The organism is Cylindrospermopsis raciborskii Cr2010, from assembly GCF_003367075.2.
GTDB lineage: Bacteria > Cyanobacteriota > Cyanobacteriia > Cyanobacteriales > Nostocaceae > Raphidiopsis > Raphidiopsis raciborskii.
The window spans coordinates 2,824,501-2,882,171 of the sequence record NZ_CP065936.1 but is presented as its reverse complement, the minus strand read 5'-3'; the positions used below and the strand labels follow the sequence as shown (position 1 = coordinate 2,882,171).

The 57,671-nt window shown below is 41.1% G+C and carries 50 protein-coding genes and 1 pseudogene (1 of these 51 running past the window's edge); 29 read left to right on the top strand and 22 right to left on the bottom strand.

What is annotated here, in order from left to right:
- Nucleotides 1-705 carry the 3' portion of a CO2 hydration protein gene (locus C6N34_RS13120; RefSeq protein ID WP_115538720.1) on the top strand. It extends 420 nt beyond the left edge of the window, so 705 of the gene's 1,125 nt are visible here — the last part of the coding sequence; its start codon lies off the left edge, out of view; the stop codon is at nucleotides 703-705.
- An 8-nt stretch (nucleotides 706-713) separates the two neighbouring features.
- Here C6N34_RS13120 and C6N34_RS13115 read toward each other — a convergent pair whose 3' ends face one another.
- Both C6N34_RS13115 and C6N34_RS13110 read right to left on the bottom strand, forming a co-directional pair.
- Complete coding sequence (locus C6N34_RS13115) at nucleotides 714-1,172, bottom strand: CBS domain-containing protein (protein ID WP_115538719.1); 459 nt, start codon at nucleotides 1,170-1,172, stop codon at nucleotides 714-716.
- Nucleotides 1,173-1,257: 85 nt separating this feature from the next.
- Nucleotides 1,258-2,274 carry a ribose-phosphate pyrophosphokinase gene (locus C6N34_RS13110; RefSeq protein ID WP_115538718.1) on the bottom strand — a complete coding sequence of 339 codons (1,017 nt, stop codon included), beginning with the start codon at nucleotides 2,272-2,274 and terminating at the stop codon, nucleotides 1,258-1,260.
- A gap of 137 nt (nucleotides 2,275-2,411) precedes the next feature.
- Between C6N34_RS13110 and C6N34_RS13105 the strand changes: the two genes are divergently transcribed.
- Nucleotides 2,412-3,884, top strand: coding sequence for an aminotransferase class I/II-fold pyridoxal phosphate-dependent enzyme (locus tag C6N34_RS13105; RefSeq protein WP_115538717.1), 1,473 nt, complete (start codon nucleotides 2,412-2,414; stop codon nucleotides 3,882-3,884).
- 161 nt (nucleotides 3,885-4,045) lie between these two features.
- Here C6N34_RS13105 and C6N34_RS13100 read toward each other — a convergent pair whose 3' ends face one another.
- Nucleotides 4,046-4,885, bottom strand: coding sequence for an indole-3-glycerol phosphate synthase TrpC (locus C6N34_RS13100; RefSeq protein WP_115538744.1), 840 nt, complete (start codon nucleotides 4,883-4,885; stop codon nucleotides 4,046-4,048).
- A 33-nt stretch (nucleotides 4,886-4,918) separates the two neighbouring features.
- Nucleotides 4,919-5,173, bottom strand: coding sequence for a HetP family heterocyst commitment protein (locus C6N34_RS13095; protein WP_057178357.1), 255 nt, complete (start codon nucleotides 5,171-5,173; stop codon nucleotides 4,919-4,921).
- A 464-nt stretch (nucleotides 5,174-5,637) separates the two neighbouring features.
- Between C6N34_RS13095 and C6N34_RS17010 the strand changes: the two genes are divergently transcribed.
- The 3 genes from C6N34_RS17010 (at nucleotide 5,638) to C6N34_RS13085 (ending at nucleotide 7,823) form a co-directional block, all read left to right on the top strand.
- On the top strand, nucleotides 5,638-5,763 hold the full coding sequence (locus C6N34_RS17010; RefSeq protein WP_255356458.1) for a hypothetical protein: 126 nt from the start codon (nucleotides 5,638-5,640) through the stop codon (nucleotides 5,761-5,763).
- Between the two features lie 78 nt (nucleotides 5,764-5,841).
- Entirely contained in the window at nucleotides 5,842-6,921 is a 1,080-nt protein-coding gene (locus C6N34_RS13090; protein WP_057178358.1) for a PAS domain-containing sensor histidine kinase, read from the top strand.
- A 47-nt stretch (nucleotides 6,922-6,968) separates the two neighbouring features.
- Nucleotides 6,969-7,823 (top strand): response regulator transcription factor, encoded by an 855-nt coding sequence (locus tag C6N34_RS13085; RefSeq protein ID WP_115538716.1) that lies wholly within the window; start codon nucleotides 6,969-6,971, stop codon nucleotides 7,821-7,823.
- On the opposite strand, the gene C6N34_RS13080 is transcribed toward C6N34_RS13085, so the two are convergent.
- The 3 genes from C6N34_RS13080 to rsmA are packed head-to-tail and all read right to left on the bottom strand — an operon-like array spanning nucleotide 7,800 to nucleotide 9,950.
- Entirely contained in the window at nucleotides 7,800-8,102 is a 303-nt protein-coding gene (locus C6N34_RS13080; RefSeq protein WP_006276539.1) for a DUF3082 domain-containing protein, read from the bottom strand. The two genes, C6N34_RS13085 and C6N34_RS13080, sit on opposite strands and share 24 nt — an antisense overlap.
- Nucleotides 8,103-8,128: 26 nt before the next feature.
- Nucleotides 8,129-9,082, bottom strand: coding sequence for a 4-(cytidine 5'-diphospho)-2-C-methyl-D-erythritol kinase (ispE, locus tag C6N34_RS13075; protein WP_115538715.1), 954 nt, complete (start codon nucleotides 9,080-9,082; stop codon nucleotides 8,129-8,131).
- Between the two features lie 22 nt (nucleotides 9,083-9,104).
- Entirely contained in the window at nucleotides 9,105-9,950 is an 846-nt protein-coding gene (gene rsmA / locus C6N34_RS13070) for a 16S rRNA (adenine(1518)-N(6)/adenine(1519)-N(6))-dimethyltransferase RsmA (RefSeq protein WP_115538714.1), read from the bottom strand.
- Between the two features lie 68 nt (nucleotides 9,951-10,018).
- Between rsmA and C6N34_RS13065 the strand changes: the two genes are divergently transcribed.
- Both C6N34_RS13065 and C6N34_RS13060 read left to right on the top strand, forming a co-directional pair.
- On the top strand, nucleotides 10,019-10,555 hold the full coding sequence (locus C6N34_RS13065; protein WP_115538713.1) for a hypothetical protein: 537 nt from the start codon (nucleotides 10,019-10,021) through the stop codon (nucleotides 10,553-10,555).
- A gap of 235 nt (nucleotides 10,556-10,790) precedes the next feature.
- Nucleotides 10,791-12,401 (top strand): MBL fold metallo-hydrolase, encoded by a 1,611-nt coding sequence (locus tag C6N34_RS13060; RefSeq protein WP_115538712.1) that lies wholly within the window; start codon nucleotides 10,791-10,793, stop codon nucleotides 12,399-12,401.
- Here C6N34_RS13060 and C6N34_RS13055 read toward each other — a convergent pair.
- Nucleotides 12,398-12,712, bottom strand: coding sequence for a DUF6679 family protein (locus C6N34_RS13055; protein WP_006276544.1), 315 nt, complete (start codon nucleotides 12,710-12,712; stop codon nucleotides 12,398-12,400). The genes C6N34_RS13060 and C6N34_RS13055 overlap by 4 nt on opposite strands.
- Nucleotides 12,713-13,274: 562 nt before the next feature.
- Here C6N34_RS13055 and cbiE point away from each other — a divergent pair.
- Entirely contained in the window at nucleotides 13,275-14,489 is a 1,215-nt protein-coding gene (gene cbiE, locus C6N34_RS13050) for a precorrin-6y C5,15-methyltransferase (decarboxylating) subunit CbiE (RefSeq protein ID WP_115538711.1), read from the top strand.
- A 48-nt stretch (nucleotides 14,490-14,537) separates the two neighbouring features.
- Here the strand turns inward: cbiE and cphA are convergent, their stop codons facing one another.
- The gene (gene cphA / locus C6N34_RS13045) at nucleotides 14,538-17,192 is read right to left on the bottom strand and encodes a cyanophycin synthetase (RefSeq protein ID WP_115538710.1); all 2,655 of its coding nucleotides are present in this window, start codon (nucleotides 17,190-17,192) and stop codon (nucleotides 14,538-14,540) included.
- Between the two features lie 138 nt (nucleotides 17,193-17,330).
- Complete coding sequence (locus C6N34_RS13040; RefSeq protein WP_057178366.1) at nucleotides 17,331-18,212, bottom strand: cyanophycinase; 882 nt, start codon at nucleotides 18,210-18,212, stop codon at nucleotides 17,331-17,333.
- Nucleotides 18,213-18,799: 587 nt separating this feature from the next.
- Between C6N34_RS13040 and trmD the strand changes: the two genes are divergently transcribed.
- Genes trmD through argH form a run of 5 tightly spaced genes read left to right on the top strand, consistent with a single transcriptional unit; the run spans nucleotide 18,800 to nucleotide 24,077 of the window.
- Nucleotides 18,800-19,528, top strand: coding sequence for a tRNA (guanosine(37)-N1)-methyltransferase TrmD (trmD, locus tag C6N34_RS13035; RefSeq protein WP_040008604.1), 729 nt, complete (start codon nucleotides 18,800-18,802; stop codon nucleotides 19,526-19,528).
- Nucleotides 19,529-19,559: 31 nt separating this feature from the next.
- On the top strand, nucleotides 19,560-20,048 hold the full coding sequence (ispF, locus tag C6N34_RS13030; protein WP_006276549.1) for a 2-C-methyl-D-erythritol 2,4-cyclodiphosphate synthase: 489 nt from the start codon (nucleotides 19,560-19,562) through the stop codon (nucleotides 20,046-20,048).
- A gap of 21 nt (nucleotides 20,049-20,069) precedes the next feature.
- Nucleotides 20,070-21,857, top strand: a complete 1,788-nt coding sequence (locus C6N34_RS13025; protein WP_115538709.1) for an ABC transporter substrate-binding protein — start codon at nucleotides 20,070-20,072, stop codon at nucleotides 21,855-21,857.
- Nucleotides 21,858-21,861: 4 nt separating this feature from the next.
- Complete coding sequence (gene larB / locus C6N34_RS13020; RefSeq protein ID WP_057178417.1) at nucleotides 21,862-22,644, top strand: nickel pincer cofactor biosynthesis protein LarB; 783 nt, start codon at nucleotides 21,862-21,864, stop codon at nucleotides 22,642-22,644.
- Between the two features lie 44 nt (nucleotides 22,645-22,688).
- Complete coding sequence (argH, locus tag C6N34_RS13015) at nucleotides 22,689-24,077, top strand: argininosuccinate lyase (protein ID WP_057178368.1); 1,389 nt, start codon at nucleotides 22,689-22,691, stop codon at nucleotides 24,075-24,077.
- Between the two features lie 20 nt (nucleotides 24,078-24,097).
- On the opposite strand, the gene eno is transcribed toward argH, so the two are convergent.
- Nucleotides 24,098-25,387 carry a phosphopyruvate hydratase gene (gene eno, locus C6N34_RS13010; protein ID WP_006276553.1) on the bottom strand — a complete coding sequence of 430 codons (1,290 nt, stop codon included), beginning with the start codon at nucleotides 25,385-25,387 and terminating at the stop codon, nucleotides 24,098-24,100.
- A 178-nt stretch (nucleotides 25,388-25,565) separates the two neighbouring features.
- On the opposite strand from eno, the gene gloA reads away from it, so the two are divergent.
- A complete protein-coding gene (gloA, locus tag C6N34_RS13005; protein WP_050784611.1) occupies nucleotides 25,566-25,955 on the top strand; it encodes a lactoylglutathione lyase in 390 nt (129 codons plus the stop codon).
- Nucleotides 25,956-26,044: 89 nt separating this feature from the next.
- Nucleotides 26,045-28,720, top strand: coding sequence for an ATP-dependent chaperone ClpB (gene clpB / locus C6N34_RS13000; RefSeq protein ID WP_115538708.1), 2,676 nt, complete (start codon nucleotides 26,045-26,047; stop codon nucleotides 28,718-28,720).
- Here clpB and C6N34_RS12995 read toward each other — a convergent pair.
- Together C6N34_RS12995 and C6N34_RS12990 are read right to left on the bottom strand one after the other, a co-directional pair.
- Nucleotides 28,714-30,420 carry a diflavin flavoprotein gene (locus tag C6N34_RS12995; protein WP_115538707.1) on the bottom strand — a complete coding sequence of 569 codons (1,707 nt, stop codon included), beginning with the start codon at nucleotides 30,418-30,420 and terminating at the stop codon, nucleotides 28,714-28,716. The genes clpB and C6N34_RS12995 overlap by 7 nt on opposite strands.
- Nucleotides 30,421-30,496: 76 nt before the next feature.
- Nucleotides 30,497-32,242: a diflavin flavoprotein gene (locus C6N34_RS12990; RefSeq protein WP_115538706.1), complete on the bottom strand. Its 1,746-nt coding sequence runs from the start codon at nucleotides 32,240-32,242 to the stop codon at nucleotides 30,497-30,499.
- 113 nt (nucleotides 32,243-32,355) lie between these two features.
- Here C6N34_RS12990 and C6N34_RS12985 point away from each other — a divergent pair, with 113 nt between their 5' ends.
- Nucleotides 32,356-33,180 (top strand): pantothenate kinase, encoded by an 825-nt coding sequence (locus tag C6N34_RS12985; protein WP_115538705.1) that lies wholly within the window; start codon nucleotides 32,356-32,358, stop codon nucleotides 33,178-33,180.
- Here C6N34_RS12985 and C6N34_RS12980 read toward each other — a convergent pair.
- Entirely contained in the window at nucleotides 33,177-34,004 is an 828-nt protein-coding gene (locus C6N34_RS12980; protein WP_115538704.1) for an alpha/beta fold hydrolase, read from the bottom strand. The genes C6N34_RS12985 and C6N34_RS12980 overlap by 4 nt on opposite strands.
- A gap of 74 nt (nucleotides 34,005-34,078) precedes the next feature.
- Nucleotides 34,079-34,564 (bottom strand): NUDIX hydrolase, encoded by a 486-nt coding sequence (locus C6N34_RS12975; RefSeq protein WP_071985343.1) that lies wholly within the window; start codon nucleotides 34,562-34,564, stop codon nucleotides 34,079-34,081.
- A 282-nt stretch (nucleotides 34,565-34,846) separates the two neighbouring features.
- Between C6N34_RS12975 and C6N34_RS12970 the strand changes: the two genes are divergently transcribed.
- A complete protein-coding gene (locus tag C6N34_RS12970; protein ID WP_006276561.1) occupies nucleotides 34,847-35,017 on the top strand; it encodes a hypothetical protein in 171 nt (56 codons plus the stop codon).
- A 109-nt stretch (nucleotides 35,018-35,126) separates the two neighbouring features.
- On the opposite strand, the gene argC is transcribed toward C6N34_RS12970, so the two are convergent.
- Nucleotides 35,127-36,185: an N-acetyl-gamma-glutamyl-phosphate reductase gene (gene argC, locus C6N34_RS12965; RefSeq protein WP_115538703.1), complete on the bottom strand. Its 1,059-nt coding sequence runs from the start codon at nucleotides 36,183-36,185 to the stop codon at nucleotides 35,127-35,129.
- 183 nt (nucleotides 36,186-36,368) lie between these two features.
- On the opposite strand from argC, the gene ribBA reads away from it, so the two are divergent.
- Nucleotides 36,369-38,048, top strand: coding sequence for a bifunctional 3,4-dihydroxy-2-butanone-4-phosphate synthase/GTP cyclohydrolase II (ribBA, locus tag C6N34_RS12960; RefSeq protein WP_057178375.1), 1,680 nt, complete (start codon nucleotides 36,369-36,371; stop codon nucleotides 38,046-38,048).
- Between the two features lie 10 nt (nucleotides 38,049-38,058).
- On the opposite strand, the gene C6N34_RS12955 is transcribed toward ribBA, so the two are convergent.
- From C6N34_RS12955 to C6N34_RS12945, 3 genes are all read right to left on the bottom strand, one after another.
- Nucleotides 38,059-38,562: a MogA/MoaB family molybdenum cofactor biosynthesis protein gene (locus C6N34_RS12955; protein ID WP_057178376.1), complete on the bottom strand. Its 504-nt coding sequence runs from the start codon at nucleotides 38,560-38,562 to the stop codon at nucleotides 38,059-38,061.
- A 19-nt stretch (nucleotides 38,563-38,581) separates the two neighbouring features.
- Complete coding sequence (gene psb28, locus C6N34_RS12950) at nucleotides 38,582-38,920, bottom strand: photosystem II reaction center protein Psb28 (protein ID WP_006276565.1); 339 nt, start codon at nucleotides 38,918-38,920, stop codon at nucleotides 38,582-38,584.
- 74 nt (nucleotides 38,921-38,994) lie between these two features.
- Nucleotides 38,995-40,068, bottom strand: coding sequence for a CobW family GTP-binding protein (locus tag C6N34_RS12945; RefSeq protein ID WP_115538702.1), 1,074 nt, complete (start codon nucleotides 40,066-40,068; stop codon nucleotides 38,995-38,997).
- Nucleotides 40,069-40,276: 208 nt separating this feature from the next.
- On the opposite strand from C6N34_RS12945, the gene cysS reads away from it, so the two are divergent.
- The 10 genes and pseudogenes from cysS to gshB all read left to right on the top strand — a co-directional run bounded on the left by cysS (nucleotide 40,277) and on the right by gshB (nucleotide 53,747).
- Nucleotides 40,277-41,743, top strand: a complete 1,467-nt coding sequence (gene cysS / locus C6N34_RS12940) for a cysteine--tRNA ligase (RefSeq protein WP_057178378.1) — start codon at nucleotides 40,277-40,279, stop codon at nucleotides 41,741-41,743.
- A gap of 31 nt (nucleotides 41,744-41,774) precedes the next feature.
- Nucleotides 41,775-43,211: pseudogene (locus tag C6N34_RS12935) on the top strand (TldD/PmbA family protein).
- Between the two features lies 1 nt (nucleotide 43,212).
- Nucleotides 43,213-44,556, top strand: coding sequence for a TldD/PmbA family protein (locus tag C6N34_RS12930; RefSeq protein ID WP_115538701.1), 1,344 nt, complete (start codon nucleotides 43,213-43,215; stop codon nucleotides 44,554-44,556).
- Nucleotides 44,557-44,840: 284 nt separating this feature from the next.
- The gene (locus C6N34_RS12925; RefSeq protein WP_006276570.1) at nucleotides 44,841-45,116 is read left to right on the top strand and encodes a TM2 domain-containing protein; all 276 of its coding nucleotides are present in this window, start codon (nucleotides 44,841-44,843) and stop codon (nucleotides 45,114-45,116) included.
- A 98-nt stretch (nucleotides 45,117-45,214) separates the two neighbouring features.
- On the top strand, nucleotides 45,215-47,623 hold the full coding sequence (locus tag C6N34_RS12920) for a heavy metal translocating P-type ATPase (RefSeq protein WP_115538700.1): 2,409 nt from the start codon (nucleotides 45,215-45,217) through the stop codon (nucleotides 47,621-47,623).
- Nucleotides 47,624-47,658: 35 nt separating this feature from the next.
- The gene (locus tag C6N34_RS12915) at nucleotides 47,659-49,236 is read left to right on the top strand and encodes a tetratricopeptide repeat protein (protein WP_115538699.1); all 1,578 of its coding nucleotides are present in this window, start codon (nucleotides 47,659-47,661) and stop codon (nucleotides 49,234-49,236) included.
- 27 nt (nucleotides 49,237-49,263) lie between these two features.
- The gene (locus C6N34_RS12910; protein ID WP_115538698.1) at nucleotides 49,264-50,589 is read left to right on the top strand and encodes an ATP-binding protein; all 1,326 of its coding nucleotides are present in this window, start codon (nucleotides 49,264-49,266) and stop codon (nucleotides 50,587-50,589) included.
- Nucleotides 50,590-50,651: 62 nt separating this feature from the next.
- Nucleotides 50,652-52,409: a GTPase HflX gene (gene hflX / locus C6N34_RS12905; protein WP_181884035.1), complete on the top strand. Its 1,758-nt coding sequence runs from the start codon at nucleotides 50,652-50,654 to the stop codon at nucleotides 52,407-52,409.
- 88 nt (nucleotides 52,410-52,497) lie between these two features.
- Nucleotides 52,498-52,767: a glutaredoxin 3 gene (gene grxC / locus C6N34_RS12900; protein WP_115538696.1), complete on the top strand. Its 270-nt coding sequence runs from the start codon at nucleotides 52,498-52,500 to the stop codon at nucleotides 52,765-52,767.
- A 2-nt stretch (nucleotides 52,768-52,769) separates the two neighbouring features.
- A complete protein-coding gene (gene gshB / locus C6N34_RS12895; RefSeq protein WP_057178386.1) occupies nucleotides 52,770-53,747 on the top strand; it encodes a glutathione synthase in 978 nt (325 codons plus the stop codon).
- On the opposite strand, the gene ftsZ is transcribed toward gshB, so the two are convergent.
- From ftsZ to C6N34_RS12880, 3 genes are all read right to left on the bottom strand, one after another.
- Nucleotides 53,709-55,007, bottom strand: a complete 1,299-nt coding sequence (gene ftsZ / locus C6N34_RS12890; protein ID WP_006278715.1) for a cell division protein FtsZ — start codon at nucleotides 55,005-55,007, stop codon at nucleotides 53,709-53,711. The genes gshB and ftsZ overlap by 39 nt on opposite strands.
- 158 nt (nucleotides 55,008-55,165) lie before the next feature.
- A complete protein-coding gene (locus C6N34_RS12885) occupies nucleotides 55,166-56,044 on the bottom strand; it encodes a cell division protein FtsQ/DivIB (RefSeq protein WP_115538695.1) in 879 nt (292 codons plus the stop codon).
- 58 nt (nucleotides 56,045-56,102) lie between these two features.
- On the bottom strand, nucleotides 56,103-56,483 hold the full coding sequence (locus C6N34_RS12880; RefSeq protein WP_006278713.1) for a hypothetical protein: 381 nt from the start codon (nucleotides 56,481-56,483) through the stop codon (nucleotides 56,103-56,105).
- A 314-nt stretch (nucleotides 56,484-56,797) separates the two neighbouring features.
- Between C6N34_RS12880 and psbO the strand changes: the two genes are divergently transcribed.
- Nucleotides 56,798-57,628 carry a photosystem II manganese-stabilizing polypeptide gene (psbO, locus tag C6N34_RS12875; RefSeq protein WP_115538694.1) on the top strand — a complete coding sequence of 277 codons (831 nt, stop codon included), beginning with the start codon at nucleotides 56,798-56,800 and terminating at the stop codon, nucleotides 57,626-57,628.
- Nucleotides 57,629-57,671: the final 43 nt, after the last annotated feature.

The following is a 57,671-nucleotide window of genomic DNA, read 5'->3' as shown; positions in this document are numbered from 1 at the left end:
CAGCTGTTTCCGGACTTTTTAATTGAACAATTGCGGATGTCTGCTTATTATAGTGGTCTCGGTCAATTTTGGCGAGTCATGGCTGATATCTTTCTCAGTTTATCAGATCTGTACGATATCGGAAAAATCACATCTATTCCTCAAGTAGTAGAACATATTAAAGCTGGTTTAGTCAAAGATGCCCTAAAACCAATCACCTACCAAGTAAAAATTCGGGAGCAAGTTTATGATATTATTCCTAAGTCCATGGGATTAACATTCTTGGCCGACACAGCCATTCCCTACGTAGAAGCGGTATTTTTCCGAGGCACACCCTTTTTAGGAACAGTGTCCCTAAACGCTCAAGCATATCAGGTTCCCCCAGACCAGGCCAAATTTGAATATGGTGCTTTATATGCGGATCCTCTACCTATTGGTGGTTCAGGTGTTCCACCCACATTATTAATGCATGACATGCGCCATTATCTACCCGAGTACCTCCATCAGATTTACCGTCACAGTTTGAGAGGTGAAGATGACTTGCTGGTGCAAATCTGTATCAGCTTTCAAAAGTCCATGTTTTGTGTGACAACTGCAGCTATTCTAGGATTAATGCCCTATGCCATAGATACAGGGGATCCCAGTGAACAGATAGCCAATTTAGTGTACTTGGAAAAGTGGATGGATAGATTTCAAACCTCCCGATTGCTGGAAGCAAACAATTAAAACAACAATCAATCGCATGCCATAGTGCGAATAATATCACCACGGGTCAGAATACCAATTACAGTACCAGCATCATCAACCACGGGGAGACGACGAACCTTTTGGTCCTGGATAATTTTTGCTGCTGTTTTCAAAGACTGATCAGGACTAATAGTGATCGGATTGTTACTCATCACTTCCCCCACAGTTTGTCCCAGAGCTTTGTGTAAATCCCGTTCGTAAGTAGCAGGGTTTTGTAAGTAAATCACACTATCCAAAAACATAATGTATGCAGGAGGAGTAATTCCTGTTTCTTGCCACATTAGATCCGTTTCTGAGATAATCCCGACCAACTTACCCATATCATCAACCACAGGCAACCCGCTAATTTGCTTCTCAGCCAAGATTTGGATTGCCTGTTTTAAAGGAGTTTGAGGATTAACCATAATCGGATTATGGGTCATCACCTGGGCAACAGTTTTAGACATGGTTATACCTATACCTTACTATAGAAACGGGAAAGTCAAGCTACTAACTTACTATTTTAGATAATACTACTATCAACTATCTCAGTTAACGGAATAAACTACTCAGGGAAGTATCCTCATGAATACGCCAAATGGCCTCCCCAAGCAAATTAGCAACTGAAAGCACTACTAATTGGGGGAATTGATCTGCTGGAGAAATAGGAATGGTATTAGTAACTATCACCTCCTCAAACAACCCACTGGAAAGACGTTCAATAGCTGGTGGTGAAAATACTGCATGGGTGGCACAAGCATATACTTGACTAGCACCTTCTTCTCGGAGTAACTTTGCTCCCTGAGTAATAGTACCTCCCGTATCAATCATATCATCGACTAAAACAGCCGTTTTGCCCTTCACATCCCCAATCACATTCAGAACTTCAGCTACATTATGAGCCTGACGACGTTTATCAATTATTGCCAGGGGAGCATCATTGAGTTTTTTAGCAAATGCTCTAGCTCGAGCTACCCCACCCACATCAGGAGAAACCACAACAATATCTTGTAGTGCTTTATTCTGTAGGTACTCCAGTAAGACTGGCGAACCATAAACATGATCAAAGGGTATATCAAAGTACCCCTGGATTTGTGCCGCATGTAGATCCATAGCCAGGACTCGATTAGCCCCTGCTTGGGTAATTAGGTTAGCAACCAATTTAGCAGTAATGGACTCTCTCCCGGCGGTTTTTCGATCCGCACGGGCGTAACCATAATAAGGAACCACTGCCGTAATCTGTCTAGCAGAAGCACGACGGCAGGCATCAATTATGATTAGTAATTCCATTAAATGGTCATTAACTGGCTTACAAGTTGGTTGAATTAAATAAACATCACAACCGCGAATAGACTCTTGAATTTGAATATACAACTCACCATCCGCAAATCTTTTGCGGATCATGGGGCCCAAGTCCAGGCCCAAGTAGCGTGAGACTTCCTGAGCTAATTGGATATTGGACGATCCAGAAAATAATCGCAGACGTTGGTTGTCAGTCACTCCTGTGGTGACTGGGTGCATGGTTAAACTTGCAGAATTTAGCACAGCAGATCCTAGATGCGCATTCATGGCGATATTATCATCAAAGATGTAGCAGATTTCATGAACAAATGCAGAAAAATCGGGAATACCTCCATATAAATTAACACTATTTTCCCAGATTAGATTGACGATTTGTTGATTTTTTAACTTGAGAGAGATCTTCGATGTTGAACCAAAGCCAAAGTCCCCTAATTGATGCCTTAAAATCCTCCATATCCAAAAACCATACCCCCTTTTATACTCCTGGACATAAACGGGGTGCAGGAGTCTCACCCATTTTAACCGATTTGCTTGGTAAAGACGTATTTAGAGCCGATTTAACCGAACTATCAGAATTAGATAATTTATTCGCACCTGAAAGTGCAATTTTAGCAGCACAAGAATTAGCCGCCATGGCCTTTGGTGCTCAAAGAACTTGGTTTTTAGTCAATGGCTCTAGTTGTGGTATTATAGCAGCAATTATGACCGTTTGTGAACCAAATCAGCATATCCTTTTACCCAGAAATATACATTTATCTGTGGTTTCTGGATTGATTATAGCTGGTGCCATTCCCATTTTTATCAATCCCCAGTATGATCAAGATCTGGATATTACTTGTAGTATTACACCTAAAGACTTAGAGGTAGCTTTAGCTCAACATCCCCAGGCTAAGGCTGTATTAGTGGTTTACCCAACCTACAATGGGGTTTGTGGCAATTTAAAAGCCATCTGTCAAGTTACTCATGAACATAATATTCCTTTAATAGTTGATGAAGCTCATGGTGCCCATCTTAACTTTCATGATAATTTACCCATATCCGCCTTAACCGCAGGTGCGGATTTAACCATACAATCTACTCATAAAACCCTGGGCTCCATGACCCAAACATCAATGTTACATATTCAGGGAAATAGAATTAACATTGATAGATTAAATCAAGCTCTACAATTAGTACAATCTACAAGTCCGAGTTTTATACTTTTAGCTTCTCTTGATGCAGCACGTCAGCAAATGGCTATAGATGGTCAAAATTTGATGCAGCAAACCCTAGAACTAGCAAATATAGCCAGAAATAAAATTCGAGAAATTCCTGGTTTATCAGTTTTAGAATTGCCAAAAATTAGGCAACCAGGCTTTTTTGATCTGGATAAAACTCGATTAACCGTGAATGTAAAAGAATTAGGTATCACGGGTTTTACCACAGAAAATTTTCTAATTGAAATGGGTATTGTACCGGAGGTTTCTTCTTTTGAGAATGTTACATTTATTATTAGTTTAGGAAATAATGAATTAGATATTAATGCCTTGGTAAAAGTTTTTAAAAAAATCAATGATATACCCAGATGTAGAAAATATGAGATGAGCACCTCCAACATCATCTCTAAGATAATATTTAATTATCAGCCAGATAATAGGTTGGTCATTTCTCCCCGTGAGGCTTTTTTTGCCACAAGTGAAATTCTACCTTTAGAAAAGACGGTGGATAGAATTTGTGCAGAAAATATCTGTCCATATCCTCCAGGAATACCAATATTAATGCCAGGAGAAAGAATTACAAAATCAGCCCTAGATTATTTACAGCAGGTGCAGGATTTAGGAGGAGTGATTACAGGTTGTTTGGATGCAAGTTGTCATACCCTTAAAGTTGTTAAATAGGATGGGTTAGCGGTAGGGTAACCCATGGGGGCGTTGGGTTTCGTTCCTCAACCCAACCTACGTTCATGTTTAATTCCACTCACCCACTTATCCTATTTATTTATCTTTCTTAAGTAAAAAAAGCTCCTTCACCTCTTGTGCAAGTTTAGGAGCTGGCTTGATTAACTTTTATAACTGGGACCACCAAAACCATAAATTTGGGATTTTAACAACTCTTTCACTGCGTCCTCTAAATTTTCTTCTCGCAGTAAACAATCTCCTATTAATACCCCACTAACACCAACATTAGCCATCAAGGATAAATCTTGAGACGTCTCAATTCCTGACTCACTTACCACCAAAATCCCCAAATTATGTAGGTGTGATTTTCTGGCAGCCATTAACTCCAGAGTAGTGTTGATATTAACAGTTAAATCCTCCAAACTGCGATTATTAATGGCAATAATACGCACATCCTCTAACCTAATAACACGGTCTAACTCCATCAAATTATGAACTTCGACCACAGCATTCATTCCTAAATAATGAATTACCCGTAAAAGGTTATTAATTTGCTGATCCGTGAGAATGGCGGCAATTAATAAGATTGCATCTGCTCCTGCTGCTCGTGCTAAGTAAATTTGACATGGATCCAGAACAAAATCTTTACATAGAATAGGTAAAGTGACTTTATGTCGAACAATGCGTAGCTGATCAAACCCACCATGAAAGAATTTCTGATCTGTCACAACAGATATACAAGCTGCCCCAGTTCGTTCATAGGATTTAGCAATAGACAAAGCATCAAAATCAGATGAAAGTATATTCTCGGATGAAAATATCCTTTTCACTTCTGCAATTAAACTGGGTTTGTAAATGTTTTGTTGCAAAGCAGTGAAAAAATCTCTCACACTAGGAGCAGCAGTTAATTGACGTTGGAGAGAAGCAAGAGACATTTCCTGTTGAATTTGGGTAATCTCTAGTTTTTTGTGCCATATAATTTCTCTGATTATAGGTTCCATTGTGTTCTGTAGCATGATCATAGGTAGAATGAATTAACACATTATTTCCACTTCTTTTTTGCTTGGTTGATTTTGCCCAGAGCCACCTAGTAAATAGTTATTTTTCAGCAATCTGATATAAGTGCGGTATGGTATGTAGTCAATGGGGTTAAGTCCCGAAAATCTCAGCAGCAAAACACAAGCCCAAGAATATTTACCAGCTATAATTGCCTTGATTATTTGCTCTATTTGATCCGTATTGATTTTCTTATTAATCTGCCTATTATAATCATCTAACTGTCCTTTCATAGTATGCACTCCTAATTTCTGACATCAATCTATGGTCGAAGAGATGATTTAACACGCCATCAGGTTTATTTCATCTATTATCCCATTGATCAATGTCTTCAGGATACTCAATTTAACTGAGAAATAAATGAACTATTTTTAGATGGACTTGTCTATTTTTTCGGTGTTACCTTGGTATCTGTCATTAATCAATAATTGTATTCCCAAATACTTACAATCTTTACAACTAATACTTCTTTAGTTAGATGACGGATGATCCCCAAACTATGTCTAATGGTTAATTATGTCAATAGTAGGATGATTTACCTTCTGGAAATATAGTTGAATCCCCTTGATGGGAGATTACAAAAACTTCCTAAGATTGAAGTTGGTGAGGTCTATACATAAGGTATTTCCCATCTTAGTTGGTAATGACAAACAATGGATGGAATTAAATATAAGATGAACGTAGGTTGGGTTGAAGTATGAAACCCAACACCCGCATGGGTCTTGTTACTCGACCCATCCTACAAATAATTGTGCCTCCCTACTTAGATCGGAACGCTTGGTACACAATTGATGCCAAAAATTCAGTATTTGCGGGTATTTAAATCTATACAACCAGCTGTAAATTAACTGTGGCAGTCTATATACTTTTATACGCTGTAAAGACTCAGGAGTAAATAAAGATGATGAATTGTCGGGGTTCCATGCTAGAGAAAATCAATTATCAATTAAACTATCCTTCCATGAAGGATAAACTTGTCGAGTTTCTGATTAATCAAATCATAGATGCTGCTTTTTGTGTCAAAAATAATGGAGACTTTATTTATACAAATAAGTCCATGTCCGCTATTATGGAATATTCGCATCAAGAGTTGCTATCTATGAATCTAAGTAATTTGGATATAGATTTTTCCCTGAATAAATGGTTGCAAAAATGGGAAAATCTCAAAAATGTGGAAGGTCTGTCTTGGAAATCTCGCTATCGCACCAAGGGGGGAAGAACATTTGTAGCAACAATAGATTTTGCCTATATTCAATTACAAGAAAGTGAGTTTTGTTATGGAGTTATCAAAGAAAATACACAAGAGTTAGTGCCCATACTCTGCCATGAATTTCGCACACCCCTCAATATTATTTCTTTTTCCAACAGTCTACTTAAACGAAATATTCATCAATGGGAAGAAGAAAAAATGTTGTCGCTTGTTGGACACATTGAAACAGCGGTAAAACAAATTGATCACATATTGGATGACATTTTATTTTTAAGTAAGACCAAATATTCCCAAGCAATTATCTCACCGATCCAGGTAAATTTGATTGAGTTTTGTGAGAATTTAGTCCAAAAAATGACCCTAATTAAAAATGGCAGGTCAATTCAGTTTGATTATCTGGGAGACTGTAAGCAAGTATGGATAGATCCCCACATAATAGAAGCAATTTTGACCAACTTACTAGATAATGCCATTAAATATTCATCTGATAAGACTATTGTCCATCTTTTAATTGAAAATGAAGATGAGCAAATCATTTTGAAAGTTAAAGATCAAGGTATTGGCATTGCCCAGGTGGATCAAGATAGACTATTTGAAAAATTCTATCGAGGTCATAATGTTGGTCAAACTTCTGGTACCGGGCTTGGTTTATCAATTGTTAAGACTCTGGTGGATCTATGTGAGGGTCAAATCATAATAACTAGTGAATTGGGTATGGGTACCACATTCACTATTGTTTTACAATCCTTGCCAAGACAATTCAATTTTTAATATTCTATTCACAGTCACAAGTTTTTAAAAAATTATATTCGTTGAAAATGACAGCTGAAGCATCAAAAAAAATTCTGCTAATTGAAGATGACTATTTAATGCAAAATCTTTTATTGGAATCTCTGAAAGCTGAAGGTTTTGCCATCATAGCAGCAGAAACCGGTGGCCTTGGTCTTCACAAGGCAATGGAAAACCTACCTGACATAGTTATTTGCGAGTTGATTATGCCAGATATGGATGGTTATACCATTTTAACTGAATTGCGTCAAAATTCCCAGTTAGCAATCATGCCATTTATTTTTCTTTCCGCCAATAATTCCAAAGCAGCTCTGAGAAAGGCTATGGAATTAGGTGCTGATGATTATTTGACCAGACCCATCACAATTAACGAACTGCTAAAAGCCATCCATATCAGATTAGAAAAACAGTCTCTCATGAAATCTTGGTATATCAATAACAACTCCCCCATAACACCCAAACCAAACAATCTACCTTTAGTATTTCCTAATATTCCCCATTTTCAAAAGGTTTTTGACTATATTGAAAGTCATTACCACTTAGGCATTACTTTATCCGATGTTGCACAAGCTGTAGGTTACTCTCCAGCTTATTTGACCAACCAAGTATCTCAACAGACAGGAAATAGTGTCAATAGCTGGATAGTCAAACGTAGAATAACCCAAGCCTGCTTTTTATTAAAAAACACTGCTTTAACAATTGAAGAGATTGGCACGAAAATTGGCTATCAAAATTGTTGTCATTTTTCTAGGCAGTTTAGTCAGTATCAAAGTCTATCACCAAAGATGTGGAGAAAACAACACCAATTGTCTCATGTTTGTACCCAAAAAGGCATAAGTTCCACCAATTTACCCAAATCTTTAACTATTTTTCCCTTGGATTAATAACTGGATAGCTAAAGCCAATAAACCTATGGCCACTATGCTAAAAATTCCCATTCCCAAAGCTACCACACCTACCACTAAGGTACGAACTGCGGAGGCAATATTAATAACTATTTGGTTATCGGAATGAATGGGTTTACTAGCAAAGGTAGTAGCTATAGCAATCATTAGGGAATACATGGCAAAAGCCAGTCCCCCGGAAATTGTTGCTCCAGTTATACATCTTAATGGTGTTGGTGGAGCGTTCGTATCCTGTGCGGATTTTAACGGTTCTTTCATAATTCTCTCCTTTTTCTAAACTAATTTTAATGCCTGGTTTCTAATTGGATGCCATGACCAATTGTTTGGGTTACAAACAATTCTAAATCACTATTATTAATAGCTACTGTGATTTTTTCTTTAACTGTTTCAGCATCCTGTTTTGATTCTACAATAGCAAATACTGAAGGTCCCGAGCCTGACATCATTGTTCCTAAAACCTCTGGTTGTTTGGCAAATAGTTCCCGTAGTTGTAGAACCTGGGGATAAGCTGGTAAGACAACCTTTTCTAAATCATTGTGCAGGTTATGACTAATTCCCCCTAGATCCTGAACTGCAATGGCTTGGACAATTTCTGCTGCATGAACTGCTTTGGTACGCTGGGTAAAGTCTTGATGATTTTTTATATACTCGGCACCAAATTGCTCACGATAGGTTTGATAGGCCCAGGGGGTAGACACAGCTAAACTTTTATATTTGGCTAAGACTAAATACATGTTATTTAAACTGGGAAGGGGAGAAAGTTGCTCACCCCTTCCAGTAGCAATTGCTGTTCCTCCACCAATACAAAAAGGTACGTCTGAACCCAGGTTTGCTCCTAATTCTTCCAATTGAGATTGAGTTAATCCTAAACCCCAAAGTAGGTCTATACCTACTAACACCGCTGCTGCATTTGTGGAACCCCCAGCTAAACCTGCAGCTACGGGAATCCTTTTTTTCACTGTAATATCAACTCCACCAAAGTTACTAAAAGCAGTAGGAAAATTACTGGCCATCAGCACTGCTGCCCGGTGTGCTAAATTACTTTCATCTGTAGGTATTTGAGGGTGGTCACAAAAAACTCTAATTGTTTGTGTATTGGCTGCATGTAAATCTATTTGGTCTGCTAAACTAATGCTTTGTAAAATCATTGCTAACTCATGATAGCCATCAGCACGAGCACCAATGATTTCTAAGTATAGGTTGATTTTTGCAGGTGCAATTAAACTGTATTGACGCATGTTATAACTATTTAGTAGTATTTTATTTCGGTTGAGTATGAACAGACATCAAAGACGTTGTATTCAGGGAATTAACCAGTGATACCCATTGAGATACGCTGATTTCCTCCGCCCGAACATGAGGATTAATGTTTAATCCCTCCAGTAATTTAGTCAGGGACTCACGGTCAATTACTGATTGCAAATTATTTCTGAGCATTTTTCGTTTGCACCCGAACCCCAATTTAACCATATTTTCCAACAGTTTAGGATCATTAGCTCCTATTTCTATATTTCTGGGTAATAAACGCACTACCGCAGAATCTACTTTTGGCGGTGGATAAAATGCACTGGCGGGGACTGTACAGATGAACTCGCATTCCGCTAAATACTGTACTCTCACAGATAGGGCTCCAAAATTTCTGGAACCGGGTTTAGCATATAGTCTTTGTGCCACCTCCTTTTGGATAAGTAATACAATGGAATCAAAGGGTTGGGGATTAGGATCAGCAATAGTACCCAAAAGTTTTTCGATAATTGGACCTGTAATATTGTAGGGAATATTGGCAACCACTTTATTTTGTCTTTGGAATTTAGGAAAAGCGGTCACTTGAGATGCTATACCAAGAGTGAGAAAATCACCCTGGAGAAGTAAAAAGTTTTCTCTTGCACCCAGTTTTTTGGCCAGTAGTTCACACAGGTCTCGATCAATTTCTACTGCTAGCAAGGAATCAACTAAGGGTAGCAACCGCTTAGTGAGAATTCCGGTTCCCGGACCAATTTCTAAAATCCTATCATTTACTTGACATTCAGCAGCTTTAACAATGGAGTTTAGTGCTTTTTCACTTCTTAACCAATGTTGAGCAAACTGTTTTTGTGGTCTTACCATGGATCAATTACCATTACTTACAAACGCATTTGTTGTTTAATTAAGAATTAATAAGGGTCATCACTACTATGAAGCTCAGTTTATCAAGTGATATTTTAACTGTACTGCCATTACCCATATTATTAATTGTAGTGGGCACGGTCAGCAGTTGTACTCCCAGAAATTTGCCAGACCCTGCCAAACCTTCCCCCACCTCTCAACCCTTTTCCCCTCCACCGTCTCCAGATACCAGTTCTCAGTCCCTTAGTAACACTGATAAAAATATCCCGGTTACCCTATACACGAGTGATGCCCAATGTCAAGATTATATTCCCCAGGTGGTCAGGTTATCACCAGACCAGATCCTTGACCAAAGCATAGGCAAAATCCTGGAGCAGCAAAATAGTTCTGATTTTAGCATAGTTAGCTATCGTTTAGATATCTCTAATGGGATAGCGACAATTGATCTGCGAGTAGCTCCAGACTCTAGTCGTCAAATTGCTTCCCTTTCTAGTTGTGAGCAGTTTGCCCTCTTTGGTAGTATTCGCAAAACCCTCACCAGTAAACCAGAGTGGAACATTAAAGATGTTCGTTTTACCCAGGGAGATAAAGAAATTATTTTTTAAGGAGTTTTAAACCCAGTTTTGCGATAATATAGGTTAATATAATGCCAGCATAAGTTGTGTAGCTTAAAGGTTAAAGTAGGGTAACATAATGGATGTCAAGTTAATTCTGGTAATACTAACTTTTATATTCACCGTGGCTTGCCTATTTTTTGGCACTCAAAATGGATTCTATGATTCGGAAAATTATCATGGCAACGGTTCTGCACATTAATCTCATCCTCCCCTTTTGAGTGTAGTGGCCAACGAATTAGAATGTTTACTCTATAGTGTTCAGCACGAGGATGAGGGGGTGTGTGTCATAGTCAGAATGGGCCCCCACCGCATTCTCTTAGACTGCGGTGCGGCTGATATTTCTTCCATCACTCAGGAAAACTCACCAGCAGATTTGGTCTTGATTAGCCATGCACACCCAGATCACTGCCGGGGACTGCTATCATTAAATCGCGCCTTCCCTCTGTTGCCTATTTACACTAGTGAAGTAACTAGTAAGTTGTTACCCTTAAACTGGACAGAACTAGAAACAACAGAAAATCTCACCTTTTGTCAAGCACTCCCTTTGCGATCGCCTATTGAAGTAGAAGAAAATCTAGTGGTGGAATTATTCCCTGCGGGTCATCTTCCCGGTGCTGTGGCAATTTTACTCACCTACCAAGGTTCAGAAAGAGACTACAAACTGCTCTACACAGGGGATTTTTTCCTTTCTAACTCCCGGTTGGTAGATGGTCTAAGATTAGAAGAACTCAGGGGTTTAAATTTGGATGTGCTGTTAGTTGAGGGTAGTTATGGAACATCTCGCCACCCCCATCGTCGTCATCAGGAAAATCAAATTGCAGAAAGAATCAATCGGGCCATCATAGATAAGTCCTCTGTACTGCTACCTACACCAGCGCTGGGGTTAGGTCAGGAATTGTTGATGTTGTTACGCTCCCACCATAATTTCACTGGACAGGACATAGATATTTGGGTTGATGGTGAAGTAGGAACTGGTTGTGATGCTTATTTAGAGCTTTTATCCCATTTACCTGCATCAGTACAGAATTTTGCTCGTCACCAACCCTTATTTTGGGATGAGCGAGTGCGTCCTCGGGTGCGACGACTAAAGGTTGAGGATTTAGACACCCTGGGAAGTTCACCCTGCATTGTCCTAACGGATTATAAATCGGATTTAAATAAATATATTAAGCATGGGAATGGTGCTTCCTGGGTAGTTCTATTCCCAGAAAAGATGGCCAGTGATCTAGACAACCCCCTGGTTCAAACGGAAACATACCTTTTAGCTCAGCATAGTGATGGACCGGGGACAACCCAATTAATACATAACTTACGTCCCCAGCATGTAGTATTTATTCATGGTGATCCCACTTACTTAGCTGACCTAACTACCCTAGAAGAACTACAAAATCGTTATCACGTACACTCACCCCCTGGGGGAACCTTAGTTGAATTGCCAATTGGGGAAACACTAATACAATCCCCAGTCCCAGAAGCCAATTATCAGGGAGAATTAACCGAACTAGAAACAATTATTACCATTATCTTGCCCAGAGAAATTAGAGAGGATCCACGTTGGCAGGATTTTGCTGATACTGGCTTAGTAGAAGCCCGTTGGCAGGGAGAAGATTTGGTTCTAAAAGGTTTATCTCAACGAGATTTATTAAACAGGAACAGCTTAGACACCGCCAAAAATAAATACCAATATAACTGGTCTGAAATTGAATGCTGTGGAACTTGTAAGCACCAAAGAGGACAACGGTGTTGGAATGCCGCTGCCCCGTTATATAACTTTAAGGTTACTCTTGAAGGATACTGTCCAGCTTTCGAGCGCTTATCTGAGAATGAATCCTAGGAATCAGGATTGAGATCTGTAAATCGGTTATGGATACGTTCAGACTCAGGACAGTCCTCTGTCATCAAGGGGTCCACATTTCCGCGTGGTACAGAAGCTAACTTCTGAGTTACAGAGCCAATACTCTCCAAGCGAACCATTTCTTCCCAAGAACAGACTTCGTCCTCTTCGTCGGTTTCATAACGTAGAGTCACGAGATCACCCTCTATATCAATAATGCGGGCCCGCTCTATCCAGCGTTGCTGATCCCGCAAAAAAACACATACCTCCCGCCCATCGCAACACAGTTGATAAATCTTGCGGTGTAGCATGTAGTACTTCTACCTTTTTAAACTACGTAGTTAAACTTGTGAAAATTGGAGCATGGGCTCAAGTCCCGGGGAATCAATATCAAGTTTTGTCAACTATTATCTGTTTCTACCCAACTTAGTGATAACAAAGTTGGATGCCATCAGTAATAATTTAGTTCTTGACTGTGGGTGATTTAGGGACTCTGTTGGGGATTTACCTCATAGAATTTCAACATCTTTTGGTTTTCTCCCCACCAGGTGAATGTGTGGTAATGATTCCTTACTATCATCATGTAACAAATAACACTCAAAAGCTAGTGTTGATTGCGGTTGTTTAGGTTGCCTACTTGTAGTCATTGGCATTTCTAGGAAGTCTGGGGAATGGGTTGTACTTTTCACCCTAATGTATTTGATCTTAACTCATTTTCAGCAACAATCTCATAATCTCATAAATAAATAGTTAACGCCTATCCAACAATCACTTTTACCTGGTCTATGGTGTTATGGCTAAGGCTATAATTTTTTTATGGTGGATATCTAGGTATATTATTACTCTCTGTTACTTTTATTTTCTCTCTTAAATATGCACAAGTGGTTATCAATAATAGGTATAGGTGAAGACGGAATTGCTGGATTAAGTAAAACGGCTATTTTATTTGTTGATCAAGCTGAGATTTTGGTAGGTGGGGAGCGTCATTTAGCTATGTTACCTCCGGATGATGGGAGGAAAAAAATTTCCTGGAACTCTCCCTTTGGTAATTCTATTCAACAGGTTATACAATATAGAAACCAGAACAAGTTAGTATGTGTTCTATCTAGTGGAGACCCTATGTGCTATGGAGTGGGAGCCAGTTTAATTAGGTATATTCCTAAAGAAGAAATCACTATTATTCCCACCAACTCAGCTTTTAGTTTAGCTTGTTCTCGATTAGGCTGGAACTACTCAGAAGTGGAAACCGTAAGTGTATGTGGTCGTCCAGTTTCCTTACTGGCATCTTATATTTACCCTAATGCCAAACTACTGATTTTAAGTGAGGGTAAACACACACCAGCAATAGTGGCTAATATTTTAACTACCCGGGGTTATGGTGGTAGTAAAATTACGGTTTTAGAAAAGATGGGTGGTGTGAACGAGAGGATTTTAACCGGTTTAGCTCAAAGTTGGCACGAGACAGAAATTGCCGATTTAAACACCATGGCCGTAGAATGTATTGCCCAGAGGGGAATATGTGGGTTATCCAGACTACCTGGTTTGCCTGATGATGCTTTTCATCATGATGGACAGTTAACTAAACGAGAAGTCAGATCCCTCACCCTATCAACTTTAGCTCCCTTACCTGGGGAACTGCTGTGGGATATTGGATCAGGTTGTGGGTCTATTTCCATAGAGTGGATGCGAACTAATATTAGATGTGCAGCAGTAGCTATTGAACAAAACTCCATGCGATCGCACTACATAGCGGATAATGCCAATGCTTTGGGTACACCGAACTTGCAAATTATTCGTGGTCAAGCACCCCAGGTGCTGGGGGATCTACCCACCCCTGATGCCATTTTTATTGGTGGAGGAATCAGCACACCAGGATTGCTAGAGGAATGTTGGAATTCTCTATCTCCTGGGGGGAGAATAATGGCTAATGTGGTCACCTTAGAGGGAGAAAAAACATTATTTACGTGGTATGAACAGGTGGGAGGTAGTTTTACCCGGATTTCCATTCAACGGGCCCAACCCCTGGGCAAATTTTTGGGTTGGAAGGCAATGTCTCCGGTTACCCAATGGGTAGCACGCAAATCCTAACACCAACAAAATTGACAAGTAGAGACGAATTAGCGTCTCTACTCAAAATTAGGCGGGAGTATTAACAGCGGGTTGTGACACAGGTTCTTCCTGAACACCGCGCACCTTAATTAACCGAATAGCCCTACTAACACTTTCCGGTAAAATTACCACTAAACTACCATCCGGAGCCATGTCCAAACCTTTATTAATGGCTTGGGTCTCGTCTAGGATAGACTCATAACGACAATTGGCTTTAGTTTGGGTGATACCTTGAACAATCAAATCCGATCCTGATCCCCTAGGTCTTCCCCTGGTGTCATCATCTTCCTTAACAATGATGTAGTCAAAGATCTCAGCTGCTAATTTTCCTAGAGTAACAAAATCCTCATCACGGCGGTCTCCTGGTCCTCCAACCACTCCTATACGCTGCCCGCTTGTCCAATTGCGTACAAAAGAACCTAAAGCCTGGTAGCTGGCGGGATTATGGGCATAATCCACTAAGGCATGGTATTTACCCAAATTAAACAAGTTCATTCTACCTGGTGTTTGACTTACAGAAGCCCGAAAAGATCTTAACCCAGCGCGAATCTGTTCAATAGTGACATTTTGTACAAAAGCTGCTAGACTTGCCGCCAAAGCATTGGCAATCATAAATGGTGCTTTACCACTCATTGTTAAGGGTATACTTTCAGCTTTTTCTATCCGGTGTGTCCAATCACCTTTGACAATTGATAGATAACCATTTTCATATACTGCTGCCACTCCTCCCTTTTGAATATGCCGTTGCACAAGCTCAGAATCGGGATTCATAGTGAAGTAAGCAATGTTAGCCTTTGTCTTTTCCGCCATAGCAGCTACCCGATAGTCATCAGCATTTAATACCGCATATCCATCAGGAAAGACCGCTTCCGACACAACGCTTTTAAGATTAGCCAACTGTTCAATAGTATCAATATCACCAATGCCTAAATGGTCTGCGGCCACATTTAAAACCACGCCCACATTAGCGAACTCGAAGCCCAAACCAGAGCGGAGGATACCCCCACGGGCGGATTCCAGTACGGCCACCTCCACCGTTGGGTCTTGCAGGATGAGATGGGCGCTCTGGGGACCAGTATTATCTCCAGCTTCCACCAAAAAATCACCGATATAAGTACCATCAGTAGTAGTGTAACCCACAATTTGACCTGTTTGCTTATAAATGTGAGCCAACAGACGAGTGGTAGTAGTTTTACCATTAGTACCAGTAACACTAAGGATGGGAATGCGGGTAGGTTTTTCATTGGGAAACAGCATATCCATCACCGCACCAGCCACATTGCGGGGAATACCCACACTGGGAGCAACGTGCATCCGAAAACCAGGGGCGGCATTAACTTCCACAATTACACCATCCATTTCTCTCAAAGGGCGACTAATATCCGTGGTTACCACATCTAAACCAGCGATATCCAAACCGATAATTTTTACCACCCTTTGGGCTAACCAGATATTTTCCGGATGAATTTCATCCGTACGGTCTACAGCAACGCCACCTGTACTCAAATTTGCTGTAGCTCGTAAATAACAAATCTGTTCTTTACCAAGCACAGTATTAATGGTATAACCCTGCCTTTCTAATAATTGATAGCTAGTGCGGTCGAGTTCAATTTTGGTTAGCACATTGTCATGTCCTTCGCCGCGATTAGGATCTTTATTGGTTTCTTCAACTAATTCAGCAATAGTTAATTTACCATCACCAACCACGTGAGCGGGAACACGTTCAGCCACAGCCACAACCTTACCATCCACGACTAAAACCCGATGGTCACGCCCCACATAATAACGTTCTACGATAATTGAGCGAGAAACTTGCCTAGCGGAGTGATATGCAGCTTCAGCATCATCCCAACTTCTAATATCAATGGTAATCCCACGACCATGATTACCATCAAGGGGTTTAATGACGATGGGATAACCACCAACATAGTCAATGGCCTCTTCCAAATCGTCCAGAAAATTGATTACAGTCCCCTTGGGTACGGGGACTCCGCTATTAGCCAAAATGCGTTTAGTAGCTTCCTTGTCACAAGCCAGTTCCACCCCAAGAATGCCAGTGTTGTCAGTCATGGTGGCTTGCATCCGCTTTTGATGGACACCATAGCCCACCTGGATCAAAAACCTGGCGGATAATGGCATCCAGGGAATACCTCGCCTTTGGGCTTCCTTAACTATCGCCTCCGTTGAAGGCCCGAGGGAAGCATCTCGCCAACAGTCTTTTAGATCTTGAATATCTTGTTCCAATTCGGCTTTAGGATAGCGTCCCCTGTCAACAATACTTTGACATATTCTAACTGCCGCCCGGGAAGCATAGCGTCCAGCTTCTTCATTGAGATATTCAATCACAACTTGATAAATCCCAGGGGTGGCGGTTTCACGAGTACGGCCAAAGCCTACTTGCATTCCAGCCAATTCCTGGAGTTCTAGGGCTACGTGTTCTACGATATGACCCATCATGGTCCCTTCTCGTACACGCATCAAAAAACCGCCTCTACAGCCTGGTGAGCAATAATGACCTTCTAGGCTGGGTAGGGCTTCCACCAATCCTTCATAAAAGCCTGAAATTTGATTGGATGGCGTTTCTGCTAAGTTCTCCAAATCTAGGCGCATGACGATTAGTTTATGGCGTCGAATGCTCCAATAATTTGGTCCGCGTAAGGTCTGGATCTTGAGGATTCTCATGGGTGTAGGTAGATGGAGATTCGGAACCAAAATTTTAGTTTCTTACTCAAGTTAACCGGTAAACTGTCCAGGGTGAACGGTTTTTTCCCTTTACTTAGGAATAGGCTGATCTTTTGGTGATAAATCATAGCTGGCGGGTTAAGACACATTGTCACCATAACTAGGGAGACGATGCACTGCTGGTAAAACAGTACGTTGGTAGAGGTGAAACCGATCTCCATAACTTAGAATGTGCAAGCGTAAGTTATGGACGTTCAAAGGTTCATTGGCACTAACATGAGGCTCATTGGTATGAGTTAGTTCAGTGGGATCCACAATGGTCACACTACCCTTGCCCACCACTTGTAACCACCCATCCCTTTCAAACACGGCACAAGTATCCTCATCAATACCAATACCAAGACGGTCTGGATGGGCCGCAATAGCACTAATTAATCTTCCCATACGGTTTCGATTATGAAAGTGCTGATCGACAATCACTTCAGGAATAAATCCCAAACCTGTTGCCATATCTACTAAAGAACGGTTAGGCGTTTCCCCGCTTCCCCCACCAGCAATCATGTGGTGTCCCATAACGGCTGCTCCTGCACTTGTTCCTGCTAGAGTTAATTGTCCTGCTCTTACGCGTTGCCGGATTAAGTCCATGGCTGGTGTATCCGCTAGGACTCCACAGAGTCGCAATTGGTCACCCCCGGTTAAAAACACCCCAGTACAGTTTTCTAGAGATGCTTTAATTTGAGGGTTTTCACATTGTTCACGCTCACGAATGTCCAAAATTTCCACCTTCTGGGCACCCATTTCTTCAAACAAGCGAATGTAACGACCACCGATTATGGCTGGTTCTCTTGAAGCAGATGGAACAATTGTAATATAAGCCTTACTAGCGCCAGCACGAGCAACAAAAGTTCTTAGAATTTCACGTCCGTGAACTTTGTCCTCTGCGCCTCCGATCACTAGAACGGCAGTTTTAGTTGCTTGGGGTGTCCTCATTTCCAGCGTTTTAGCTTTTAATTGCTGCATTGTGTTTCTTGGTTCAACAACTTCAGTGGCCTTCGCCTTAAACGGTTGGTTGGTGACGAATGGCAAGTGAATTCATTTAATCAGGTTTCTTACCGTCTTGATTTCCGACCTTTGCTTTTTTGAGAGGACATTCATGAACTTTTGGGAGCGAACCCCCTAATTTTTCCTTAAACGCACACGAAGCCTATTTTCTGTCATGTTCGTTACTTTTCCTCATCACCATCACCGTTTACCTTTCTATTTGTTTGTCTGAAATAAAATAGATTTTACGGTGTTTTCAGGTTTGCGATCGCTAGTTTTTTAGGGCATTTTCACTTTAGGTGGCCCTTAGAGATTCAAGCTCGCCTCCCCCCGGGTGGCTACGGTTATAAATTCAGTCGTGATAATTATTTAAACATAGATTCAAACATAAACTAGATGATAAATATAGTTCTCTTACTTTTTAGTCAACCCTTATGATAATCTAAAACATGCAGGGAATTAATAACCCTGCTCTCAAAAGATTACTTGATAGGGATATATGACCAGACTTATTTGCACGGTCATTTTACCTGCTTCTGCTCTGGAATATTGTGCGTTTTGATACTGTGCGTTTTGATATAGTTACACTTTTTCCCGACTGTTTTGGTTCCATTCTCAGTTCTGGTCTTTTAGGGAAGGCTCTAAATAGGGGTATTGCTGAGGTTTATTTGGTTAATCCCAGGGATTTCACCAAGGATAAACATCGTAAAGTAGACGATGAACCCTACGGTGGGGGTGTGGGTATGTTGCTTAAACCTGACCCGATTTTTACTGCGGTTGAGTCCCTACCGATTTTACCTCGTCGGGATATCATTCTTATGAGTCCCCAGGGACAAACTATCAATCAACCCCTTTTGAGAGAATTGGCTACTAGCTATGATCAGTTAGTTGTCATTTGTGGACATTATGAGGGCGTTGATGAGCGTGTTCTCAATTTAGTTACCCGTGAGGTGTCTTTGGGTGATTTTATTCTGACAGGTGGCGAAATCCCCGCTATGGCCCTATTGAATGGTGTGGTTCGTCTTCTACCGGGTACTGTGGGTAAGGTAGAATCTCTCAAGGCTGAAAGTTTTGAAGCGGGTTTATTGGATTTCCCCCAATACACCCGTCCCGCTGAGTTTCGAGGTTGGAAGGTTCCCGATGTTTTGCTTAGTGGTAATCACGCGGAAATTTCTCGCTGGCGCTTTCAACAACAAATTGAACGGACTGCTTCTCGTCGTCCTGATCTGCTGGAAAAATGGCAACGAGAACGCTCTGATTCTCTAGATCCCACCCCCAGGGAGAAAGAGGATTAATTTACTGAACACCCAAATAAATAAACAGACAATGACTACAAATATCAGAATTGGTAACGGCTATGATATTCACAAATTGGTGAGCGATCGCCCATTAATTCTTGGTGGTGTTCACATACCCCATGAATTGGGTTTGTTAGGACATAGTGATGCTGATGTGTTAACCCATGCAATTATGGATGCTATGTTGGGTGCCCTGTCTTTGGGGGATATTGGTCATTATTTTCCCCCTAATGATCCTCAGTGGAAAGGGGCCAACAGTTTGGTATTATTAAAACAGGTTCATGGTCTCATTCTCAATCAAGGTTGGGAAGTGGGCAATGTGGATTCTGTAGTGGTAGCTGAACGTCCCAAGTTAAAACCCTATATTCATCAAATGCGTGAGCAGTTAGCATCTACTTTAGCAATACAACCCCATCAGGTTGGGGTAAAAGCCACAACCAATGAAAAATTGGGTCCCACTGGTAGGGAAGAAGGTATTTGTGCTTATGCGGTCGTTTTGTTGGTGGCAAATCCCTAGTATTTAATAGTATATTATAGTATGTCCTTAATCAACAAGTATCTCAAATCAGCAAAACGAAACCTATTATTTATCATTATAGTTTGCTTTATAGCCACACCCCTAACCGGTTGCAATCCTAGTAACTTTAAAAACCCTAATGTTAGGGATGTGCCCCAATTAGTAACCAGTATTCTCAGTGATCCAAAAACTTTTAACTACGCTTTAAGTTCTGAGTCTCCCAATATATTTGGTTATACCTACGAAGGATTAGTTAGCCAAAATCCCCTGACGGGTGAGATAGAACCAAATTTAGCCCAATCCTGGGAAATTTCTGAGGATAAACTAAAAATTACCTTCACCATGCGTGAGAACTTAAAATGGTCTGATGGTCAACCCCTCACCGTGGATGATGTTGTATTCACTTATAATGAAATTTATCTAAATAAACAAATACCCACAGATATAAGAGATATTTTGAGAATTGGTAAAGAAAGAAAACTACCTAAAGTAACAAAAATAGACAATAGGAGAGTAGAATTTACTGTTCCCGAACCCTTTAGACCCTTCCTACAAAGCGTAGGTGCTGCCATATTACCAGCGCACATCTTACAAGAATCAGTGGTGACAAAAGACCAAGATGGTAAACCGAAATTCCTGAGTATTTGGGGTGTGGACACTCCTCCAGAAAAAATCATCGTTAACGGTCCCTATCAACTAGAACGCTACGAAACTAGTCAAAGAATCATTTTTCGTCGTAACCCCTACTATTGGCGTCAAGATTCCCAGGGTCAACCCCAACCTTACATTGAACGGATTATTTGGCAAATTGTGGAATCAACAGATACAGCTTTGCTCCAATTTAGATCCGCTGGAATGGATGCTATATCAGTCACACCTGATTATTTCTCATTGTTAAAAGTCCAGGAAAAACAAGGAAATTTCCAGATTTATAATGGCGGACCCTCCACTGGTACTAGTTTTATTTCCTTTAACTTAAACCAGGGCAAAAGAAATAACAAACCCTTAGTGGATCCGATTAAATCCCAGTGGTTTAACCAGGTAAAATTTCGTCAAGCGATCGCCTATGCAGTAGACAGGGAAACCATGATTAATAATATTTACCGTGGTTTAGGTCAAACCCAAAATTCCCCGATTTCCGTGCAAAGTCCTTACTATCTCCCACCAGAAAAGGGATTAAGAGTCTATAATTACAATCCCCAAAAAGCCAAAGAATTACTGATAGAAGCTGGATTTAAATACAACAGTCAAAACCAATTAGAAGATGGTCAAGGAAACAAGGTAAGATTTAGTTTGCTCACCAATGCTGGTAATAAAATCCGGGAAGCAATGGGTGCCCAAATCAAACAAGATCTGAGTAAAATTGGCATTCAAGTTGATTTTACCCCATTAGCATGGAGTACATTTTTAGACAAACTATCTAACACCCTAGATTGGGAAGCATCCCTATTAGGTTTAACTGGTGGTTTAGAACCCAATGATGGTGCTAACGTGTGGTCTCCTGAAGGGGGGTTACACATGTTTAATCAAAAACCGCAACCAGGGCAAAAACCCATAGAAGGATGGCAAGTAGCACCCTGGGAAAAGAAAATTCATGAACTATATATTCAAGGAGCCCAGGAATTTGATGAAACTAAGGTGAAAGAAATTTACGCCCAGAGTCAAAAATTAACCCAGGAGTATTTACCATTTATTTACCTAATAAATTCCACCTCCTTGGTAGCAGTGCGTAATCGATTTACGGGAATTAAATATTCCGCACTCGGTGGTCCATTCTGGAATATTCATGAAATTAAAATTAGGGAATAAATTAATGACTCAACCAGAAAATTTGCAATCCCTATTACAAGCTGTAGCTAATGGTAAAATTAGTCCTGATCTAGCCCTAGAATCTCTCAAAAATCTAGCATACGAATCTGTAGGTGAATTTGCCAAAATTGACCACCATCGTCATTTAAGAACCGGGTTTCCAGAAGTCATTTGGGGACCTGGTAAAACCCCTGACCAAATTGCCCAAATCATGGAAATTATGCGTCCACGCGCTTCCGTAGTCATGGCTACCCGAATTACTCCTGAGATATATTCCATACTACAAAAAAAAGTAAGGGGACTAAAATACTACGACCTAGCAAGGATTTGTGCCCTTTCTCCCGATGAAACCCCACCGCGATTTCCTGGAGAAATAGGAATCCTCTCCGCTGGTACTGCTGACCTACCCGTAGCTGAAGAAGCTGCTATAACTGCTGAACTATATGGTTTTAGAGTGCAGCGTCTCTGGGATGTGGGTGTAGCAGGAATTCACCGCTTACTCAATAATCGTCATTTGCTCAATTCAGCATCTGTCCTAATTGTTGTAGCAGGTATGGAAGGTGCCCTACCCAGTGTAGTAGCTGGTTTAGCAGATTGTCCCATAATTGCCGTGCCCACCAGTATTGGTTACGGGGCAAATTTTGCGGGTTTGGCTCCCCTACTCACCATGCTCAACTCTTGTGCTGCTGGTGTGGGAGTGGTCAATATTGATAATGGATTTGGCGCAGCAGTTTTAGCAGGTCAAATCCTACGTACCGCCCAGAAATTGAAGAGAGAACCAACTTAAACCATATAATACAACTAAACAATAGATTTTCTAAAATTGATTTTATGACCGCAAAACAAACTTGGAGCCAAAGGTTTGAATCCGCACTACACCCGACTATCGCCCGTTTTAATGCTAGTATTACTTTTGACATTGAACTATTAGAATATGATATTACTGGTTCCCAAGCCCATGCGAAAATGTTGGGTCACAGTCAAATCATTACTCCAGAGGAAGCAGAGCAATTAGTGACCGGTTTAGAACAGGTACGTCAGGAATATCGACAAGGAAAATTCCAACCCGGTATTGATGCGGAGGATGTACATTTTGCGGTAGAAAAACGACTTACGGAAATTGTGGGTGATGTAGGAAAAAAACTACACACCGCCCGTTCTCGTAATGACCAGGTAGGAACTGACACGAGACTCTACCTACGGGAGCAAATCCAACAAATCCGTCAACACCTAAGGGAGTTCCAGCAGGTATTATTAGATCTAGCTGAGAAAAATATTGAAACTCTCATCCCTGGATACACCCACCTACAAAGGGCCCAACCCCTAAGTTTGGCTCATCACCTCCTAGCCTATTTTCAAATGGCACAAAGGGATTGGGAAAGATTAGGGGATGTGTACAAACGGGTAAACATTTGCCCCCTAGGTAGTGGCGCTCTAGCAGGTACTACCTTTCCTATTGACAGGAAGTACACCGCACAGCTATTGAATTTTGACAGTATTTATGCTAACAGTTTGGACGGGGTAAGTGATCGAGATTTTGCCATAGAGTTTCTGGCTGCTGCTAGTACAATTATGGTGCACCTCAGTCGCTTGTCAGAAGAGGTAATTCTATGGGCCTGTGAAGAATTCCGTTTTATCCACCTAAAGGATAGCTGTGCTACCGGTTCCAGTATTATGCCACAAAAGAAAAACCCAGATGTTCCTGAGTTAGTTAGAGGTAAAACAGGTAGGGTCTTTGGTCATCTTCAGTCTATGTTAGTAATTATGAAAGGACTACCCCTAGCCTATAACAAAGACTTACAAGAAGACAAAGAAGGTATATTTGATAGTGTAAACACTGTCAAGTCTTGCTTGCAGGCAATGACAATTCTATTAAGAGAAGGTATGGAGTTTCGCCAAGAACGTTTGGCTGCAGCAGTGACGGAGGACTTCGCTAATGCTACTGATGTTGCAGACTACTTAGCAGCTCGAGGAGTACCCTTTCGAGAAGCTTATAACATAGTTGGTAAAGTAGTTAAAACTAGTATTTCTGCTGGTAAGCTCTTGAAAGATTTAACCTTGGAAGAATGGCAACAAGTACACCCATCCTTTGAGAGTGATATCTATGAAGCTATTTCCCCACGCCAAGTAGTAGCTGCGCGTAACAGCTATGGCGGCACTGGCTTTGAGCAAGTTAGACAAGCGATCGCCAGTGCCCATAGTCAAATTTTACAAAGTTGACTTTTCCTCCAAGGACTACCCTATTTCGGACCTAAACCAACTGTGCCAGCATAAATAGCGCGATCGCCCAATTCATGCTCAATTCGCAATAAACGATTGTACTTAGCTACTCGTTCACTACGACACAGAGAACCAGTTTTAATTTGTCCTGCACGGGTAGCAACAGCCAGATCGGCAATAGTGGTATCTTCAGTTTCACCGGAGCGGTGACTGATCACAGAACGAAAACCATTACGGGTGGCCAAATCAATAGTTTCCAGAGTTTCCGTCAGGGAACCGATTTGATTTAACTTAATCAAAATTGAGTTACTAGCCTTTTGTTCAATACCCTTTTGTAAGCGATTGGCATTAGTTACAAATAAATCATCACCTACCAACTGCACCTGGGAACCGACCTTCTGGGTTAGTAATTGCCAATTATGCCAGTCTTCTTCGTGTAAACCATCTTCAATAGAAATGATAGGATACTGACCAACCAACTGTGCTAAATAATCAATAAACTCTACTGGAGTATGGGACTCACCATCATAAACATACTGACCATCTTTGTAAAATTCACTAGCGGCCACATCTAAAGCCAAAGCGACCTGCTCACCGGGTTTATAACCAGCTTTTGCGATCGCAGCAACCAACAACTCCAAAGCTTGTTGATTGGACTCTAAATTAGGTGCGAAACCGCCCTCATCACCCACACCAGTCAATAGACCTTGGTCATCCAGAACCCGACTGAGGGTGGCAAATACTTCCGCACCCCAGCGCAAAGCTTCACTAAATGAGGGAGCCCCCACAGGAACAATCATAAATTCTTGAAAGTCCACATTATTAGCTGCATGGGCGCCCCCATTGATCACATTCATAAGGGGAACTGGCAATAAATTGGCTAAAGGCCCACCTAAATAACGATAGAGGGGAATATCCAAAGCTGCTGCACCTGCTTTTGCTGCTGCTAGGGAAATTCCTAAAATAGCATTGGCCCCCAAATTAGCCTTGTTATGGGATCCGTCTATGCCAATCATGGTTCTATCTAAAAGTTCTTGGTTAAGAACATCCAACCCCAACAACTTGGGAGCCAATATTTCATTGGCATTTTTCACAGCTTTGAGGACTCCTTTACCACCATAACGACTCTTATCCCCATCTCGCAGTTCATGAGCTTCAAAAGTACCTGTGGAAGCACCGCTAGGAACTTGGGCCAGTCCCACCGCACCCCCAGCTAGATGTAATTCTGCTTCTAGGGTAGGTCTCCCTCGGGAATCAAGAATTTCCCGAGCTACAATAGCATTGATAGCAGTATCCAGATAATTGGTCATTCCTTTTCCTCAGTCTGTATTATCCTTGGTTTACAGATTAGTTTATGGGGTGATCGGGCAAAATGGGTTGAGATTAAGGAATATTTTCGGTAATTGTGCAGCAGTTGCTCCTAAGTTTACCAAATCCGCTATCCTGTTACTTGTTTTACATTACAAATCCAGATTGAAGAGGTCAATTATGAGATTGTTACACACCATGCTCCGGGTGGGAAATTTAGACAAATCTTTGGAATTCTACTGTGATATCCTGGGAATGAAATTATTGCGTCGCAAGGACTATCCCACGGGAGAATTCACCCTAGCTTTTGTGGGATATGGAGATGAAAGTGACAATGCTGTTATAGAATTAACTTATAATTGGGGAGTGGAAAAATATGAATTGGGTACTGGATATGGTCATATTGCTTTAGGAGTTGATGACATTTACTCCACCTGTGAAGCCATTGGAACCCGTGGTGGTAAGGTTGTACGTCAACCTGGCCCTATGAAACATGGTTCAACGGTTATAGCCTTTGTTGAAGATCCAGATGGGTATAAAGTGGAGTTGATTCAGATGGCCAAGAGTTAATATGGACATGGGGATTTGGGGAAGTTATATGGAGGTTATATTTATTTAGCAAGTCCTAAATTCAAAGTCTTAAATTGCAAGTCGTAAAAATGCAGCCTACAGATCCAAATAAATTTACTGACACAGCATGGGATGCTGTAATTAAATCTCAAGATATAGTCCGTGCTTATCAACAACAACAATTAGAAGTAGAACACCTAATTTTAGCCATTCTAGAAACTTCTAGTGCGGTTACTTCGGGTATTTTGACTCGCGCTGAAATTGATCCAATTAGATTACAAGAACAATTAGAAGCCTACACTAAACGCCAACCGAAAGTGGGAAAGACGGATCAACTCTATTTAGGGCGCAGTTTAGATTTACTCCTGGACCGAGCAGAGGAAATTCGCGGGAGAATTAAGGATGGGGAAATCTCTGAAGGTCATATTTTATTAGCTCTTGCAGAAGATGAACGGGTTGGTAGACGGATCTTTAAAGGTTTAAATATTGATATTTCTAAGTTAGAATCTGCTGTCCAAACTGTCCGTGTGACTCAAAAGGTTTCTGGAAAAGACAATGGGTCTGGGGATGGTTCTGAACCAGCACTAAAACGTTTTGGGCAAGATCTAACTGAACAAGCAAAAGCTGGAAAATTAGATCCTGTTATTGGTCGTGATGATGAAATTAGACGGGTAATTCAAGTCTTATCCAGACGTAGTAAAAATAACCCGGTTCTTATTGGTGAACCAGGGGTGGGTAAAACGGCGATCGCTGAAGCTCTGGCCCAAAGAATGATTAATGGCGATGTTCCTGAATCTCTGAAAAATCGTCAGTTGATTACCCTGGATATTGGCAGTTTAATTGCTGGTGCTAAATATAGAGGTGAATTTGAAGACAGATTAAAAAATGTCCTCCGGGAGGTTACTGAATCTAATGGTCAGGTAGTTTTGTTTATTGATGAGTTACATACAGTGGTGGGAGCTGGTTCCAATCAACAGGGAGCTATGGATGCTAGCAATCTCCTCAAACCTATGTTAGCTCGTGGTGAACTTAGATGTATTGGCGCAACTACTTTAGATGAATATCGCAAATATATAGAAAAAGATGCTGCTTTAGAACGAAGGTTTCAACAGGTTTTTGTGGATCAACCCACGGTAGAAAACACTATTTCTATTTTGCGCGGTCTTAAAGAACGCTATGAAGTCCATCATAATGTGAAAATTGCCGATTCCGCTTTGGTTGCTGCAGCTACTTTATCAGCTCGTTATATTGCAGATCGGTTTTTACCTGATAAGGCCATTGATTTAGTTGATGAAGCAGCAGCCAAGTTAAAAATGGAAATCACCTCCAAACCCTCAGAACTGGAAACCATTGACAGACGTTTAATGCAGCTGGAAATGGAAAAATTGTCCTTGTCGGGAGAAGAAAAAGCTACCGCTCCTACCAGGGAACGATTGGACAGAATTGAACAGGAAATCTCTAATTTAACTACTAAGCAACAAAAATTGAATGAACAATGGCAAGGAGAAAAGCAGTTATTAGAAGCCATTAGTAGTTTGAAGAAAGAAGAAGATGCACTCAGGGTACAAATTGAGCAAGCGGAAAGAGATTATGATTTAAATAAAGCTGCTCAATTAAAATACGGCAAACTGGAAGGGGTGCAAAGAGAACGAGAAATTAAAGAAACCCAGTTATTAGAAATTCAACATCAGGGTTCTACTCTATTAAGAGAACAGGTCACGGAAGCGGATATCGCAGAAACAGTCGCTAAATGGACTGGTATACCCGTTAATCGTCTGTTGGAATCGGAACGTCAGAAACTACTCAAACTGGAACATCATCTCCATGAAAGGGTGATTGGTCAAGAAGAAGCTGTACTCGCAGTATCAGCTGCTATTCGTCGTGCCCGCGCGGGTATGAAAGACCCATCCCGTCCCATAGGTTCCTTTTTGTTTATGGGCCCAACCGGAGTGGGGAAAACCGAACTTGCTCGTGCCCTGGCTCAATTTCTGTTTGATTCCGAGGATGCTTTAGTTAGGTTGGATATGTCCGAATATATGGAAAAGCATTCTGTCTCCCGTTTGGTGGGCGCTCCCCCAGGATATGTTGGTTATGAAGAGGGTGGTCAGCTCTCAGAAACTATTCGTCGTCACCCCTATTCTGTAGTTTTGTTGGATGAGGTGGAAAAAGCCCATGGCGATGTATTTAATATCTTACTCCAGGTCTTAGACGACGGAAGAATTACTGATAGTCAGGGTAGAGTGGTGGATTTTCGGAACACTGTTATAGTGATGACTAGTAATATTGGTAGTGAATATATCATTGATATTTCCGGGAATGGGGATAAGCACGAACTGATGCGGAACAGGGTAATGGATAGTTTGCGATCGCATTTTCGTCCTGAATTTATTAATCGGATTGACGACCTAATTTTGTTCCACACCTTGAATCGTTCTGAGATGGGTCAGATTATTCGCATTCAATTGCAAAGGGTGGAGAAATTATTAAAAGAACAGAAGATCTGTTTAAATATAACCGACAATGCCTGTGATTATTTAGTAGAAATCGGGTACGATCCAGTATATGGTGCCCGTCCATTAAAGAGGTCAATCCAGCGGGAAATAGAAAATCCCCTAGCGACCAAGATATTAGAAAACAGCTTTGTTGCTGGGGACGTAATTGTTATAGACAAGGGGGAAAATGGACTGACATTTTTTAAAAAGCAGGAAAATTTGCCGTCTCCCATTAATCCCCTTGAGTTGGTTACAGGATCTCGCCCTCAATAAAAACTTGCGGACTTGCGATGGTGGATAGCAGTCATACCATCTTGATTGAGTACCTTACCATCATTCACAGTCGCATAAACTAACCAGTGATCTCCCACTTCCATGCGGCTTTGCACGGTACATTCCAAGTACGCCAAAGCGCCATTTAAAATTACACCCCCATTTCCCTCGGTGATGTCCAAACCCTTAAATCTGTCCTGTCCGGGTTCGTAAACCTTCATAAAATGTTTACGTATTTCCCGTCCTTCAGCTAGAATATTAACAATAAATGGATTACTTGTATGAGTTAGGTTTTCCATAGCGCGGTCCTTAGCTACCGCAATAGTCAGTCCAGGAGGATTAAAACTGGCTTGGGTTACCCAGGATGCTAACATCCCAGTTTTGATTTCTCCTTGAGTTGCTGTGACCACACATAAAGAACCTATGATGCGACCTACAGCTTGTTCTACATTAGTTGCAGGTTGTTTTGCTACTAAGGATTTTTTAGTAAACCGTTTTAACGCTTGGGCAAAATCCGTACCTGCTTCCTCACAGTTTTGTAAAGTGGACTCGTTAGGTTTGAACTTGACTCGAATAGGTTCAAAACCAAATCTAAAACCAGCATCTTTCAGTTTACCTTCCAGCAGATCCACTGCTTCCCCACTCCAACCAAAGGAACCAAACACCCCTGCTAACTTAGTATTAGTTGCAGTAGATAAAACAATACCCAAGGCTGTTTGTACCGGTGTAGGTGCGTGTCCACCTAGGGTGGGGGAACCAATAACAAAACCCGCACATTTTTCGATCGCACTTTTAATTTCTTCTGGGTCTGCGAACTCGCAATTAATGGACTCCACCCTAACACCTGCTTTGGTAATACCACGAGCGATCGCTTGGGATAGGGTAGTGGTGTTACCATAGGCGGAAGCATAGATCAATGCTACACTAAGTTCTGAATTAGTTTGTTGTTTAATCCATTCTCGATAAGAGTGCGTTAGCTCCTGCAGCCCATATCTTACTAATGGTCCGTGACCGGTAGCATATAGTCGAATTTGTAAATCTGCCAGTTTATCCAAAGCGGTTTCCACTTGTCTTGGGTGGGGGGCCATGAGACAGTCGAAATAATAGCGACGATCTTCGGTAAAAACCTCCCAACCCTCATCAAAAACCTGATCACCACAAAAGTGAGATCCAAACAACTTATCAGAAAAGAGAATTTCTGTTTGGGGATCATAGGTACACAGTTGGTCTGGGTAACGGGGGTTGGGAGTGGGAATAAATTGGAGATGATGACCCTTTCCTAAGTCTAGGGTTTCATCACCCCGCATGATCAAAATGGGTAAATCGTCATTTTCCAGTGCTGATTTGAGGTTTTTTGCTCCTGGGTTAGAGCAAACAAAAGTGATTTGAGGAGCAATTTCTCTTAATGCTTTTAGAGTTGCAGCTCGGTTAGGATTGACGTGACCTAGAATTATATAGTCAATGGATTTTGGGTTAATTCTATCTTGTAATGCATCCAAATAAATCTTGGTAAAAGTTTCCCCTGGGGGGTCAATTATGGCAATTTTATCACTCTTAATGACAAAGGAATTAGCTGTGGTCCCCTTGGCTAAACCATATTCAATTTCAAACCGCAATCTTGTCCAACTGCGGGAGCGTAATATGATGGTATTTGTACCAATAGGTATTATCTGTACATCACGGGGTTTAGTAATTGACATAGTATCTCCAATATTTTAAGTGTGATTTAAAGTTTATGGGGTGCGTTAAACGCACCCAAAACTGGCGAACTAGGGATTAGTAGTGATTACCGACTTTACGATGGTGAACTGCTGTGAGTGAGTCTGGCTTAGATACTCTTCCCGCATAGACGGTACTATATACCGCCCAATGATCACCACAGTCCATCCGACTTACCACTTCACATTCCATATAGGCTAAAGCATCACTTAAAATCGGAGCGCCATTTTCTGCTGGTTGGGTTTTTACACCTTCAAACCGATCCGCACCGGGAGCAAATCGCTTTAAAAAGTGCTTCATCAATGTTTGATAGTTACCTTCTTCTAAAACATTGAGGACAAACCGATCTCCTACTTGCATCAGAGATTCTATGGCCCGATCTTTAGCTACCGCAATGGAAAAACCTAGGGGTTTAAAACTGGACTGACTTACCCAGGAGGCCAACATAGCACTGGAAACATCACCCTTTTTGGCGGTGATGATATATAAACCACCACTAATCCTCCCCAGGGCTTTATCTAAATCAGCACCCAAGGATTTCATCGCTTTGATGCTTTTCTCTTTGGTAACTAACTGTCCCAGGTCAGTCCCAGCTTCCTCGCATTTTTTGTATGTGTTTTCTGTCGGTGTTTCTCGTATCTCAATCACAGGGAAACCAATCATTAAACCCGCAGCTCGGAATTTATTTAACAGTGGGTAGGTGGGTTCATCATCTCCACCACCAGTTTCAAAAATACCAATGGCTTGTTTTTCAGTAGCTGACCCCAAAACCGTACTCACTGCAGCTTGCATGCTGGAATTAGTGGTGGAAACTGGCGACATTCCTAGAACTAATCCCTTACACCGTCCCACTAGTTCCCGTAGCTCCTGTAGGTCTACTGCTCCACCTAGATCCACCATCTCTACCCCTAGACCCGTCTTCATCACCCCGTTAGCAATGGATTGGGCCAGGCGATCGCTATAACCATACTCAGAGAGATAGAATATCCCTACTACGCTTTCCGCTTTGGTTTGACTTTGACTCCAGGTGCGATAACGTCCCGTTAATTCCTCCACGTTGTGGTATAACAGAGGTCCATGACCGGTAGCAATCATTTTGATATGTTTCAATTCTGCCATCCGCTTTATAGCAGATAACACAGAGCGGGAGTTGGGTCCCATGAGACAGTCATAGTAGTATTTGAAGTCTTCTTCAATGGTGGCTAAATTGTCATCAAATGTGCTATCTGAGCAGTAGTGCATGCCAAAAGCATCACAGGTATATAAAGTTTCTGTATGGTGATCGAAACTAAAAATAGTGTCGGGCCAGTGTAAATTAGGAGCTATGACAAATTCCAATTCATGACCATTTCCCAGAGACAAGCGATCGCCATTTTTCACTATCCGACGTTTAAATGGTTGATGTACCAAACCTTCTAAAAATTGAATTGCTACCTTAGATCCAACCACGGTGATATCAGGAGCTTTTTGCAGCAGATCCTTAACTAATCCGCTGTGATCGGGTTCTGTGTGGCTAATGATGAGATAGTTTATATCTTGAAGATTAATTAAGCTAGTGAGTGCGTCAAAATATAGGTGACGGAACTTTTCATGAGACGTGTCAACTAGAGCTATCTGTTCACCGCGAATCAGAAATGAGTTATAGGTTGTACCATTTTGTAACCCAAACTCAATATCAAAACGGTCCCGATCCCAGTCTAAGGAGCGGATAGCTGTGGTGTCTTGAGCAATTTCTACAGTCTGTGTGGTCAGACGTTTGACAGGAGCTTGTTTTTCCTGTCCAGCATCGGTGAGCAATACCATAACTCCCCTCCTTAATTTCTTTTGAGCATTAATTCCTCTACTCTTGATTGTGACACGGTTTTAATGTTACTGTTTATTGAAAAACCTATGGCTGAGTTAAGAAACTTAAAACTGTGAAACTGAATAGCAGATCAGAAGTTAGGGATGATTTTGTGCTAGGATTGGCCATTGGCAATTCCCATTTACACTGGGGTTTATTTCTGGGGAACAAGTTATACTTCACCTGGGATAGTAGACATTTACCGGAAGATGTGATCTTGCAGATCCCTCAATGTCAAACCCTGGATGAACTGATTACCCTGACCACCCAATTTTCTTTTCCCTCTCACTCCCCAGCTATTTACTGTCCTCTTCCCATTTTTTTAGCTTCCGTGGTTCCCCAGGAAACTCAAACATGGCTATCCTACCCTAACATACAAGTGATCACCTTAAATCAAGTCCCCCTGAAAGAAATATATCCTACCCTGGGTATTGATCGCGCTTTAGCTTTATTGGGTACGGGTAAAAAGTATGGATTCCCAGCTTTAGTAATTGATGCAGGTACAGCTTTAACTTTTACAGGTGTAAATGAAAATGAGTCTTTAGTTGGTGGAGCAATTTTACCGGGTCTGGGTTTACAACTAGCCAGTTTGGGAGAAAATACTGGGCAATTGCCATTATTGACAACGGGGGAAATTCTCAATTTACCACCACGTTTTGCGCTGGAGACGAAAACAGCAATTCTCAGTGGAGTTATTTACACATTGTTGGCGGGAATCCAGGATTTTATTGATTATTGGTTGTCTTCGTTCCCCCACACTTACATTGCAATCACTGGAGGGGATGGAACTTTATTAAAAGACCTTTTAGTTCAACTATCTCCCTCCCTAGGAAAAAGGTTAATTTCAGACCCACATCTCATCCTGTGGGGGATTGAAGAAGTCCTGAGAAACCATTAACAAGTGAAAAAGTCTAGGATATATTGAGCTACTACAGTTGTACAGGTTTGGGGTAAATTGTTTTTTCCATGGGTGATGATTTTTAACTGGGATTGGGAAATCATGGATGAATAGATCTTACTCTTCTCCAGATTTTCCCTCTCATCCTGACCACCTTGCAAAATCAAACAAGGTAGTTCTAGGGTAACTAAATTATTGTCTAATAATTCCCTGTCAATTTCCCGAAATTGCCGATTGAATAATAATTGGCACGCTGTAGGATGATCCAAGAATTTGCGGTGTAATTCCAAGTATTTATTTATTTTGTTTTGCCAACCTAATATTCTAATTATTGGATTGAATCTCTTATCTAAACACTTAAACACTGCAAATAATAAGGACGGTGTATTAGCTAAACGCCGCATACTTGAGCAAGTTGGTTCTAATTTATCTGTCTTTATGCCCTCTGGTTGTAATAACAACAAACTAATAATATAATCAGGATATTTCAGCGCATAACTAGTGGCAATCCAAGCTCCCAAGGAATCCCCTACTAAATAGAATCGCTTCAGCTTCAAAGCTTTTACAAACTCATTCAAACACTCTACTTGTAAGCTGATTGAATGATGTACATTGGGATTTGCGGATGTACCAAAACCTAATAGGTCTGGTGCAAAACAATGGAATTTATCAGCTATTAAACTCATTACCTGTGTCCACTGACTACCATCATTCCAAGGTCCGTGTAAGAAGATTATGGGGATTCCTTCACCGATTTCATGCCAGAATAGAAGTCCTTGGGGAAGTTTGATGCGGGAGTTGCGGAATGGGGTTGTATACGGCATAATCCATTGAAGCAATACTAAGGTTGAATTTTGGGTAAAATCAAAAGATTAATTAAAAAGTTTATAAGCTTAAACTAAGCCAATGTGGTTAACCCACTCAGGTAATCTTGTAACTGCTGATAGTGATCATGGGACATGGGGGTTAGGGGAAGGGAAGTGGGAGGAAAGGCTTTAATTTCTAGCACTTCTAGGTGATCTTGAATGTTCATTTCTCCTTCTACTTCTGCTTCCACTACAACACAAATTGAATGAATTCTAGGATCTCGCTCCCAAGAAGAATAAACTCCCACTAAGCGTCGAATTCTTACTAGTTCCAGTCCCGTCTCTTCCCTCAACTCTCGACGCACTACGCTGGGAATATCTTCTCCCCAATCTACCATACCACCAGGTAACGCCCAACATCCATCATCACTCCGACGAATCAAGACGATTCTGCCATCGGATAAAGTCGCAATAATACTCGTTCCCGGAATGGGGTGACGAAAAATAATGCCTAATATAGTTTTTACAACACGCCACAACTTAGGCGGGGAATAAATCAACGACTTAAAAAAGTTCACTGTTTACTGATTCTTCAAGGTTTGTCTGGTACTTGTTGACAATTATGCCAATGTTTTAGGAATTGTCATAAAAATTTGGATAAAATCAATTACAGTCATCTTAATATGGTTTCCGAATATGGTTAGAATTCTTTATTTGGCTTGACATCCCCCATTCACATAGGATATACTAGAGCACTGTTTAAAGATTTTTCCACACTAAGTACCAAGGTGTATCAATTACATGGGTAGCTGGATATGACCTAAGTGTGGTTGCTCTTGTTGTTTATTCATGAGGTGAATATGGCCAAGCGCCGTAACCCCAAAAAAGAAAAGGCGCTACGGAACCAGGCTTATGCCAGAAAGTTTCGTAAACGGACTACTACAGGAAAAATGCAAAGAAGGTTCCAACAAAGACCATCTAAGGGTGAAGATGATGAAACAGTAGCAGCAGCAATGGATGCAGCTGATTAAATTATCTGTTTGATTTAACTCTCCTGTGCATAAATTCGGACTTGACTCAATAAGGCGAATGGAATTGGAATGTTGCCAGTCCATTCGCTTTGTTCTCAACCAGTTGTTTTTAAGGATAAAACCCTAGCTTGGGTAGTCCCACAGTCTCGTCCCATCCCATCATGATGTTCATACATTGAATTGCCTGTCCTGCTTGACCTTTAATTAAGTTGTCAATGGCTGATGTCACAATTACACGACTAGTTCTCCGATCCACTTCTATACCTATATAACATGTGTTGCTGCCACAGGCCCATTTAGTTTGCGGATAAACCCCACTATCACAGATTTTAACCCAAGTAGAATTACGGTAAAATGCAGTGTAAATAGTTCTTAAATCATCTCTGACTAGACCAGGATCTCTTAGGTTAGCGTAGACGGTGGCGAGAATTCCCCTAACCATGGGAATTAAATGGGGGGTAAATTGAACTGTCACCTCCTGTCTGGCTAAGTCACTACAAATTTGCTCAATTTCTGGGGTGTGACGATGACAAGCAATGTTGTATGCAGCTAGAGAATTATCTGCTTCTGCTAACAAGAGATTAATTTTGCCCTGTCTACCACCACCGGAGGTTCCTGATTTAGCATCAATAATTGCTGTTTCTGGCACAACTAAACCCTGTTTCAATAGGGGAGCTAATGCTAATAAACTCGCCGTGGGATAACAACCAGGACAACCCACTAAACTTGATTCGGCAATTTTGTCTCTATATAGTTCCGGTAGTCCATACACCGCTTTCTGTGATGTCAGGCGATCGCTCCTTTGTATACCATACCAAGTTGTATAAGTTGTCAAATCAGTGAAACGATAATCAGCACTTAGGTCTAGTATTTTACAACCTTTTTCTAGAAGTTTTGGTGCAATGTCACAAGCCAAACCATTAGGTAGGGAAAGAAATACCACTTCACAGCGACTAGCAATCACTTCTGTGTCTACCGCTTCAATGTTTAGATTGAGTATGCTTCCTACATGAGGGTATAAATCAGAAAATGTTTTACCAGCACTGCTTTCACCACCTAGGTATACCAGTTCTATCTGTGGATGATCCATCAGTAGTCTAACCAGTTGCACTCCCCCGTAACCTGAGGCGCCAACAATTCCAACTGGTATGCGCCTAAAATTATTCATTTTGTAAAATCCTCATCCAGTTTCGGTAATATCAGTAATGTCATATAATACTACCTAATAATATTACGGTTGAGTCTTCTCAACACCCAAACTAGAATTATTGCCAACTACCTCACCACAAATAGTCTACAATTAGAAATTGGAAGGTCTTACAAAATTCACTTTGGTAGCTAGAAATTTGCCGTGTCTGAGTCCAATAATCACCAAACCTTTAAATTTGACCCTATTAATGCCGCTTTAGCAGATCTCAAGTCTGGTCGCGCCATTGTAGTAGTAGATGATGAAAACCGGGAAAATGAAGGCGATTTAATCTGTGCTGCTCAATTCGCTACCCCGGATATGATTAATTTTATGGCGGTAGAAGCAAGAGGGTTGATTTGCCTAGCCATGACAGGCGATCGCCTGGATGAATTAGATTTACCATTAATGGTTAGCAATATCACAGATACTAACCAAACTGCCTTTACCGTAAGTATTGATGCTGGTCCCCATTTGGGAGTGACCACGGGTATTTCCGCAGAAGATAGGGCACGTACAATTCAAGTGGCCCTCAATCCAGCCACCAAACCCCTGGATTTGCGCCGCCCAGGTCATATTTTCCCCATTCGAGCCAAAGCAGGAGGTGTGTTAAAACGGGCAGGTCATACAGAAGCTGCTGTAGACTTAGCAAGATTGGCCGGATTATATCCCGCTGGTGTGATTTGTGAAATTCAAAATCCTGACGGGTCTATGGCTAGATTACAACAGTTGATGGAATATGCCACCCTACATCACCTGAAAATTATTAGCATTGCAGATCTAATTAGTTACCGACTACAAAATGATCGCCTCATCTATAGGGAAATAGTGACTAAACTACCCAGTCAGTTTGGGCAATTTGATATTTATGGTTATCGTCACACTTTGGATAATACAGATCATGTTGCTATTGTCAAGGGAGACCCCGCAGAATTTGGGGAGCGCCCAATTATGGTACGCATGCACTCGGAGTGTTTGACTGGGGATGCTCTGGGTTCCCTACGATGTGATTGTAGGATGCAATTACAAGCAGCATTAAAAATGATTGAAAATGCTGGTCAGGGGGTGGTTGTTTATTTGCGTCAAGAGGGAAGAGGTATAGGTTTAATTAATAAACTGAAAGCCTATTCCTTGCAGGATATGGGACTGGATACGGTGGAAGCTAACGAAAGATTAGGATTTCCAGCGGATTTGCGTGATTATGGTATGGGAGCGCAAATTTTAATGGATTTGGGAATTAAGAAAATTCGTCTGATTACTAATAACCCCCGTAAAATTGCTGGAGTTAAAGGTTATGGGTTGGAAGTGGTTGACCGCGTTCCTTTGCTCATAGAATCCAATGATTTTAATTCCTATTATTTAGCCACTAAAGCTAAGAAGTTAGGACACATGTTGTTACAAACTTATCTGGCCACTGTCGCATTGCACTGGGGAGATGAACCAGAATCCATCGCCCAACGCTATGAAAGGTTGGAAAAATTACGATACCTGGCTAAAAGTAATCATCTTCTTTTACAGGAGGAAGCTAGACCTTTAGGAATTGCTTTGTTTGATCAAGTATCACTGATTGTACATTTGGGATTTGATCAACCAAACGTGGCTGATGTAAATTGGTATCAACAAAAAGGTCATCCCTATCTACAAGCCCTGGGTCAGATTTTGGATCAGCTCATTGCGCTACCATACATCCATAAGTTGGAATTTCTAGTCTCATCTGGTAGTGACCCTTTGAGTAATTTACAGGTAAAGTTAGATCGCCAGCTTATTAGTTCTGATGTTAAACCCTCATCCCTTCAAGACTGTCTCCAAACACAACAGATTTATTGTTTTGGTAACTGCACCTGAAGCGCCCAGCTTATTGTTCCATCTGCTTGACAAGATGAGCAATTTCAGGCAATATCAACGCCTCCATCCCTAAACGCACTGCATTACTAGATCCTGGTAAGGAAAAAACTAGTTTGTTTCTGTATGTACCAGCTACAGCACGAGAAGCGATCGCCCGGGAACCAATTTCTTGATAACTTAACCAACGAAATAGCTCACCAAACCCCGGTAAGGTCTTTTCTAACAAACTGGCGATCGCATCGTAGGTGGTATCCCTAGGAGCAACACCCGTACCACCATTGCAAATCACAACATTAATCTCTGTTTTATTACTGAGGTAATTGAGATGGGATTGAATTGTTGCAGGATCATCGGGGATGATCACATAATCAGCAACAACATGGTTAGCAGTCAATAATAGTTGTTGAATTAGTTGACCACTGCGATCTGTTTGGATGTTACGGGTATCACTAACAGTAATCACTGCGCAGTTGGCAATAATTGCTGTCATGTCATGGTGTGGTTGTATTTCCATGATTCCAGGTATGAAGTAGTTACTCAGATTTACTCAAACCCAAACCATTTTCTTCAGCGTAGCGATTCATAAAACGCATAAAGCGATCCCACTCTTGAGAGGTTTTGATTAAATACACCGCTTCCACAGCTTCTGGTTTACCATTAACAAATTTCCCTCTTACCTCGCGGGTAACAATTTCGCCCTCCTCGTCAATCATATACATTCCAGTGATTCCGTCAGTATTGCCTTCTTGGAGGATATCGGGGTTGACAAAGGTGAAAGTTGCTGTACCTTGGTCACCACTGCGGGATCTGGTCAACCTTACATCTGGAACTACTTTCTCATCAGTACCTTTAGAAAACTGGATGCTTGCCATAATTAATCATTTTAAGTTTTGTGACCCATCTTTAATATTTTCCCATCATGGGGACATTTTATCCACAACCGCTTTTAGCCCCCCTTGAAACCTTTACCCTTATTTACGAAGGGGAGACAAAGACAGTGTTCTATTTGTTGTAGTAACTCCCGTTCATCCAAGTTTTGACCTATTAAAACCAACTGATTTTTCTTTTCCCCATGCCATTGATCATCATCAATGGTGAAGCGCTTACCACAGAGGTGAAAAATATGACGGTTGGGACTCTCCTCAAACCACATAATACCCTTGGCGCGAAATACATTGGTTGGCAATTGGTTATCCAAAAAATATTGAAATTTACGAATGGCAAAAGGTTTATCACTCTGGAAAGAAATGGAAACAAACCCGTCATTTTCTAGATGGTGAGAATGGTGGTGATGTTCGTGTTCATGATGGTCATGGTCACAACTAGAATGATCATGATGCTCATGTTTATCAGTTGACGTATCAAAATACTTATCAGACTCAAATAAGCCCACACTGAGAATTAGGGCCAGGGGAACCTGAGAATTTTTAGTTCTAATAATTCTGGTACCTTCCTTAACATCATGAATCTTCCTTTCCAAGACTGTTAAAGTTGCTTCGTCAACCAAATCTACTTTGTTCAGCAAAATTACATCACCATAAACGATTTGACTGTGGGCAGCTTGAGAATTAAATAGATCTAAACTATAGTTTGCAGCGTCAACCACAGTTATAATAGAGTCTAGTCTAGTTAGGTCTCTTAGTTCTGAGCCTAAAAAGGTCATAGCCACAGGCAAAGGATCTGCTAAACCGGTAGTTTCCACCACCAAATAATCTATTTTTTCTTCTCGTTCTAAGACCTGGTAAACAGCATCAACTAAGTCATTGTTAATAGTACAACAAATACAGCCATTGCTCAATTCTACCATGTTATCGTCAGTAGTAACGATCAACTCATTATCAATGCCAATCTCACCAAATTCATTCACGAGAACAGCAGTTTTTACACCTTGTTGATTAGTCAAAATATGATTAAGTAGGGTAGTCTTACCACTTCCCAGAAATCCGGTAATAATCGTCACTGGTAAACCCTGTTTAGAAACAGGCATTTTGGGAGATTCAATAGCAACTGCTGAAGTCATAATAATCAATTTGAGAATGAGGGTTTAGGTAGATTCGTACTTATAGCCAATTATAGCCAGTTATATGCAGCTTACCCACAAACCATTTTAGAGACTAGGAAGAGTTTTGGCAAATTGACAGAAATCAGGAAAAATTGCCATTTACCCAACCAACTTAAACCCTGGTGGGCTATAATTGCCAATCATCAGATTGTCCCAATTCTCGATTATGACCCTATCTATTTACAATACTCTCACCCGTCGTCAAGAGGAATTTAAACCCGTCGAGCCTGGTCAGGTTAGGATGTATTATTGTGGTGTGACAGTATATGACTATTGTCACTTGGGTCATGCTAGAGCTTGTATAGTATGGGATGTGGTAAGGCGTTACTTAGAATTTATTGGTTATAGGGTACGTTATATCCAAAACTTTACAGATATTGACGACAAAATCCTCAACCGTGCTAGAAAAGAAAACTCCACCATGGAAACAGTAGCAGAGCGCTATATTCAAGCCTATTTTGAGGATATGGGGCGCTTAGGGGTAAGGGAAGCAGATGAATATCCCCGGGCGACACACACCATGAATGGCATCAAAAGGTTGATTCAAGACTTAGAAGTAAGAGGTTATGCCTATCCTGCTGATGGAGACGTTTATTATGCTGTGAGAAAGTTTAATGAGTATGGTAAACTTTCAGGAAGGAAATTAGCAGATTTACAAGCGGGTGCGAGTGAGAGAGTTAATATAGAAGATCCAGAATATCAAAAAAAGAAAGATCCCTTTGATTTTGCCCTGTGGAAAGCCGCAAAACCGTGTGAACCAGCATGGGAGTCGCCCTGGGGTAAAGGTCGTCCAGGATGGCACATAGAATGTTCAGCCATGGTGAGAGATAGGTTAGGAGATACGATAGATATTCATGCGGGTGGTGCGGATTTAATATTTCCCCATCATGAAAACGAAATTGCCCAATCAGAAGCAGTCACAGGGAAACCACTGGCCAATTATTGGTTACATAATGGTATGGTAAAAGTAGATGGGGAGAAAATGTCCAAGTCCCTAGGGAATTTTACCACCATTAGGGATTTATTAGATCGGGGGGTTGACCCCATGGCATTAAGATTATTCGTCCTCATGGCCCAATATCGCAAACCCCTAGATTTTACCGAGGAGGCCATTTTAGCAGCAACTAATGGTTGGCATACCCTGAAAGAGGGTTTATTATTTGGTTATCATCATGGTGGAAAATTAGATTGGGATTTGCAATCAGCCAAAGATAACACTAATATAGACCAAGTGGAGATTGAGAAATTCACCACAACAGTGGATGATGATTTTAACTTTCCTGGTGGGTTAGCAGTTATTTTTGAAATAGCCAAAGAACTGAGGAAAGAAGGGAATATTATTGTTCATGAAGGAAAAACACAAACCCCCTGTGCAAAACTATTGACAAAATGGCAAACACTAGTGACTTTGACCAGTGTTTTAGGTTTAATAGCTAAACCAGAGGAGCAAAAAACCATAGATGAAAGTTTAAGTGACAAAGTAATTGAGAACCTAGTACAGAAAAGACAGGAAGCAAGAAAAGCCAAAGACTTTGCTGAATCTGACCGCATCAGGGAGGAACTAAAAGCAAAGGGTATCACCCTAATAGACAGCAAAGAGGGGACTCGTTGGCAAAGGGAACAGGATTTTTAACGCATTAATCAACTAAACCGATATTAGTAACATGTGGAAAGAATTAACACAAGCTATTGATCAGTTTGATACCACCGTTGATTGGATGGGAATTCGTGCTGTTAAAGAAGTTGCTAGAGACTACTATGTGAGAGATGGTCTACCTAGAAGCAACGGTAAATCCTTAACAAGGGGAGCAATGATAGAAGTGATGGTTAATGGTAGCATCGGTTATGCAGCTACTAATTGCCTAACCTCATTGTCACTCAAGCACGCGGCTCAAATAGCTTACCAACAGGCAGTTGCAGCTAGTAAATTTCGGATATATCCACTGGAAAAAAACACCCGTCCAGCAATGGTTGGTGAATATAATACACCCCTGGATCAACCGTTAAATTTTCTGAGTCCAGGGGAAATAAATGATTTACTCATCCGTATTTGTCATGGACTAAAAATTAGTGATCAAATAGTCCAAACCAGTGGCCACATTAATGCAAGTGAAAAAGAGACCTGGTTTGTTAGTAGCAATGGCTCGGAAATTTACCAAAAAATCACTTCTGTAGGCAATCATTTTGGGGTAATAGCCCAGGATGGTCGGGTGGTGCAACAGCGAAGTAATCATGGAATGCACGCCAATTGTTATCAAGGCGGATGGGAAGTATTAAAACAAGATAAATTATGGGATAAGGTTCAACAAGTTGCTGAACAAGCTATAGAATTATTAAATGCTCCAGAATGTCCCAATACAGAGACAAATTTGGTGTTAGCACCAGATCAAATGATGCTACAAATTCATGAAAGTGTGGGACATCCTTTAGAAATAGACCGCATTTTAGGTGATGAACGGAACTACGCGGGTGGTAGTTTTGTGAACCCAGAGGATTTTGGCAAATTACAATATGGCTCACCTTTAATGAATATTACCTTTGATCCCACTGTTGAAGGAGAATCGGCCAGTTATCAATTTGATGATACTGGTGCAAAAGCTACAAAATAATATCTAATTCAAGATGGTATTTTGCAAAGGGGTTTGGGCAGTTTAGAAAGTCAAGCTCGTTCTGGTTTACCAGGAGTAGCTTGTGCTCGCGCTTGCTCTTGGAATCGTCCACCAATTGATAGAATGGCTAACCTTAATTTAGAGCCAGGGGATACTAGTTTTGGGGAAATGATTGAGGGTATAGAACATGGTGTTTATATGGAGTCCAATCGCTCTTGGTCCATAGATGATCTTCGCCATAAGTTCCAATTTGGGTGTGAATATGCCAAACTAATTGAAAATGGTCAACTGACAAAAACTTTAAGAAATCCCAATTACAGAGCAACAACACCACAATTTTGGCATAGTTTAGTCCAGGTGGGTAATTTTGAGAATTGGCAAATGTATGGCACGCCATTTTGTGGGAAGGGAGAGCCAAATCAAGCTATATGGGTAGGTCATGGTTCACCCCCTTGTGTGTTTACAAATATAGAAGTTTTTGGTGGAGGGTAAGATGGAAGTAGATGGTTTCAAATTAGAAAAAAACTTTCATAATCTTAGGGAAATGCTGTTAAGCAAAAAATCAGATCAGGAAGATTTTACACTTAATCTTAGCAGTGAAAGGAGTCAGTTTACCCGGTTTAATCAGGGAAAACTTAGACAAACGGGAGTAGTGTATGATGGTTCTGTGCATTTAACTTTAATGGCTGATCATCGCAGTAGTTTTTGTCATTTTCCCTTCACTGGTAATTGGGAGATAGATCGGGAAGTTGCATGTCAAAATTTAGAAGAACTAAGGGAAGAAATCTCCATGTTACCAGTAGATCCCTACATAGTTTTACCAGGGGGAGAGGGAAGCATTAGGGAAATACATAGAGGTGAATTATTAGCACCAGAAAAAGTGCCCGATAGCATTTTAACATCCCTAGAAAATTTAGATTTTACTGGTATGTATGCTGGGGGTATCATTATAAGGGGATATGGAGATTCTAGAGGAAAAAGCCATTGGTTTGTTACCAATTCTTTTAATTTAGATTATTCTTTAATTATTGCACCGAAAAAAGCAGTCAAAGCCACCTTTGCTGGGAGAGAATGGAAACAATCAGCATACATTGATAAAATCGCGGATGGCAAAAAACAATTGTCTTTATTATCCCGTGAACCTAGGAAACTGCCCAGGGGTAAATATAGAACCTACTTTGCTCCTGGTGCGGTAGCTGAACTATTGGATATGTTATCTTGGGGTGCTATTAGTGAATCTTCTATACAGCAGGGTAATAGTGCTTTAGCACCATTGTCAAGAGGTGAAAAACAGCTTTCACCCAAGTTTAATTTAAAGGAGAACTTTAGCGCTGGTTTGACCCCCAGATTTAACAGTTTAGGAGAAATATCACCACAGGAATTAACCCTAATCGAAAATGGGGGTTTAGTCAATAGTTTGGTCAATTCCCGCACTGCTAAGGAATATAATAAAGTCAGCAATGCTGCAAACAGTTCAGAAACATTACGCTCCCCCGAAATCAAGATAGGCAACTTGGATTTTGGAGATATTCTGGCCAGTTTAGGAACTGGGTTATATGTTTCCAATTTACATTATTTAAACTGGAGCAACCGTCAAACTGGTAGAATCACCGGAATGACCAGGTATGCTTGTTTTTGGGTAGAAAATGGAGAGATGGTCGCCCCCATAGAAAATCTACGTTTCGATGAAAGTTTGTATGACTTTTGGGGAGAAAAATTAGTTGATTTTACCAACTTTCAAGATCTAATCCCCGAAGTAGGTACATACACCAAACGTCAATTGGGTGGTAGTTTAGTACCCGGAATGTTGGTTGAGGACTTTAGTTATAGTTTCTAGAGCCAGATGTTTTTAAAAACCGATCTGGAAAATTTCCGGACTTCATCTAGTTTCAATTGTAAACGTAAAGGTGGTTAGTTAAACACCAAGATTGACGACACCTTTACTTAATATTGCACACGGCAAGATACTTTCATCCTCGGTTCTTGCTCATTTGCTACCGAAAATTTTATTTTCTGTGCCAATTTTGCGTTGAAGACAAAATAATTATCATCAATAATTGTATTTAACTCTCCATTCCCCTATCTACATTTTCAGCAAACCCTGTCTAGGAGTGATTGAATATGGCTAATCTCAACCCGTCCCATGGCAGTAAACAGCTTTTGGCAGGTTACTGTGGTATTATTTTCGGTGGATTTGGTATTCATAAATTTATCCTTGGTTATGCGCCCGAAGGTTTTATTATGTTGGTTATTTCTGTAGTTGGGGGTTCTCTCACCTTTGGATTGACATTGATTATTATGCAACTGATTGGTCTGATTGAAGGTATGATTTACCTGAATAAAAACCATGAGGATTTTGTTGATACTTATTTTATAGGTAAACAGCGCTGGTTTTAATACGCCCTAATCATCCCTATTTTCTATCCTACTTACACTTAAATCTCCAGATTTTGTTTATCCTAGAGATGGCACTAGTTTTAGCCATATAGCTTGTTATGCAACTTGCACAAAAAAATGAATTGACAGAAGAAAGCGCTGCAACAACTAGAAAAGTCATACTCGATGTTAGCGGTATGAAGTGTGCTGGCTGTGTAAAAGCGGTAGAAACACAGTTAACCCAACACCCGGGGGTAAAAAGCGCCTGTGTGAATCTAGCTACAGAAATTGCTGTGGTAGAAATAGAAGATGCTGTTGAGGGGGATACGCTGGCACAGGTATTAACAGCGAAAGGGTTCCCCTCAGAAATGCGAAACTCTCAAGGGTTCAGCAGGGTTGGAAAGCAAGACCAAGAAATGAGATCTGCTTTTATGCAGTTAATAGTTGCTTCTGGACTGTTGCTGTTTTCAGGACTGGGACACTTTGGCAGTCATTTATTTCCTATTTTGAGTACCATTGGGTTAAATAACATTTGGTTTCATTGTGCATTGGCAACCCTTGCACTCCTGTTTCCTGGTCGTCCAATCATTATAGATGGTTGGTTGGGTTGGCGACGAGGATCCCCAAATATGAATACCTTAATCGCTTTAGGAACTTTAACTGCTTATATTACTAGTTTAGTTGCACTTTTATTTCCCCGGATGGGTTGGGACTGTTTCTTTGATGAACCAGTAATGATGTTGGGCTTTATCCTCTTGGGTAAAACCTTGGAGAAACAAGCTAAAGGGCGCGCTGCATCAGCATTTCATCAATTGTTAGCCCTAAGACCACAAATTGCTAGACTAATTGTCAACCCTGATGGCCAGAAATTAGCAGTTAGTCCCAACATTAATATTATTGAAATACCAGCTGACCAGGTACGAGTGGGAGAGTGGTTACAAGTACTACCAGGGGATAAAATTCCCGTCGATGGTCAGGTGCAGTTTGGACAAACCACCGTTGATGAATCAATGTTGACTGGGGAAGCTGTTCCTGTAATTAAACAACCAGGAGATTCTGTTGCAGCGGGAACTATTAATCAGTCAGGAACTGTCTCAATTGTAGCTAGGAAAATCGGTGAAGATACTGTCCTAGCTCAGATTGTTGCTCTGGTAGAAAGTGCCCAAACTCGTAAAGCTCCTGTGCAAAAATTGGCTGATACCATTGCTGGTTATTTTACTTATGCTGTTTTAACAGCTTCTTTTCTAACCTGGGCATTCTGGTATTTTATAGGAACTCGTGTTTGGCCAGAGGTGTATATTACTTCTGGAATGGTCATGGGTAATCATTCTATCCCCCTACTCAATGATCAAAATTCGGCACTGCTCATTAGTTTAAAACTGGCGATCGCAGTTTTAGTAGTAGCTTGTCCCTGTGCTTTAGGACTAGCCACACCCACAGCTATCTTGGTAGGGACTGGTGTGGGAGCAGAATCTGGGTTACTAATCAAGGGTGGGGATGTATTAGAAAAGGTTCACCATTTAAACACCATCGTATTTGACAAAACTGGTACTCTTACCACAGGTAATCCCATAGTTACAGACTGTCTACCACTAACAGATATAGACACTACCAATTTGATGCAATTAGCAGCAGCGGTGGAAAAAGGCACTTGTCATCCCCTAGCGAAAGCCATACAGCAGTCGGGAGAAAAGCTAAATTTACCCATCCCCCATGCCATGAATTTTTACACGGAACCAGGTATGGGAGTTTCCGCTATGGTAGAGGGGAAAAGTGTGCTGTTGGGTAACTGGGAATGGTTAAACAGTCATGGAATTACTATCAATACAACTACCCAAGAACAAGGACAAAAACTGGCAAAGGAAGGAAAAACAGTCATTGGTGTTGCTGTGGATGACATTTTGGCAGGTTTAATAGCTGTTAGTGATACCATTAGACCCGATGCCAAATTAACAGTAAACCACTTGCAAAGAATGGGTTTACATGTTATAGTCCTCAGCGGTGATAGGTTAGAAGCAGCAGTTGTGATTGCCCAACAGCTTGGTCTCGATAGTACCAATGTTATTGCTGGCGTTACTCCAGAGCAAAAAGCTGGACTAATTCGTTCTCTCCAGCAGGGTAGCTTAAATGTAGGTGATAATTCCTGTGTGGTAGCTATGGTGGGAGATGGTATCAACGATGCACCCGCTTTATCCCAAGCGGATGTGGGAATTGCCCTGAGTTCAGGAACAGACGTGGCTATGGAAAGTGCGGAAATTGTCCTTATGGGTGACAGCTTGAGTGATGTGGTAGCATCTATCCAACTTGCTCGTAAAACTTTCACTAAAATTCGTCAAAACCTATTTTGGGCCTTTGCCTATAACACCATTGCCATCCCCTTAGCTGCTGGGGTTCTCTTACCCAGCTTACATTTTGTCCTAACTCCCTCTAGTGCTGCTGCGATTATGGCTTTTAGTTCCGTTAGCGTGGTGACTAACTCTCTTTTGTTGAGAGGTGTGAAACCACAAAACCAGATGGCTCCCAGATAAGTCCTGTTTTCTTCCATAGCATATACTATTGAATTATGAAACCCAACTATTCTAACTGGGATGATGATCTACCACCAGATCCACAGGAAATATATCAGGATTTAATTTCCACTCTGGAACGAAAAGTGGGATTTGGTCTGTACTTTGTGCAGTGCACACCTATTGAAGCTGATAACTTTGCTCAACATATTAGTCGTGACCTAGCTAACAAAAAAATAGCCTTACTAAACTTATGGGAACCAATAGAGAAGTTCTATGAGCATGTAAAAAACTATGTGCAGGGACAAACTATTGATATCCTCCTAGTTAAAGGTTTAGAATACTCCCTATACAAGTATGAGAAAAGGAATTTTGGTGAAGTTACGGAGGGACAGTTCACCAACTTGACCAAGGTGCCCCCCATACTAAATCATCTCAATCAACAGCGAGAAAGATTCAGAGATGATTTCTCATTTTGCTTTGTGTTCTTACTACGGTCATTTTCTCTAAATTATTTGATTCATCGCGCCCCAGACTTTTTTGATTGGCGATCTGGAGTGTATGATTTACCAACCACAGCAGAATTGGTAGACGAAGAATCTCGTCGTTTAATTATGGAGGGAGACTATAAAAAATATTTAGAGCTTACTCCCCAACAGAAAATCGAAACAATGTTGGAAATTCAAGAACTGCTGACAGAAAAATACCAAAATGATAGTAACAAAGCTAGATTGTTATTTGAAATGGGGAATCTACTGTATTCCGCTAACGAATACGAAACAGCCATTACATTTTATGAGCAGGAACTGAAACTTCAACCAGATGATCATGGTGCTTGGTGTAATCACGGACATGCACTGTTTAGTTTATCCAGGTATGAAGCCGCCATTGTATCCTATCGCCAGGCTCTGAAATTACGACGAGATGACCCGTTTTGCTGGTATGCACTAGGTAATTGCCAGCGTAAACTACATCGAGATCAAGAAGCAATTTTATCTTACAATCAAGCTATAAAAATTAAGACCGATGATCACTATTTCTGGTACAACAGGGGTAATGCACTCAGGAATATAGGGTGTAATGAGGAGGCAATTTTATCTTATGGTCAAGCCATAAAAATTAAACCCGATGAGAGTAATGTATGGAACAATAGAGGCATTGCCTTGAGAAGTTTAGGCAGATATCAGGAGGCAGTTTTTTGTTATGATCAGGCGCTAAGCTTGCAACCCGATGACTACTATGCTTGGTATAATCGGGGAGTTGTACTAAAAAAACTCAAACAAAACGAAGCGGCACTTTTATCTTATGATCAGGCCTTGAAACTGAAACCAGATGACCACTATAGCTGGAACAATAGAGGCAATGCATTGGAGGATCTAGGACACATAGAAGAAGCTATCTTTTCTTATGATCAAGCTCTGAAAATCAAGCCAGATGATCAATATGCTTTTTATAACAAAGCCTGTTGTTATGCAGTTCAGGGTAAAATTCAAGAAGCACTAGAAAACTTAGAAAATGCAGTTAGTCTTAAACCTGAACAATTTACACAAATGGCAAAAGCTGATCCTGATTTTGATCGCATTAGAGAAGATGCACGCTTTCAGGCCCTAATTAATAAAACTTTTCACGATTGACCTCAAATTAACCCAGGCTGTTTACTTATGTCCCAAAATGCGGAACTGCTCAAAAACCTTTATAATGCCTTTAACCCGTTCCAACCTCTGTCAGCAGGAGATCCTAACTATGTAGACTGTCAAGACGTCAGAGGTGAGGCAGATATTTTAGAGGAATTGGGAAATCGCATTCAGCTGGCACGGGGAAATACTTGTCAACTGTATTCTGGACACAGAGGAGCAGGTAAATCTACTGAATTACTAAGATTGAAGAAATATCTGGAAGAGAGGCAGTTTTACGTAATTTATTTTGCCGCCGATGAAGAGGATATAGATTCAGAGGATGCTCATTATACCGATATTCTTCTGGCTTGTACCCGCAGGTTACTTAAAGATTTACAACAAATAGGTAATCCTCAACCAGTAATAAACTGGCTGAAAGAGCGTTGGCAAGATCTAAAAGATTTAGCACTGACAGAAATTCATCTTGAGGATATGAACATAGAGATGCAAATTACTCAGTTTGCTAAGTTAACAGCTAACCTAAGAGCAGTCCCCGAATTACGTCAACAGATTCGAGAGAAGGTAAACCCCCACACGGTAACTTTAATTAGGGTGTTAAATGAATTTATTGGAGACGCGAAGAAACGATTGCCATCGAAACAACACCAATTAGCAGTAATTGTTGATAACTTAGATCGGATGATACTGGTCAAGGAAGGAAATCGGACTAATTATGAAGAGGTTTTTCTAGACCGGTGTGAGCAGCTCAAGTCTCTGGACTGTCACCTCATCTACACAGTTCCCATTGCTATGGTTTATTCCACTAGAGCTACTGATCTACGCGACATTTATGGTGATCCCCAAGTTTTACCAATGGTGATGGTGCGCACTCCTCAAGGAGAAGTTTATCAACCAGGTTTGAAAAGGTTAACCGAGGTAATTGGGAGACGAGTTCGGCAATTTGCACCAAATATATCTATAGAAACCGAAATTTTTGACAGTCCAGACACTTTGGAAAAACTTTGTTTAATGAGCGGAGGTCATGTCCGAAATCTATTACTATTGACCCAGGATGCCATTGGACGCACCCAAGATTTACCCATATCTGAAAGAGCAGTTCGACGAGCTATTACTCAAGCTAGAGATACCTACCGCCGTGCTGTAGAAAATCATCAATGGTATTTATTAGCAGAGGTATCCATTTCCAAACGCATCCTTAATGATGATCAGTATCGCAATCTAATGTTTAATCGTTGCTTATTAGAATATCGCTATTTGGATAAAGAAGGGGAAATACAGCGCTGGTATGATATTCACCCCCTGATTCAGGGAATCCAGGAATTTAGAGAAGCTCTAGCAACCCTTTTGTAAATTTCAACTTTTTGTTAGAATATAAACATGATTTGGAGGGCCAGGTAACTGGTCATGGGCCTATAGAGACTATTTTCGGAAATCTACAGGGTTTAAAATCCAGCCAACTCAGACAATTACAACGACTGTATCATCAGCGCGTACCAGGTAATTTTATTACTACATCTGAGTTTGCTCAAAGGCTGGCAGCAATTAGTACAGAAATAAACCAACCTATTTGCTCTTACATTAATCGTAAAGGAAAAGTGATTAGAGTTGGTGTAGGCACTGTGCGTCAAACTCAAATTCCTCCCATGGAAATTCCACGCTATGGTGCAGAAAGACTCAGTGGGATTCGCTGCATAGCAACAAATCTCAAATCAGAACCTCCCCATGAAGCAGCACTCACAGCAATGCTGTTACAGCGATTGGATGCTTTGGTCATTTTAAATCTTACGGGCACAGGATTTACAAAAAGAGGTGGGGGAGCAACTGGTTATGTTAAAGGGGTGTACTTAGCTCATTTGGTGTGTAATAGTACAAGACTGTCTTTTAGTCCGTCATCGGTTATGACTGTTGGGGAATCGAGATCTCCTGATTTTCACGTTTCACCTCCCCTAAGCTTAGATGCAATTGCCCAAATGGATTTTCTGGGTTTGGTAGAGGGTTTAGAGGCAGAATTTGAGCGGGAATATGTTGGACAGGAAGTAAATGGCGATCATGACCGAGTCATCGTCGTAGGAGTATTCACTGATGATGTAAGTGACCAAAAATTCCAAGATACTATAGCTGAGCTGGCTAGGTTAGTAGATACAGCAGGGGGAGAGGTGTTGGAAAGCATCCAGCAAAAGCGATCGCGCATTCATCCCCAAACGGTTATTGGTCAAGGAAAAGTCCAGGAGGTGGCTTTAACTGCTCAAACTCAGGGGGCCAATCTGATTGTTTTTGATCGGGATTTATCACCCGCTCAAGTACGAAACTTAGAATCCCAGATTGGTATTAGAGTAGTTGATCGTACAGAAGTAATATTGGATATATTTGCCCAGCGGGCTCAATCGGGAGCTGGGAAGTTACAAGTAGAACTAGCTCAACTGGAATATATGCTACCACGATTAACTGGTAGGGGGAGGGCTATGTCGCGGTTGGGAGGCGGAATAGGAACTCGTGGACCTGGTGAAACCAAACTAGAAACGGAAAGACGAGCCATTCAAAGACGTATTTCCCGACTACAACAGGAAGTTAACCAATTGCAGGCCCATCGTTGCCGTTTGCGTCAAAAACGACAACATCGGGAAATACCATCGGTGGCTTTGGTGGGATATACTAATGCGGGTAAGTCTACTCTACTTAACGCCCTAACTAATGCCCAGGTTTATACAGCTGATCAGCTATTTGCCACCCTTGACCCTACCACCCGTCGTTTAGTTATTCCCCAAGGGGAAAACCATCAAGTTCGGGAGGCCTTAATTACGGATACCGTGGGGTTTATCCATGAGTTGCCCAATTCTTTGATGGATGCCTTTCGTGCTACTTTGGAGGAAGTTACGGAAGCAGACGCCTTAATACATCTAGTTGATTTATCCCACCCTGCTTGGTTAAGTCATATTAGATCAGTACGAGAAATTCTAGCTCAAATGCCTATTACTCCTGGACCTGCTTTGGTTGTTTTTAATAAAATTGATCGGGTCAATAATGAAGTACTAGTTTCCGCACGGGAGGAATTTCCTTTGAGTGTGTTTATATCAGCTGGTCAGCGTTTGGGGTTGGAAACTCTCAGACTACGACTGTCACAGTTGATTGAATATGCTCTAGAACCAATGATACAAGAACAAGGATTTTAAAAACATGGCAATGTCAAATTGATGATGTAGAATTTTCATAAGGTTAAGTTGGGAAATTATCTAGAATTAGGGAGTATCTAGGAAGGTTATGACTGCAAAAGTAGAAATTTATACTTGGAGTGCTTGTCCATTTTGTATACTTGCCAAAGGCTTGCTTACATCTAAAGGGGTGCAATTTACCGAATACAAAATTGATGGGAATGAGGAAGCAAGGGGGAAAATGGCTATGCGGGCAAATGGAAAACGCTCTGTACCCCAAATTTTTATTAATGACGTCCACATTGGTGGTTGTGATGATATTCACGCCCTAGACCGTAGAGGGGGTCTGGATCCACTACTGCAAAATTCTGAGGACTAGCAGTGAAATTAGCTTTTATTATTGATCCTATCCATCAGCTAGACCCCTGTCATGATACCAGTGTGGCCTTGATGGAAGCAGCACAAATCCTAGGACATGAGGTCTGGATAACTCAGGTTAACCTACTGAATGTTATCCACGGTCAAGCCTGGGCCCTACTTCAACCTATAGAAATAACTCCAGTCGAATTGGTGCAGGGACGTTGGGTAGCAGCAAATCCTTGGTATAATTTGGGTCAGGCTGTTTTTGCTCCCTTGGAATCTATGCACGCTGTATTTATGAGGACAGATCCCCCAGTTAATGATTCCTACCTCTATGCTACTTATATTTTAGACTACATTGATCCTGGCAAAACTCTGGTGGTTAACTCTCCTAGTGGTATCAGATCTGCTAATGAAAAAATGTATGCACTACAATTCAAAGAAGCAATTCCTGAAACTATTGTTAGTGCAGATAAAGATGTAATTCGGGACTTTGTGGAAAAAAAAGGCACAACAGTTATTAAGCCCTTAGGTAATAAGGCCGGGGAAGGAATACTAATTGTACAGGCAGGCGATCGCAATTTTAATTCCATAGTTGAGATTAGCACCATGCGGGGGCGATTACCAGTCATGGTGCAAACCTATTTGCCAGAGGCGAAAAATGGGGACAAGCGAATCATTTTAATTAATGGTCAACCTATGGGGGCGCTCAATCGTCTAGCTAGTGGCAATGATTTTCGCAATAACATGGCTGCGGGTGGCACAGTAGCAAAAACAGAAATCACCACCAGAGAGGAAGAAATTTGTCAACTATTAGCCCATAAACTGCGTCAGCATGGGTTAATTTTTGTTGGCATTGACATCATTGGTGGCTATTTGACGGAAGTCAATGTTACCAGTCCCACAGGAATCAGGGAAATAGACCGTCTCAATGGCACCCATGTATCTAGGGAAGTGTTGTCACTCATTATTGCGGGGATTAGGACGTCTCCTTTGTAAAAAGTCGGGTATGTCGGGAAGCTTGTTGGAGGGCGGGGGAGTTAGGTTAGTTGGTTGTGGTGGTTGATTAACCGGAGGTTGAGGTGCTGGTTTTTTAGCTGGTGTACCAGACCCTCTAGAACTAATAGTAGTCTGGGGGGTGGGCACGGGAGCTTCCCCGGTAAAGCCAGTGGCAATCACAGTAATTCTTACCTCTCCTTGTAGTCTATCATCAATTACCGCCCCAAAAATAATATTAGCATTGGGATCAACTACTTCATAAATAGTTTCCGCAGCTGCATTCACCTCATGAAGTGTGAGATCGCTGCCACCGGTAATATTAAACACTACCCCCCTCGCACCCTCAATGGAGGATTCTAGCAAAGGTGATGAAATAGCTGCAATTGCTGCTTCCCGGGCCCTGGATTTTCCAGAACTCACACCAATTCCCATCAAAGCAGATCCAGCATCAGCCATAACTGCCCGCACATCAGCGAAATCAACATTGACTAAACCTGGGATTGTGATAATATCAGAAATACCCTGCACCCCCTGACGCAATACATCATCAGCGTAGCGGAACGCCTCCTGTACGGGAGTTTGTTCAGGTATTACCTCCAAAAGTTTATTATTAGGGATAATAATTAAAGTATCTACTCGACTTTTCAATCCTTCAATACCCTGTTCTGCTTGACTAGTCCGTCGTCGTCCCTCAAAGACGAATGGTCTGGTAACCACCCCCACTGTCAGGGCACCCATTTCCTTAGCTACTTCCGCCACTATGGGAGCAGCACCCGTACCTGTACCACCCCCCATACCAGCAGTAATAAATACCAAATCTGCCCCCTCCAAAGCGGTAGCAATTTCATCACGGGACTCCTCCGCTGCTTTTTGACCAATGGAGGGATTACCCCCAGCACCTAGACCCCTAGTTAATTTTTGCCCGATTTGCAGACGACTTGATGCATTAGCCCAGGTTAGAGCCTGAGCATCAGTATTAATGGACCAAAACTCCACCCCGGTCACATCAGACTCAATCATCCGGTTCACTGCATTACCTCCGCCACCACCAACACCAATTACCTTAATATTGGCGACCCTTCCAGGAACAATTTCCCCAATCCGTTTAGCTTCCAACATCTTTGTATTATCGCTACCCTGTCCTAAGTTTAGCCCAGAACCGCCAAAAGGATTACTAGAATTAACTGATAAGGATAACCCCGGTTGTCCAAAAGATTGGGAGTTTTTATAAGTAAGCTCTTGGTTATTATCAAGTGTCATAGTTTACAAAATTACATGGACGATTTTTTATGCTGTTCTTAATCCGAAAATCAAACATAGAGTTAACTATAGTCTGTGAAAACTATTATCATCTATGGACACAAATTATTCCACAAACAGTCTAATACCGAATGTGCAACCCTGAGAAAAATTAGTGGTTATTGATGCAATTGTACTAATGGGTAATCAGGACTTTGGAGATCAATATACACTATTTCCCCGGATTTAAATTTTGCTTTTAAATTACCCATTTCCCTGAGCCTCTGTATTTTCTGATCTAATTGCACCACGGGAATCCCCAAATGTACAGTACCTAATTCCGTTTTGAAAATTACATTTGTCGGATCTCGAAAATCAATTTCCATTACGTTTAAAGAATTGTCTTGGATGGCTTGATACACCGGAACCCAGTAAGGGCGATATTGTTCTGGTGAACCTAATACTTTCAAAGCAGGTAATTTACCCTGGGGATTGAAGGCGGTATATTTTTCCCAGGGGATCAAGTTTCCACTGGCATCTATTAAATTTATATCATCACCTTTGGGACTTTGGGAACACGGAATTGCGGGTGAGGTGACTTTTTTTGAAGAGACCTGAGAATTGGAGACACAATTTGTTGCATTAGCTTTTAACGAAAGTTGAATCATTGCTACCGGTACTCTTTCTTGAATCTCAATATTTAACCCAGGTGGAAACAAACGACGGTTAACTATTGCCTGGGCAATAATTGGTTGTCTTTCCAGGGATTGGGCAATTGCAGCAGGTTTAATTCGCCATAGGGACTGGGGATAAGAAAATTGCAGCAGTCTTTGGACTGTTTTCTGGGGTAGTAGTTGATTCCCCGACCTCATCAAAATTTGTCCGGGAGTTGTGATCACCCAAACAGGTCCCAATATTATCCAAAACATTCCCCCTGCAATGCTACTAGTGGCTAGAATTCGCCAAACACCTGTGAGAATTTTCATCTGTCTATGGCGACGCAATTTTTGTCTCCGTTTGAGCAAATCCCGACGAGAAACCGATAACATGTCTGTCATTACAACCCCTTTCTAGTTTTTGCAATTCTTGGTATCAGACACAACCATGATTGGCTTACTATTCTATATTGCTTTTATTGCTTTGAGTATCATCAGTACGAGGTTGAGGATGGGAAATTTCTATTTCCGCATCACAGCCATTTGTTTTAGTAGCTAAGTTTACTAAAAACCATTGCAATCGCATACGCTCAATATAGGGCCATCCACCAGTAGATTCAATATCTTTCAGAAGGCTATATAGTTCTTGACGATTTTCCGGTAGACTATCCTGAAAAACTCCATCACGAATTTCTTTATGTAAATACTCTAATTCTCTTAATAAATTTAGTAAGTTTTTTGTCTCACCTTGACAAGCTGTAACTGCTTCCCTAACTGCATTATTAATTGCTTGTAAACTGCTGGATGAATCTTCCAACGGCAGATTTTGGTCTTTCTTCATCGGAAATTACGGGTTTTAGACCCCGTCCTTGTGGACGGCTTGACATTTGAGGCACTTTTTGCTATGCTCGCTCCTCGAAAATTTGCAGGAGCTGGAATAACAGAACCTTACTCCAGGATAACATCACCATATAAACTGCCTATTTAAAACGCCGATAAACCGCTTTTAGCCCAGAGATTGGGCTAACACTCCCGGTTTAACCTTACTTGATTAATTATCATCGTTAATTGGTCAATTGATTGATGCTCCCCTCAATGGTAGTTTGAATGTAGAGCAGTTTTACAACTTAGATATTAACGACATTGAGGTTGACCATGAGATATCGTGCTTTAATAATTGCCTTCTTAGCTTTATGCTTGGGTCTGATCACCGCTTGCAGTGATGCTCCCTCATCCAGCAGCAAGGATCTACTAACTTATGAAGAAATTAGAGGAACTGGTTTAGCTAACAAGTGTCCTCAGTTATCAGAGGTTAGTCGTGGCTCTATTAATTTAGAAAGTAACCAGTCTTATACCATTAGTGAGCTTTGCTTAGAACCTACTAGTTACTTTGTCAAAGAAGAACCAGCTAATAAACGACAAGAAGCGGAATTTGTACCTGGTAGATTGTTGACTAGATACACATCCACCATTGACCAAGTGCAAGGGGACCTAAAAATAAATCCAGATAATAGTTTGACTTTTGTGGAAAAAGATGGTTTTGACTTCCAAGCTATTACCGTGAAACTACCTGGTGGCGAACTAGTACCTTTCCTATTTACTATTAAAGATTTAGTTGCACAAACACAACCTAACTCGACTAACATCAATACTTCCACTGACTTTGAAGGTAAGTTTAAGGTTCCTTCCTATCGTGGAGCTGCTTTCCTTGATCCTAAAGGTCGTGGGGTGGTAAGTGGCTATGACAATGCTGTGGCTTTACCAGCTCAATCCGATGCTGATGATTTAACTCGTACTAATGTGAAGCGCACAGAAATTCTCCAAGGCAAGATTTCTTTACAAGTATCTAGAGTGGACAATTCTACTGGTGAAATAGCTGGCACTTTCGAGAGTGAGCAACCCTCTGATACGGATTTGGGTGCTGGTGAGCCCAAGGAAGTGAAGATTCGCGGTTTATTCTATGGTCGCGTATCAACAAACAGTTAAGACTTGACCAAAAAAGCAGATCCAAGCCCTGGATTTAGAAGTT

What these genes read in the sequence shown, in the direction of transcription:
- C6N34_RS13115 (WP_115538719.1), bottom strand. Translation starts at nt 1,172, where the DNA reads ATGTCTAAAACTGTTGCCCAGGTGATGACCCATAATCCGATTATGGTT.
- C6N34_RS13110 (WP_115538718.1), bottom strand. Translation starts at nt 2,274, where the DNA reads ATGAATGCGCATCTAGGATCTGCTGTGCTAAATTCTGCAAGTTTAACC.
- C6N34_RS13105 (WP_115538717.1), top strand. Translation starts at nt 2,412, where the DNA reads ATGTTGAACCAAAGCCAAAGTCCCCTAATTGATGCCTTAAAATCCTCC.
- C6N34_RS13100 (WP_115538744.1), bottom strand. Translation starts at nt 4,885, where the DNA reads ATGGAACCTATAATCAGAGAAATTATATGGCACAAAAAACTAGAGATT.
- C6N34_RS13095 (WP_057178357.1), bottom strand. Translation starts at nt 5,173, where the DNA reads ATGAAAGGACAGTTAGATGATTATAATAGGCAGATTAATAAGAAAATC.
- C6N34_RS17010 (WP_255356458.1), top strand. Translation starts at nt 5,638, where the DNA reads ATGAAACCCAACACCCGCATGGGTCTTGTTACTCGACCCATCCTACAA.
- C6N34_RS13090 (WP_057178358.1), top strand. Translation starts at nt 5,842, where the DNA reads ATGATGAATTGTCGGGGTTCCATGCTAGAGAAAATCAATTATCAATTA.
- C6N34_RS13085 (WP_115538716.1), top strand. Translation starts at nt 6,969, where the DNA reads ATGACAGCTGAAGCATCAAAAAAAATTCTGCTAATTGAAGATGACTAT.
- C6N34_RS13080 (WP_006276539.1), bottom strand. Translation starts at nt 8,102, where the DNA reads ATGAAAGAACCGTTAAAATCCGCACAGGATACGAACGCTCCACCAACA.
- ispE (WP_115538715.1), bottom strand. Translation starts at nt 9,082, where the DNA reads ATGCGTCAATACAGTTTAATTGCACCTGCAAAAATCAACCTATACTTA.
- rsmA (WP_115538714.1), bottom strand. Translation starts at nt 9,950, where the DNA reads ATGGTAAGACCACAAAAACAGTTTGCTCAACATTGGTTAAGAAGTGAA.
- C6N34_RS13065 (WP_115538713.1), top strand. Translation starts at nt 10,019, where the DNA reads ATGAAGCTCAGTTTATCAAGTGATATTTTAACTGTACTGCCATTACCC.
- C6N34_RS13055 (WP_006276544.1), bottom strand. Translation starts at nt 12,712, where the DNA reads ATGCTACACCGCAAGATTTATCAACTGTGTTGCGATGGGCGGGAGGTA.
- cbiE (WP_115538711.1), top strand. Translation starts at nt 13,275, where the DNA reads ATGCACAAGTGGTTATCAATAATAGGTATAGGTGAAGACGGAATTGCT.
- cphA (WP_115538710.1), bottom strand. Translation starts at nt 17,192, where the DNA reads ATGAGAATCCTCAAGATCCAGACCTTACGCGGACCAAATTATTGGAGC.
- C6N34_RS13040 (WP_057178366.1), bottom strand. Translation starts at nt 18,212, where the DNA reads ATGCAGCAATTAAAAGCTAAAACGCTGGAAATGAGGACACCCCAAGCA.
- ispF (WP_006276549.1), top strand. Translation starts at nt 19,560, where the DNA reads ATGACTACAAATATCAGAATTGGTAACGGCTATGATATTCACAAATTG.
- C6N34_RS13025 (WP_115538709.1), top strand. Translation starts at nt 20,070, where the DNA reads ATGTCCTTAATCAACAAGTATCTCAAATCAGCAAAACGAAACCTATTA.
- larB (WP_057178417.1), top strand. Translation starts at nt 21,862, where the DNA reads ATGACTCAACCAGAAAATTTGCAATCCCTATTACAAGCTGTAGCTAAT.
- argH (WP_057178368.1), top strand. Translation starts at nt 22,689, where the DNA reads ATGACCGCAAAACAAACTTGGAGCCAAAGGTTTGAATCCGCACTACAC.
- eno (WP_006276553.1), bottom strand. Translation starts at nt 25,387, where the DNA reads ATGACCAATTATCTGGATACTGCTATCAATGCTATTGTAGCTCGGGAA.
- gloA (WP_050784611.1), top strand. Translation starts at nt 25,566, where the DNA reads ATGAGATTGTTACACACCATGCTCCGGGTGGGAAATTTAGACAAATCT.
- clpB (WP_115538708.1), top strand. Translation starts at nt 26,045, where the DNA reads ATGCAGCCTACAGATCCAAATAAATTTACTGACACAGCATGGGATGCT.
- C6N34_RS12995 (WP_115538707.1), bottom strand. Translation starts at nt 30,420, where the DNA reads ATGTCAATTACTAAACCCCGTGATGTACAGATAATACCTATTGGTACA.
- C6N34_RS12990 (WP_115538706.1), bottom strand. Translation starts at nt 32,242, where the DNA reads ATGGTATTGCTCACCGATGCTGGACAGGAAAAACAAGCTCCTGTCAAA.
- C6N34_RS12980 (WP_115538704.1), bottom strand. Translation starts at nt 34,004, where the DNA reads ATGCCGTATACAACCCCATTCCGCAACTCCCGCATCAAACTTCCCCAA.
- C6N34_RS12970 (WP_006276561.1), top strand. Translation starts at nt 34,847, where the DNA reads ATGGCCAAGCGCCGTAACCCCAAAAAAGAAAAGGCGCTACGGAACCAG.
- argC (WP_115538703.1), bottom strand. Translation starts at nt 36,185, where the DNA reads ATGAATAATTTTAGGCGCATACCAGTTGGAATTGTTGGCGCCTCAGGT.
- C6N34_RS12955 (WP_057178376.1), bottom strand. Translation starts at nt 38,562, where the DNA reads ATGGAAATACAACCACACCATGACATGACAGCAATTATTGCCAACTGC.
- psb28 (WP_006276565.1), bottom strand. Translation starts at nt 38,920, where the DNA reads ATGGCAAGCATCCAGTTTTCTAAAGGTACTGATGAGAAAGTAGTTCCA.
- C6N34_RS12945 (WP_115538702.1), bottom strand. Translation starts at nt 40,068, where the DNA reads ATGACTTCAGCAGTTGCTATTGAATCTCCCAAAATGCCTGTTTCTAAA.
- cysS (WP_057178378.1), top strand. Translation starts at nt 40,277, where the DNA reads ATGACCCTATCTATTTACAATACTCTCACCCGTCGTCAAGAGGAATTT.
- C6N34_RS12930 (WP_115538701.1), top strand. Translation starts at nt 43,213, where the DNA reads ATGGAAGTAGATGGTTTCAAATTAGAAAAAAACTTTCATAATCTTAGG.
- C6N34_RS12925 (WP_006276570.1), top strand. Translation starts at nt 44,841, where the DNA reads ATGGCTAATCTCAACCCGTCCCATGGCAGTAAACAGCTTTTGGCAGGT.
- C6N34_RS12920 (WP_115538700.1), top strand. Translation starts at nt 45,215, where the DNA reads ATGCAACTTGCACAAAAAAATGAATTGACAGAAGAAAGCGCTGCAACA.
- C6N34_RS12915 (WP_115538699.1), top strand. Translation starts at nt 47,659, where the DNA reads ATGAAACCCAACTATTCTAACTGGGATGATGATCTACCACCAGATCCA.
- C6N34_RS12910 (WP_115538698.1), top strand. Translation starts at nt 49,264, where the DNA reads ATGTCCCAAAATGCGGAACTGCTCAAAAACCTTTATAATGCCTTTAAC.
- grxC (WP_115538696.1), top strand. Translation starts at nt 52,498, where the DNA reads ATGACTGCAAAAGTAGAAATTTATACTTGGAGTGCTTGTCCATTTTGT.
- ftsZ (WP_006278715.1), bottom strand. Translation starts at nt 55,007, where the DNA reads ATGACACTTGATAATAACCAAGAGCTTACTTATAAAAACTCCCAATCT.
- C6N34_RS12885 (WP_115538695.1), bottom strand. Translation starts at nt 56,044, where the DNA reads ATGACAGACATGTTATCGGTTTCTCGTCGGGATTTGCTCAAACGGAGA.
- C6N34_RS12880 (WP_006278713.1), bottom strand. Translation starts at nt 56,483, where the DNA reads ATGAAGAAAGACCAAAATCTGCCGTTGGAAGATTCATCCAGCAGTTTA.
- psbO (WP_115538694.1), top strand. Translation starts at nt 56,798, where the DNA reads ATGAGATATCGTGCTTTAATAATTGCCTTCTTAGCTTTATGCTTGGGT.